This is a genomic window from Streptomyces sp. NPDC051913 (genome assembly GCF_044593635.1).
Taxonomy (GTDB): Bacteria; Actinomycetota; Actinomycetes; order Streptomycetales; family Streptomycetaceae; genus Streptomyces.
The window spans coordinates 748,919-802,998 of record NZ_JBIUCI010000002.1 but is presented as its reverse complement, the minus strand read 5'-3'; the positions used below and the strand labels follow the sequence as shown (position 1 = coordinate 802,998).

General features: G+C 71.7%; 60 protein-coding genes (2 of these 60 running past the window's edge). 24 read left to right on the top strand and 36 right to left on the bottom strand.

The window, feature by feature from the left end:
• Window positions 1-185, bottom strand: partial view of a helix-turn-helix transcriptional regulator gene (locus ACIHIX_RS08820; RefSeq protein WP_399951828.1) — the 5' portion only. The gene continues 748 nt to the left of window position 1, outside the view; 185 of the gene's 933 nt are visible here — the first part of the coding sequence; the start codon lies at window positions 183-185; the stop codon falls past the left edge of the window.
• Between the two features lie 39 nt (window positions 186-224).
• Here ACIHIX_RS08820 and ACIHIX_RS08815 point away from each other — a divergent pair, with 39 nt between their 5' ends.
• Window positions 225-704 (top strand): hypothetical protein, encoded by a 480-nt coding sequence (locus ACIHIX_RS08815; RefSeq protein WP_399951825.1) that lies wholly within the window; start codon window positions 225-227, stop codon window positions 702-704.
• A complete protein-coding gene (locus ACIHIX_RS08810) occupies window positions 701-1,162 on the top strand; it encodes a hypothetical protein (RefSeq protein ID WP_399951822.1) in 462 nt (153 codons plus the stop codon). The genes ACIHIX_RS08815 and ACIHIX_RS08810 overlap by 4 nt, the downstream gene beginning before the upstream one ends.
• On the opposite strand, the gene ACIHIX_RS08805 is transcribed toward ACIHIX_RS08810, so the two are convergent.
• Together ACIHIX_RS08805 and ACIHIX_RS08800 are read right to left on the bottom strand one after the other, a co-directional pair.
• Entirely contained in the window at window positions 1,146-1,889 is a 744-nt protein-coding gene (locus ACIHIX_RS08805) for a class I SAM-dependent methyltransferase (protein ID WP_399951819.1), read from the bottom strand. The two genes, ACIHIX_RS08810 and ACIHIX_RS08805, sit on opposite strands and share 17 nt — an antisense overlap.
• Before the next feature lie 4 nt (window positions 1,890-1,893).
• A complete protein-coding gene (locus ACIHIX_RS08800) occupies window positions 1,894-2,199 on the bottom strand; it encodes a 4a-hydroxytetrahydrobiopterin dehydratase (protein ID WP_399951816.1) in 306 nt (101 codons plus the stop codon).
• A gap of 171 nt (window positions 2,200-2,370) precedes the next feature.
• On the opposite strand from ACIHIX_RS08800, the gene ACIHIX_RS08795 reads away from it, so the two are divergent.
• Window positions 2,371-3,177 (top strand): helix-turn-helix domain-containing protein, encoded by an 807-nt coding sequence (locus ACIHIX_RS08795; protein ID WP_399951813.1) that lies wholly within the window; start codon window positions 2,371-2,373, stop codon window positions 3,175-3,177.
• Here the strand turns inward: ACIHIX_RS08795 and ACIHIX_RS08790 are convergent.
• Window positions 3,159-3,584, bottom strand: coding sequence for a hypothetical protein (locus ACIHIX_RS08790; protein WP_399951810.1), 426 nt, complete (start codon window positions 3,582-3,584; stop codon window positions 3,159-3,161). The two genes, ACIHIX_RS08795 and ACIHIX_RS08790, sit on opposite strands and share 19 nt — an antisense overlap.
• 269 nt (window positions 3,585-3,853) lie before the next feature.
• Here ACIHIX_RS08790 and ACIHIX_RS08785 point away from each other — a divergent pair, with 269 nt between their 5' ends.
• The 6 genes from ACIHIX_RS08785 to narI all read left to right on the top strand — a co-directional run bounded on the left by ACIHIX_RS08785 (window position 3,854) and on the right by narI (window position 12,156).
• Window positions 3,854-4,717, top strand: coding sequence for a helix-turn-helix domain-containing protein (locus ACIHIX_RS08785; RefSeq protein WP_399951807.1), 864 nt, complete (start codon window positions 3,854-3,856; stop codon window positions 4,715-4,717).
• Window positions 4,718-4,747: 30 nt separating this feature from the next.
• Complete coding sequence (locus ACIHIX_RS08780; RefSeq protein ID WP_399951804.1) at window positions 4,748-5,563, top strand: SAM-dependent methyltransferase; 816 nt, start codon at window positions 4,748-4,750, stop codon at window positions 5,561-5,563.
• 90 nt (window positions 5,564-5,653) lie between these two features.
• Entirely contained in the window at window positions 5,654-9,337 is a 3,684-nt protein-coding gene (locus tag ACIHIX_RS08775; protein WP_399951801.1) for a nitrate reductase subunit alpha, read from the top strand.
• A gap of 1 nt (window position 9,338) precedes the next feature.
• Window positions 9,339-10,946, top strand: a complete 1,608-nt coding sequence (gene narH / locus ACIHIX_RS08770) for a nitrate reductase subunit beta (RefSeq protein WP_399951798.1) — start codon at window positions 9,339-9,341, stop codon at window positions 10,944-10,946.
• A complete protein-coding gene (gene narJ / locus ACIHIX_RS08765; RefSeq protein WP_399951795.1) occupies window positions 10,946-11,434 on the top strand; it encodes a nitrate reductase molybdenum cofactor assembly chaperone in 489 nt (162 codons plus the stop codon). The genes narH and narJ overlap by 1 nt, the downstream gene beginning before the upstream one ends.
• Complete coding sequence (gene narI, locus ACIHIX_RS08760) at window positions 11,434-12,156, top strand: respiratory nitrate reductase subunit gamma (protein WP_399951792.1); 723 nt, start codon at window positions 11,434-11,436, stop codon at window positions 12,154-12,156. The genes narJ and narI overlap by 1 nt, the downstream gene beginning before the upstream one ends.
• Here the strand turns inward: narI and dnaK are convergent.
• The 4 genes from dnaK to ACIHIX_RS08740 form a co-directional block, all read right to left on the bottom strand.
• On the bottom strand, window positions 12,153-14,018 hold the full coding sequence (dnaK, locus tag ACIHIX_RS08755; RefSeq protein WP_399951789.1) for a molecular chaperone DnaK: 1,866 nt from the start codon (window positions 14,016-14,018) through the stop codon (window positions 12,153-12,155). The genes narI and dnaK overlap by 4 nt on opposite strands.
• A 153-nt stretch (window positions 14,019-14,171) precedes the next feature.
• Window positions 14,172-14,600 carry an OsmC family peroxiredoxin gene (locus tag ACIHIX_RS08750; protein ID WP_399951786.1) on the bottom strand — a complete coding sequence of 143 codons (429 nt, stop codon included), beginning with the start codon at window positions 14,598-14,600 and terminating at the stop codon, window positions 14,172-14,174.
• A gap of 87 nt (window positions 14,601-14,687) precedes the next feature.
• Window positions 14,688-16,763 (bottom strand): phage holin family protein, encoded by a 2,076-nt coding sequence (locus ACIHIX_RS08745; protein WP_399951783.1) that lies wholly within the window; start codon window positions 16,761-16,763, stop codon window positions 14,688-14,690.
• A gap of 88 nt (window positions 16,764-16,851) precedes the next feature.
• The gene (locus ACIHIX_RS08740) at window positions 16,852-17,253 is read right to left on the bottom strand and encodes a hypothetical protein (protein ID WP_399951780.1); all 402 of its coding nucleotides are present in this window, start codon (window positions 17,251-17,253) and stop codon (window positions 16,852-16,854) included.
• Between the two features lie 83 nt (window positions 17,254-17,336).
• On the opposite strand from ACIHIX_RS08740, the gene ACIHIX_RS08735 reads away from it, so the two are divergent.
• The gene (locus ACIHIX_RS08735) at window positions 17,337-18,110 is read left to right on the top strand and encodes an MBL fold metallo-hydrolase (protein WP_399951777.1); all 774 of its coding nucleotides are present in this window, start codon (window positions 17,337-17,339) and stop codon (window positions 18,108-18,110) included.
• Window positions 18,107-18,739: a DedA family protein gene (locus ACIHIX_RS08730; protein WP_399951774.1), complete on the top strand. Its 633-nt coding sequence runs from the start codon at window positions 18,107-18,109 to the stop codon at window positions 18,737-18,739. Before ACIHIX_RS08735 ends, ACIHIX_RS08730 begins: the two co-directional genes overlap by 4 nt.
• A 182-nt stretch (window positions 18,740-18,921) precedes the next feature.
• Here ACIHIX_RS08730 and ACIHIX_RS08725 read toward each other — a convergent pair whose 3' ends face one another.
• From ACIHIX_RS08725 to ACIHIX_RS08705, 5 genes are all read right to left on the bottom strand, one after another.
• Window positions 18,922-19,344, bottom strand: coding sequence for an ankyrin repeat domain-containing protein (locus ACIHIX_RS08725; protein WP_399951771.1), 423 nt, complete (start codon window positions 19,342-19,344; stop codon window positions 18,922-18,924).
• A gap of 18 nt (window positions 19,345-19,362) precedes the next feature.
• Window positions 19,363-20,508, bottom strand: coding sequence for an MBL fold metallo-hydrolase (locus tag ACIHIX_RS08720; RefSeq protein ID WP_399951768.1), 1,146 nt, complete (start codon window positions 20,506-20,508; stop codon window positions 19,363-19,365).
• On the bottom strand, window positions 20,505-21,752 hold the full coding sequence (locus ACIHIX_RS08715) for an aminotransferase class I/II-fold pyridoxal phosphate-dependent enzyme (RefSeq protein ID WP_399951766.1): 1,248 nt from the start codon (window positions 21,750-21,752) through the stop codon (window positions 20,505-20,507). Before ACIHIX_RS08715 ends, ACIHIX_RS08720 begins: the two co-directional genes overlap by 4 nt.
• Before the next feature lie 161 nt (window positions 21,753-21,913).
• Window positions 21,914-22,534, bottom strand: a complete 621-nt coding sequence (locus ACIHIX_RS08710) for a hypothetical protein (protein ID WP_399951764.1) — start codon at window positions 22,532-22,534, stop codon at window positions 21,914-21,916.
• Window positions 22,535-22,680: 146 nt separating this feature from the next.
• On the bottom strand, window positions 22,681-23,475 hold the full coding sequence (locus ACIHIX_RS08705) for an RNA polymerase sigma factor SigF (protein WP_399951762.1): 795 nt from the start codon (window positions 23,473-23,475) through the stop codon (window positions 22,681-22,683).
• Between the two features lie 239 nt (window positions 23,476-23,714).
• On the opposite strand from ACIHIX_RS08705, the gene ACIHIX_RS08700 reads away from it, so the two are divergent.
• Window positions 23,715-25,508 (top strand): thiamine pyrophosphate-requiring protein, encoded by a 1,794-nt coding sequence (locus ACIHIX_RS08700; protein WP_399951760.1) that lies wholly within the window; start codon window positions 23,715-23,717, stop codon window positions 25,506-25,508.
• Between the two features lie 21 nt (window positions 25,509-25,529).
• Here the strand turns inward: ACIHIX_RS08700 and ACIHIX_RS08695 are convergent, their stop codons facing one another.
• Both ACIHIX_RS08695 and ACIHIX_RS08690 read right to left on the bottom strand, forming a co-directional pair.
• Window positions 25,530-26,513: an ABC transporter substrate-binding protein gene (locus ACIHIX_RS08695; protein WP_399951758.1), complete on the bottom strand. Its 984-nt coding sequence runs from the start codon at window positions 26,511-26,513 to the stop codon at window positions 25,530-25,532.
• Between the two features lie 119 nt (window positions 26,514-26,632).
• Window positions 26,633-26,773: a hypothetical protein gene (locus tag ACIHIX_RS08690; RefSeq protein ID WP_399951756.1), complete on the bottom strand. Its 141-nt coding sequence runs from the start codon at window positions 26,771-26,773 to the stop codon at window positions 26,633-26,635.
• 134 nt (window positions 26,774-26,907) lie between these two features.
• On the opposite strand from ACIHIX_RS08690, the gene ACIHIX_RS08685 reads away from it, so the two are divergent.
• The 5 genes from ACIHIX_RS08685 to ACIHIX_RS08665 are packed head-to-tail and all read left to right on the top strand — an operon-like array spanning window position 26,908 to window position 30,998.
• Window positions 26,908-27,288 (top strand): DUF2795 domain-containing protein, encoded by a 381-nt coding sequence (locus tag ACIHIX_RS08685; protein WP_399951753.1) that lies wholly within the window; start codon window positions 26,908-26,910, stop codon window positions 27,286-27,288.
• Between the two features lie 2 nt (window positions 27,289-27,290).
• Window positions 27,291-27,740 (top strand): CBS domain-containing protein, encoded by a 450-nt coding sequence (locus ACIHIX_RS08680; protein ID WP_399951750.1) that lies wholly within the window; start codon window positions 27,291-27,293, stop codon window positions 27,738-27,740.
• Window positions 27,737-28,378, top strand: a complete 642-nt coding sequence (locus ACIHIX_RS08675; RefSeq protein WP_399951748.1) for a diguanylate cyclase — start codon at window positions 27,737-27,739, stop codon at window positions 28,376-28,378. The genes ACIHIX_RS08680 and ACIHIX_RS08675 overlap by 4 nt, the downstream gene beginning before the upstream one ends.
• Entirely contained in the window at window positions 28,360-28,905 is a 546-nt protein-coding gene (locus ACIHIX_RS08670) for a type 1 glutamine amidotransferase domain-containing protein (RefSeq protein WP_399951745.1), read from the top strand. The genes ACIHIX_RS08675 and ACIHIX_RS08670 overlap by 19 nt, the downstream gene beginning before the upstream one ends.
• Window positions 28,902-30,998, top strand: a complete 2,097-nt coding sequence (locus tag ACIHIX_RS08665) for a catalase (protein WP_399951742.1) — start codon at window positions 28,902-28,904, stop codon at window positions 30,996-30,998. Before ACIHIX_RS08670 ends, ACIHIX_RS08665 begins: the two co-directional genes overlap by 4 nt.
• Window positions 30,999-31,028: 30 nt before the next feature.
• Here ACIHIX_RS08665 and ACIHIX_RS08660 read toward each other — a convergent pair whose 3' ends face one another.
• Window positions 31,029-31,307 carry a DUF6158 family protein gene (locus tag ACIHIX_RS08660; RefSeq protein WP_399951739.1) on the bottom strand — a complete coding sequence of 93 codons (279 nt, stop codon included), beginning with the start codon at window positions 31,305-31,307 and terminating at the stop codon, window positions 31,029-31,031.
• A 77-nt stretch (window positions 31,308-31,384) separates the two neighbouring features.
• On the opposite strand from ACIHIX_RS08660, the gene ACIHIX_RS08655 reads away from it, so the two are divergent.
• Window positions 31,385-32,491: a Vms1/Ankzf1 family peptidyl-tRNA hydrolase gene (locus tag ACIHIX_RS08655; protein ID WP_399951736.1), complete on the top strand. Its 1,107-nt coding sequence runs from the start codon at window positions 31,385-31,387 to the stop codon at window positions 32,489-32,491.
• An 18-nt stretch (window positions 32,492-32,509) separates the two neighbouring features.
• Here ACIHIX_RS08655 and ACIHIX_RS08650 read toward each other — a convergent pair whose 3' ends face one another.
• Entirely contained in the window at window positions 32,510-34,129 is a 1,620-nt protein-coding gene (locus tag ACIHIX_RS08650; protein WP_399951733.1) for an ABC-F family ATP-binding cassette domain-containing protein, read from the bottom strand.
• Between the two features lie 73 nt (window positions 34,130-34,202).
• Entirely contained in the window at window positions 34,203-34,868 is a 666-nt protein-coding gene (locus ACIHIX_RS08645; RefSeq protein WP_399951730.1) for a histidine phosphatase family protein, read from the bottom strand.
• Window positions 34,869-34,935: 67 nt separating this feature from the next.
• On the opposite strand from ACIHIX_RS08645, the gene ACIHIX_RS08640 reads away from it, so the two are divergent.
• The 3 genes from ACIHIX_RS08640 to ACIHIX_RS08630 all read left to right on the top strand — a co-directional run bounded on the left by ACIHIX_RS08640 (window position 34,936) and on the right by ACIHIX_RS08630 (window position 37,575).
• Window positions 34,936-36,429, top strand: coding sequence for a bifunctional phosphatase PAP2/diacylglycerol kinase family protein (locus tag ACIHIX_RS08640; RefSeq protein ID WP_399951727.1), 1,494 nt, complete (start codon window positions 34,936-34,938; stop codon window positions 36,427-36,429).
• Between the two features lie 111 nt (window positions 36,430-36,540).
• On the top strand, window positions 36,541-37,362 hold the full coding sequence (locus ACIHIX_RS08635; RefSeq protein ID WP_399951724.1) for a class I SAM-dependent methyltransferase: 822 nt from the start codon (window positions 36,541-36,543) through the stop codon (window positions 37,360-37,362).
• Between the two features lie 42 nt (window positions 37,363-37,404).
• The gene (locus tag ACIHIX_RS08630) at window positions 37,405-37,575 is read left to right on the top strand and encodes a hydrophobic protein (RefSeq protein WP_329332836.1); all 171 of its coding nucleotides are present in this window, start codon (window positions 37,405-37,407) and stop codon (window positions 37,573-37,575) included.
• A 1-nt stretch (window position 37,576) separates the two neighbouring features.
• Here ACIHIX_RS08630 and ACIHIX_RS08625 read toward each other — a convergent pair whose 3' ends face one another.
• The 12 genes from ACIHIX_RS08625 to ACIHIX_RS08570 form a co-directional block, all read right to left on the bottom strand.
• Window positions 37,577-37,861 (bottom strand): gas vesicle protein K, encoded by a 285-nt coding sequence (locus tag ACIHIX_RS08625; protein ID WP_059195289.1) that lies wholly within the window; start codon window positions 37,859-37,861, stop codon window positions 37,577-37,579.
• A 6-nt stretch (window positions 37,862-37,867) separates the two neighbouring features.
• Window positions 37,868-38,050, bottom strand: a complete 183-nt coding sequence (locus tag ACIHIX_RS08620) for a gas vesicle protein (protein ID WP_399951720.1) — start codon at window positions 38,048-38,050, stop codon at window positions 37,868-37,870.
• Window positions 38,047-38,802, bottom strand: a complete 756-nt coding sequence (locus tag ACIHIX_RS08615) for a GvpL/GvpF family gas vesicle protein (protein WP_399951717.1) — start codon at window positions 38,800-38,802, stop codon at window positions 38,047-38,049. Before ACIHIX_RS08615 ends, ACIHIX_RS08620 begins: the two co-directional genes overlap by 4 nt.
• Window positions 38,802-39,128 (bottom strand): gas vesicle protein, encoded by a 327-nt coding sequence (locus tag ACIHIX_RS08610; RefSeq protein ID WP_399951714.1) that lies wholly within the window; start codon window positions 39,126-39,128, stop codon window positions 38,802-38,804. The genes ACIHIX_RS08615 and ACIHIX_RS08610 overlap by 1 nt, the downstream gene beginning before the upstream one ends.
• The gene (locus ACIHIX_RS08605) at window positions 39,125-40,234 is read right to left on the bottom strand and encodes an SRPBCC family protein (RefSeq protein WP_399951711.1); all 1,110 of its coding nucleotides are present in this window, start codon (window positions 40,232-40,234) and stop codon (window positions 39,125-39,127) included. Before ACIHIX_RS08605 ends, ACIHIX_RS08610 begins: the two co-directional genes overlap by 4 nt.
• A complete protein-coding gene (locus ACIHIX_RS08600) occupies window positions 40,231-40,947 on the bottom strand; it encodes a DNA primase (RefSeq protein ID WP_399951709.1) in 717 nt (238 codons plus the stop codon). Before ACIHIX_RS08600 ends, ACIHIX_RS08605 begins: the two co-directional genes overlap by 4 nt.
• Window positions 40,947-41,207, bottom strand: coding sequence for a gas vesicle protein GvpG (locus tag ACIHIX_RS08595; RefSeq protein ID WP_399951706.1), 261 nt, complete (start codon window positions 41,205-41,207; stop codon window positions 40,947-40,949). The genes ACIHIX_RS08600 and ACIHIX_RS08595 overlap by 1 nt, the downstream gene beginning before the upstream one ends.
• Window positions 41,208-41,216: 9 nt before the next feature.
• Window positions 41,217-41,987: a GvpL/GvpF family gas vesicle protein gene (locus tag ACIHIX_RS08590; RefSeq protein WP_399951703.1), complete on the bottom strand. Its 771-nt coding sequence runs from the start codon at window positions 41,985-41,987 to the stop codon at window positions 41,217-41,219.
• Window positions 41,984-42,415, bottom strand: a complete 432-nt coding sequence (locus ACIHIX_RS08585) for a gas vesicle structural protein GvpA (protein WP_399951700.1) — start codon at window positions 42,413-42,415, stop codon at window positions 41,984-41,986. Before ACIHIX_RS08585 ends, ACIHIX_RS08590 begins: the two co-directional genes overlap by 4 nt.
• A 52-nt stretch (window positions 42,416-42,467) precedes the next feature.
• A complete protein-coding gene (locus tag ACIHIX_RS08580) occupies window positions 42,468-42,821 on the bottom strand; it encodes a gas vesicle protein (protein ID WP_399951697.1) in 354 nt (117 codons plus the stop codon).
• Window positions 42,822-42,898: 77 nt separating this feature from the next.
• A complete protein-coding gene (gene ligD / locus ACIHIX_RS08575) occupies window positions 42,899-43,828 on the bottom strand; it encodes a non-homologous end-joining DNA ligase (protein ID WP_399951695.1) in 930 nt (309 codons plus the stop codon).
• Complete coding sequence (locus ACIHIX_RS08570) at window positions 43,825-45,672, bottom strand: transketolase (RefSeq protein WP_399951693.1); 1,848 nt, start codon at window positions 45,670-45,672, stop codon at window positions 43,825-43,827. Before ACIHIX_RS08570 ends, ligD begins: the two co-directional genes overlap by 4 nt.
• Before the next feature lie 777 nt (window positions 45,673-46,449).
• Here ACIHIX_RS08570 and ACIHIX_RS08565 point away from each other — a divergent pair.
• Window positions 46,450-47,409: an LLM class F420-dependent oxidoreductase gene (locus ACIHIX_RS08565; RefSeq protein ID WP_399951690.1), complete on the top strand. Its 960-nt coding sequence runs from the start codon at window positions 46,450-46,452 to the stop codon at window positions 47,407-47,409.
• A gap of 2 nt (window positions 47,410-47,411) precedes the next feature.
• Window positions 47,412-48,503 carry an enolase C-terminal domain-like protein gene (locus ACIHIX_RS08560; protein ID WP_399951687.1) on the top strand — a complete coding sequence of 364 codons (1,092 nt, stop codon included), beginning with the start codon at window positions 47,412-47,414 and terminating at the stop codon, window positions 48,501-48,503.
• 69 nt (window positions 48,504-48,572) lie between these two features.
• On the opposite strand, the gene ACIHIX_RS08555 is transcribed toward ACIHIX_RS08560, so the two are convergent.
• Both ACIHIX_RS08555 and ACIHIX_RS08550 read right to left on the bottom strand, forming a co-directional pair.
• Complete coding sequence (locus ACIHIX_RS08555) at window positions 48,573-49,601, bottom strand: SDR family oxidoreductase (RefSeq protein WP_399951684.1); 1,029 nt, start codon at window positions 49,599-49,601, stop codon at window positions 48,573-48,575.
• Window positions 49,602-49,607: 6 nt separating this feature from the next.
• Window positions 49,608-50,147, bottom strand: coding sequence for a phage holin family protein (locus ACIHIX_RS08550; protein WP_399951681.1), 540 nt, complete (start codon window positions 50,145-50,147; stop codon window positions 49,608-49,610).
• A gap of 127 nt (window positions 50,148-50,274) precedes the next feature.
• On the opposite strand from ACIHIX_RS08550, the gene ACIHIX_RS08545 reads away from it, so the two are divergent.
• Window positions 50,275-50,622 carry a VOC family protein gene (locus tag ACIHIX_RS08545; protein ID WP_399951679.1) on the top strand — a complete coding sequence of 116 codons (348 nt, stop codon included), beginning with the start codon at window positions 50,275-50,277 and terminating at the stop codon, window positions 50,620-50,622.
• A gap of 12 nt (window positions 50,623-50,634) precedes the next feature.
• Here the strand turns inward: ACIHIX_RS08545 and ACIHIX_RS08540 are convergent, their stop codons facing one another.
• From ACIHIX_RS08540 to ACIHIX_RS08525, 4 genes are all read right to left on the bottom strand, one after another.
• Complete coding sequence (locus ACIHIX_RS08540; RefSeq protein ID WP_399951676.1) at window positions 50,635-52,545, bottom strand: DUF5107 domain-containing protein; 1,911 nt, start codon at window positions 52,543-52,545, stop codon at window positions 50,635-50,637.
• A gap of 77 nt (window positions 52,546-52,622) precedes the next feature.
• The gene (locus tag ACIHIX_RS08535) at window positions 52,623-53,177 is read right to left on the bottom strand and encodes a GNAT family N-acetyltransferase (protein ID WP_399951673.1); all 555 of its coding nucleotides are present in this window, start codon (window positions 53,175-53,177) and stop codon (window positions 52,623-52,625) included.
• Window positions 53,178-53,196: 19 nt separating this feature from the next.
• Window positions 53,197-53,439, bottom strand: coding sequence for a LapA family protein (locus ACIHIX_RS08530; RefSeq protein WP_399951670.1), 243 nt, complete (start codon window positions 53,437-53,439; stop codon window positions 53,197-53,199).
• A gap of 59 nt (window positions 53,440-53,498) precedes the next feature.
• Window positions 53,499-54,080, bottom strand: partial view of a CocE/NonD family hydrolase gene (locus tag ACIHIX_RS08525; RefSeq protein ID WP_399951668.1) — the end only. It continues 1,158 nt past the right edge of the window; the window shows 582 of its 1,740 coding nt (coding positions 1,159-1,740); its start codon lies beyond the right edge, outside the window; its stop codon occupies window positions 53,499-53,501.

Below are 54,080 nucleotides of genomic sequence, written 5' to 3'. Positions count from 1 at the left end.
AGGAGACGGTAGCCACCGGCGTGGCCCGCGTCGCCGTACAGGGGGACACCGGCCGCGGCCAGCGCCTCCACGTCCCGGTACACCGTGCGCACCGAGACCTCCAGCTCCTCGGCGAGCTGGGCGGCGGTCATCCTGCCCCGGGTCTGGAGCAGCAGCAGGATCGAGACGAGTCGGCTGGACTTCACTGACACAGGATGTCAGTGAAGGGGCCTTAGCGTCCCACCATGAGTTTCACCGAGAAACTGCTGACCGTGCCGCCGCCGATCGAGATCGCGGGCCGGCACATCAAGCGCTACCACGTCACGACCGACCCGGCCGGCATCGCGCCCGACGTCGAGAAGGCGGCGTACGAGATCCTCCCGGAGCTGCTGCCGGAGCCGGACGGCACTCCGCCCGCGACCTTCGTCGTACTGCACCGGGGCGAGGACACCGGCGCCTATCTCAACGCCTACAGCTGGGTCTGGGACAACGTGCTCCACTTCCGCGGCGCGGCGGCGGGTCAACCGGCGCTGTGGTGCCCGGACATCGACCCGACCCACTTCATCAAGCCCGAACTGCCCTGGATCGGCTGTGTCTGGGAGCTGCCGCCGATCCTGCACGAACGGGACGCCTGGGTGCGACACCTGCTCGCCCCCGAAGTCCCCGATCTCGACGCCTACTTGGCCGACTCCCTGCCCGAAGGAACCACAGGAGACCGCTCATGAGCAGCCCGCACGACTTCGACTTCTTCCACGGCGACTGGCAGGTGCTCAACCGCCGCCGCACCGACTTCCTGGACCCGGAGGGCAGTTGGGAGGAGTTCACCGGCACCAGCCGCTGCTGGCCGCTGTTCGACGGCACCGCGAACCTCGACGAGATCGACATGCCGCATCTGGCGGCGAAGGGCGCGACGCTGCGGCTCTTCGACCGGGCGAGCGGACAGTGGTCGCTCAACTGGGCGTCCAGCCGGACCGGAACGCTGTTCCCGCCCGTGTTCGGTGGATTCACGGACGGGCGAGGGGAGTTCTACGGTGACGACACCCACGACGGCAAGGACGTGCGGGTGCGCTTCGTGTGGTCCGACGTCTCCGCGACCGGCGCCCGCTGGGAGCAGGCGTTCTCGCTCGACGGCGGCGACACCTGGCTGACCAACTGGGTCATGGAGTTCAGCCGGGCTTCCTGAACGCGCGCAGCGCGAAGACGGGGTCGGCGCGGGGCCGGTCCTGGTCCGGCAGGGCCTCCATGCGCGCGGCGAGCCGCTCGGTGCGCGGGTCGCCGGGCGGCAGCATGGTGAACCAGCCGCGCCGCAGGTCGGCGGCGGTGCCCTGGGGGCTGCGGCCTTGGCCGAGGCCGGTGAAACGAGCCCGCCCGGCGGCGACCAGCCCCTGCGCGGCGGCGTACGACTCCACCCGGTGGGAGGCGTCCGGGGCCGGTCGGCGCGGGCGCGGGGCGAGGACCACGTCGACGTCGCTGCCGACGTCGTGGGCGACGGCCTTGTCGACGGTGGTGACGTACACGCCGCCCGGCCGAAGGACGCGGGCGCACTCGGCGACGATGCTGCGGGTGTCCTCCGGGTCGTGGATGAGATGCAGCAGCCACACGCTGGTCACCGCGTCGAACACCCCGTCGGGGAACGGCAGTCGGCGGCTGTCGCCGAGCACGATCGCGCCGGGCAGCCGCGCCGCCGCCATCCGCGCCATGCCGTACGTCAGGTCGGCGCCCGTCACCCGCAGCGCGGGCCGGGCCGTCGCGTACCTCCGGGTGACGATACCGGTGCCGCAGGCCACGTCGAGAAGGCGGCGGGCGTCCGGCGGGACCAGACCGAGCACCGCGTCCGCGGCCGCGGCGGCCCGGGGTTCGCCGCCGCGGGTGACGTCGTAGGCGTCGGCTTCCTTGTCGTAGTCCAGCACGCCGTCACTGGGCTCCGTGGCCGGGGGCGAGCGCCGCCACCCGCTGGGCGAGCTCGACGTCCTTCTCGGTCACGGCGCCGCCGGCACTGTGGGTGTGCACGCTCAGGGCGACCGTGTTGTAGCCGAGGGTGAGATCGGAGTGGTGGTCGAGCTCGTCCTGGACCTGGGCGATGTGGACGACCATCGCGGTCGCCGCGAAGTGCGAGGACAGCCGGTAGGAGCGGGTGAGACGGTCACCGTCGAGCGACCAGCCCGGCAGTTCCGCGAGCCGGTCCTCGATCTCCTTCTGCGACAGCGGTTGCACGGCCATGACGCCGCTCCTTCCTGGACTGCGGGTGAGCCGGGGATGCCGGGGGTGCTGGGGTGTTCTCTCAGCGTGCCACAGGCAGACCGGGGAAGCCCTGGTCAGCAGGGGCCGACGCGGCGGGCCGGCCCGGATTTCCCTTCGCGGGCGTCCGCCGGCTTCGTCTACGGTCGTCGTATGACCACCACCACTGCCACCGACGGGGGCGTCGGCCCGCTGCTGCGGGCCTGGCGGGAGCAGCGCCGGGTCAGCCAGTTGGAGCTGGCGCTGCGGGCCGACTCCTCCGCGCGGCACATCAGCTTCATCGAGACGGGGCGTTCCCGGCCGAGCGAGGAGATGGTGCTGCGGCTGGCCGAGCATCTGGACGTTCCGGTGCGGGAGCGCAACGCGCTGCTGCTGGCGGCCGGTTACGCCCCGCGCTACCCGGAGACGCCGCTGGACGCCCCGGCGCTCGACGCCCTGCGGGACGGGATCGAGCGGCTGATCCAGGGCTATGAGCCCTACCCGGCGCTGGTGTTGGACGCCATGTACAACGTGGTCGCCGCCAACCGCGGCATCCTGACGCTGCTCGACGGCATCCCGGAGCGGCTGCTCGAACCGCCGCTCAACGCGATGCGGCTGACCCTGCACCCGGAGGGCATGGCTCCCCGTATCCGCAACCTGCGCGCGTGGCGCGGGCATCTGCTGGAGCAGATGGAACGGCAGATCGCCCTGCGCCGCTCGGAGCGGCTGCGGGCGCTGTACGAGGAGGTGGCGGCGTATCCGCTCGCCCACGAGGACGAGGACGCCGGCGCGGAGCTGGAGGCGGCGGTGTACTTCGCGCTGCCGATGCGGATCGAGCACGAGGGCCGGGTGCTGTCGTTCATCTCGTCCATCTCCACCTTCAACACCCCCATGGACGTGACCGTCGCCGAGCTGGCCATCGAGACGTTCGTCCCGGCCGACCCGGCGACGGCCAAGTACCTTCAGGGACTCATGTCCTGACGTGCCTTCAGGGCGATGTGCTGGAGCGCCGCGAACCCGGCGACCGTGAGGGCCTGGAGGACGGTCCACACGGCTCCCGCGGTGCTCGGCGACAGCCACAGCGTCAGTGCGACACAACTGAGAACCGCCCAGGCGAGGTTGGCCTCGACGACGGCCCGGACCGGCAGTGCGGCCGGGCGGGGCCGGGCGGCGAGCCACCCGACACCGGCCGCGTACACCACGAGGAACGCGCCGAGTTCGAGCAGCAGTGTCGAGCCGACGCCGAGGAGCCGCCCGAGCGGCCCGGACGCGGCGAGATAGGCGAGGCCGTTGCCGCCGGTCACCACCGCGTCGAGCGCGAGGAAGCGGCGCAGCGCGGTGTGCGGGTCGCTGGTGCGGGCGAGGGCGGACAGCTGGGCTGCGGACATGGCGAATCAGCCTCCGTCGAGGTCGAGTTGGAGTACGGAAGAGGGTGGGGCCGGATTCCGGAGCGGAGTGCGCCGCCCCGGAACCCGGTGACTCCACGATCCCGCGCCCGCGCCGGCCGGTCGATTACACCCGGGGTAATGGCCACGCCGCTTTCCGGCCACTGTCCCCGCCGTCCCGCGTGGCGAGCGCCTCACCACCGATCACGTGAGACTGACGGCGGAACATGACACACTGCCCCGGATACTTCGGCGCGTAGGGGAGGCGTGGCGTGAGTGAGCGGCGGCCTGCGCCCACGGTGGGCCAGGTGGTGCTCGGCAAGCGGCTTCAGGAGCTGCGGGAGGCGGCCGGGCTCAAACGCGAGGAGGCCGCGAAGGTCCTGCGCGTGGCTCCGGCGACCGTGCGGCGCATGGAAATGGCCGAGGTCGCGCTGAAGATCCCGTACGTGCAGATGCTGCTGTCGACGTACGGCGTCTCCGAGGAGGAGGCGGACGCGTTCGTCGCGTTGGCCGAGGAGGCGAACCAGCCGGGCTGGTGGCAGCGGTTCCACGACGTGCTGCCGGACTGGTTCAGTCTGTACGTGAGCCTGGAGGGCGCGGCCCGCATCATCCGCTCCTACGAGCCGCACTTCGTGCCGGGGCTGCTCCAGACCGAGGCGTACGCGCGTGCCGTCATGGAGGCGGGCACGATCGCGCAGGCCGGTCCGGAGACCGTCGAGCGCCATGTGTCCCTGCGGATGGCCCGCCAGCAGCTCCTGGAGCGCCCGGACCCGCCCCACCTGTGGGTGATCATGGACGAGACGGTGCTGGCCCGTCCGGTCGGCCAGGGCGGTGAGGTCATGCGGGAGCAGCTGGACAAGCTGCTGGAGTTCGCCGAGCGCGACCGGATCACCTTGCAGATCGCCGAGTTCGCCGCGGGCCCGCACCCGGGGACGTACGCCCCCTTCTCCCTCTTCCGGTTCGCCGAGCCCGAACTGCCGGACATGGCGTTCACCGAGTATCTGACCGGCGCCCTGTACCTGGACTCCCGCAAGGAGGTCTCCCTGCATCTGGAGGTCCTGGACCACATGACGGCGCGCGCCGCGTCGGCCGAGCGCACCAAGAAGATCCTGCGGGAGCGCCGCGCGACTTATTGAACCTGCCGACGACCGAGGAGAAGATCCCGCATGACCGGACCGGAAGCCGCGCCCACCATCCTCGACACCACCCGGCCGCATCCGGCCCGCGTGTACGACTGGTGGCTGGGCGGCAAGGACAACTACCCGGTGGACGAGGAGCTGGCCCGCAGGATCCTCGCGACGGACGGCGCGGTGGTGCGCGGGGCGCGCGCCAACCGGCGGTTCATGCACCGGGCGGTACGGACGGTGGCCACGGCGGGCATCCGGCAGTTCCTCGACATCGGCACGGGCATCCCCACCGAGCCCAACCTCCACCAGGTCGCCCAGGAGGTCGCCCCGGACGCGCGGGTCGTGTACGTCGACAACGACCCGATCGTCCTGCGGCACGCCCAGGCCCTGCTGCACAGCACCACCGAGGGCGCCACGAACTATGTGCACGCCGACGTCCGCGACCCCGACACCATCCTGCGCCTGGCCGCGCAGACCCTGGACTTCTCCCGGCCGGTCGCCCTGTCGCTCGTGGCGCTCACCCACTACCTGAGCGAGGAGCCGGACCAGGACGACGTGTACGGCCTGCTGGAACGGTACGTCGCCGAGCTCGCCCCCGGCAGCCATGTGATCCTCTCCCAGGTCACCCCCGATCTGAGCCCGGAGGCCATCGGGAAGGCCGCCGAGCACTTCCGGGCGAGCGGTACGCCGTTCCACCCGCGCTCGCTGCCCCAGTTCTCGCGTTTCTTCGCCGGTCTGGAGCTGCTGGGCCCCGGGGTGATCCCGGTGACCGGCTGGCGGCCGGAGCCCGTCGACGTCGAGGCCCAGGCGGAGGGCATCGTGCCGGTGTACGCGGGGGTCGCCCGCAAGCCCTGACCCGTACGCGTACCCGTACGGGTGCCGTGAACAGGTGCGTTCCCGCCCTCGCCCCTAGCTTCGAAAGCACGGGCAAGCAAGGGAGCGCATGTGACCGACACCCAGACCCCGCCCACCGAGCCGGGCGCGGCGCTGCTGAAGGCCGGCCGCTTCTTCCGGCCCGGCACTCCCGCGCCCGACCTGCACAGCATCGAGCTGACCGGGGGCCGCGAGGCGGACGCCTTCTACCGGGACCGGTGGAGCCACGACAAGGTCGTGAACTCCACTCACGGCGTGAACTGCACGGGCTCGTGCCGCTGGAAGGTGTACGTCAAGGACGGCATCATCACCTGGGAGACCCAGCAGACCGACTACCCGAGCGTCGGCCCGGACCGCCCCGAGTACGAGCCGCGCGGCTGCCCCCGGGGCGCCGCGTTCTCCTGGTACACGTACTCCCCCACCCGGGTGCGCTACCCGTACGTCCGCGGTGTCCTGCTCGACCTGTACCGCGAGGCGCTCGGGAGAACCGGTGACCCGGTCATGGCCTGGGCGGACATCCAGAACGACCCCGAGCGCCGCCGCCGCTACCAGCAGGCCCGCGGCAAGGGCGGCCTGGTCCGGGCGACCTGGGACGAGGCCGTGGAGATCGTCGCCGCGGCCCACGTCCACACGATCAAGACCTACGGTCCCGACCGCATCGCCGGCTTCTCCCCGATCCCGGCGATGTCGATGGTGTCGCACGCGGCGGGCGCCCGCTTCCACTCGCTGATCGGCGCCCCGATGCTGTCGTTCTACGACTGGTACGCCGACCTGCCCGTCGCCTCTCCGCAGGTCTTCGGCGACCAGACCGACGTCCCCGAGTCCGGTGACTGGTGGGACGCCGCGTATCTGATGATGTGGGGCTCGAACGTCCCGGTGACCCGCACCCCGGACGCGCACTGGATGGCGGAGGCCCGCTACCGGGGCCAGAAGGTGGTCGTGGTCGCCCCGGACTACGCGGACAACGCCAAGTTCGCCGACGAGTGGCTGCACCCTCATCCCGGCACGGACGGGGCGCTGGCCCTGGCGATGGGGCACGTGATCCTCAAGGAGTTCTTCGTCGACCGGGAGACGCCGTTCTTCGCGGACTACGTCAGGAAGTTCACCGATCTGCCGTTCCTGGTCACGCTCACCGAGAAGGACGGCGCCCACGTCCCCTCGAAGTTCCTGCGCGCCACCGACCTCGGCCAGGAGGGCGAGGGCGCGGAGTGGAAGACGGTCGTGCTGGACGCGGCGAGCGGCCGCGCGGTCGTCCCCAACGGCTCCCTGGGCTTCCGCTGGACCGAGTCCGGCAAGGGCCGCTGGAACCTCGAACTCGGCCCGATCGAACCGACGTTGACCCTCCACGGGCAGAACATCGCGAGCGGCGTCGAGGTCCTGCTCCCCCGCTTCGACACCGAGGGCGGTGAACACGGCCAGGGCCGCGGCGACGTCGTACGCCGGGGTGTACCGGCGACGCGGCTGGGCGGTCCGGACGGGCCGCTGGTGACCACCGTGTACGATCTGCTGCTGGCCCAGTACGGCATCAAGCGCCCTGATCTGCCGGGGAGTTGGCCTGCCTCCTACGAGGACGCCGAGGCGCCCGGCACGCCGGCCTGGCAGGAGGTGCACACCTCCGTTCCGGCCGCCAAGTGCGTGAAGATCGCCCGGGAGTTCGCGCGGACCGCCGAGCGTTCCAAGGGCCGCTGCATGATCCTGATGGGCGCCGGAACCAACCACTGGTTCCACTCCGAGACCATCTACCGCGCCTTCCTCGCCCTGCTCCAGCTCACCGGCTGCCAGGGCCGCAACGGCGGCGGCTGGGCGCACTACGTCGGCCAGGAGAAGTGCCGTCCGGCCACCGGCTGGGCCACGCTGGCCGCCGCGTCGGACTGGTCGCGGCCACCGCGGCAGATGATCGGCACCGCGTACTGGTTCCTCAACACCGACCAGTGGCGCTACGACCACTTCACCGCCGACGTGCTGTCCTCACCTCTCGGTGAGGGACGCTTCAAGGGCATGACGGGCGCCGACTGCCTCGCCCTGTCGGCGCGTTCGGGCTGGATGCCGTCGTACCCGACCTTCGACCGCAACCCCCTGGAGCTGGGCGAGACCTTCGGCGACCCGGTGGCCAAGGCGGTGGCCGAACTCCGAGCGGGCACTTTGAACTTCGCCTGCGAGGACCCGGACGCCCCCGGGAACTGGCCGCGCGTGCTGACGCTGTGGCGGGCCAATCTGCTCGGCTCGTCGGCCAAGGGCGCCGAGTACTTCACCCGCCATCTGCTGGGCACGCACTCGTCGTTGAGTGCCCAGGAGGCGGAGTCGCACGAGCGTCCCCGGGACGTGAAGTGGCGGGAGGAGGCCCCCGAGGGCAAGCTCGACCTGCTGCTGTCCCTGGACTTCCGGCAGACCTCGTCGACCCTGTTGTCGGACGTGGTGCTGCCCGCGGCGACCTGGTACGAGAAGCACGACCTGTCGTCCACCGACATGCATCCCTACGTGCACTCCTTCACCCCGGCCGTGGACCCGCCGTGGCAGGCCCGCACCGACTTCGACACCTTCAAGGCGCTGGCCGACCGGCTCAGCGAGATGGCCGTCGTCCACCTGGGCACCCGCAAGGACCTGGTGGCATCGCCGCTCCAGCACGACACCCCGGGCGAGACCGCCCAGCCCGGCGGGGTGGTCCTGGACTGGAAGCGCGGCGAGTGCGATCCGGTCCCCGGGAGGACGATGCCGAACCTCACGGTCGTCGAGCGCGACTACACGGCGATCGGCGCCAAGTTCCGGGCCCTCGGCCCGCTGGTCGAGAAGCTGGGCATGCCCTGCAAGGGCATCGCGCTCCACCCGGACGAAGAGGTGCGGCACCTGGCCGAGTTGAACGGCACCGGCTACGAGGGCCGACCCTCGATCGACACCGCCGTGAAGGCCGCGAACACCATCCTCGCCCTGTCCGGCACCACCAACGGCCGCCTCGCCACCCAGGGTTTCCACACCCTGGAGGCGCGCACCGGGCAGGAGATGGCCCACCTGGCCGCCGAGCACGAGGGCAAGCGGATCACGTACGCCGACACCCAGGCGGCGCCCGTCCCCGTCATCACCTCGCCGGAGTGGTCGGGCAGCGAGTCCGGTGGCCGCAGGTACACGGCCTTCACGCTCAACACCGAGCACCTCAAGCCCTGGCACACCCTCACCGGCCGCCAGCACTTCTTCCTGGACCACGACTGGATCCACGAGCTCGGCGAGGCGCTCCCGGTGTACCGGCCGCCGCTGGACATGAACAAGCTGTTCGGCGAACCGCAGCTCGGCCCGGACGGACAACGGGAGGTGACGGTCCGCTACCTCACCCCGCACAACAAGTGGTCCATCCACTCCGAGTACCAGGACAACCTGTTCATGCTGGCCCTCTCCCGCGGCGGCCAGTCCATCTGGATGGCCCCGCAGGACGCGGACGCCATCGGCGTCAAGGACGACGACTGGATCGAGGCGGTCAACCGCAACGGCGTGGTCGTCGCCCGCGCGGTCGTCTCGCACCGGATGCCGGCCGGCACGGTCTATATGCACCACGCGCAGGAGCGCACGGTCAACGTGCCGACGACGGAGGCCACCGGAAAGCGCGGCGGCATCCACAACTCGCTGACCCGGCTGATCCTCAAGCCGTCGCATCTCATCGGCGGCTACGCCCAGTTGAGCTGGGCGTTCAACTACCTGGGCCCGACGGGCAACCAGCGCGACGAGGTGACGGTCATCCGCCGCCGCAGCCAGGAGGTCGAGTACTGACATGCGAGTGATGTCTCAGATCGCGATGGTCATGAACCTCGACAAGTGCATCGGCTGCCACACCTGTTCCGTCACCTGCAAACAGGCGTGGACCAACCGGCAGGGCATGGAGTACGTCTGGTTCAACAACGTCGAGACCCGCCCGGGACAGGGCTATCCGCGCCGCTACGAGGACCAGGAGAAGTGGCGCGGTGGCTGGGAGCTGAACAAACGAGGCGCGCTCAAGCTCAAGGCGGGTGGCCGTTTCCAGAAGCTCCTCGGCATCTTCTCCAACCCCAAGCTCCCGGAGATCAAGGACTACTACGAGCCCTGGACCTACGACTACAAGAACCTCACCGACGCCCCGCTCGGCGACGACTTCCCGGTGGCCCGGCCGGTGTCGCAGATCGACGGCAAGCCGATGAAGATCGAGTGGTCGTCGAACTGGGACGACAACCTCGCCGGCGCCCCCGCCTACGGCGACCTCGACCCGATGGTCGAGCGGACCCGGCAACAGGCGGCGGACAAGGTGAAGTTCGAGTTCGAGCAGACCTTCATGTTCTATCTGCCGCGCATCTGCGAGCACTGCCTCAACCCGTCCTGTGTCGCCTCGTGTCCGTCGGGCGCGATGTACAAACGGGCGGAGGACGGCATCGTCCTGGTCGACCAGGACCACTGCCGGGGCTGGCGGATGTGCGTGACCGGATGCCCGTACAAGAAGGTCTACTTCAACCACCGCACCGGCAAGGCCGAGAAGTGCACCATGTGCTACCCGCGTGTCGAGGTGGGCCTGCCGACGGTGTGCTCGGAGACCTGCGTGGGCCGTCTCCGCTATCTCGGCGTGATCCTCTACGACGCCGACAAGGTGACGGAGGCGGCGTCCACTCCCGACGAGAAGGGCCTGTACGAGGCGCAGTTGGGCGTCTTCCTCGACCCGGACGACCCCACCGTGCAGCGGGCGGCCGAGGAGGCGGGGATCTCGTACGACTGGATGGAGGCGGCCCGCCGCTCCCCCATCCGGGCGCTGATCAGCAAGTACAAGGTGGCGCTCCCGCTGCACCCCGAGTACCGCACGATGCCGATGGTCTGGTACATCCCGCCGCTCTCCCCGGTCGTGGACGCGCTCACCGAGACCGGACACGACGGTGAGGACGCCCAGAACCTCTTCGGCGCGATCGACACGCTCCGCATCCCGCTGGAGTACCTCGCGGAGGTCTTCACCGCGGGCGACACCGCGCCGGTGCGGGCCTGTCTGGAGAAGCTCGCCGCGATGCGCGCCCATATGCGGGCGATCAACCTCGGCGAGGACCCCGACCCGGCCGTCACCGAGGCGGTCGGGATGAAGCCCGAGGAGATCGAGGAGATGTACCGGCTGCTGGCGATCGCCAAGTACGAGGACCGCTACGTGATCCCCACCGCCGCCGTCGGTGACGCCCGGCGCCTTGAGGAGTCGGCGCTGCCGGAGGGATGCAGTCTCGAGTACGAGGGCGGTCCGGGCATGGGCGGCGACGGACCGTTCGGCCAGGACTCCGGGCAGCGCAAGCTGCTGCCGGTGGTGTCCGTGGAGAACTTCCACGGGCTGCGCCGCCGCCAGACGTCCGACGACCCCGCCGACGCCGAGGAGGTCTGATGCCGTCGTACGCCGTGCTGTACCAGGCAGCAGCGCTCTGTCTGACGTACCCCGACGACGACTTCCGCGCCCGGCTGCCGCTGCTGCGTGAAGCGGCCCCGCAGCTGCGGGAGTTCACCGACCATGCGGCGGTGACCCCGGCGCAGGAGCTGGCCGCGCACTACGTCCAGGTCTTCGACTTCAAGAACCGGCACAGCCTGTATCTGAGCTGGTGGCAGGACGGGGACACCCGGCGGCGCGGGATGTCGCTGGTCCGCTTCAAGGACGTCTACCGGGCCGCCGGCCTGGAGTTCACCGGCGAGGAACTGCCGGACTTCCTGCCCGCGGTCCTCGAGTTCGCGGCACGCACCGGCGACACCGACCTGCTCACCGAACACCGGGACGGCCTGGAGCAGTTGCGGTCCCGGCTCACCGCGTTCGGGACCCCGTACGCGTCCGTCCTGGACGCCGTATGCGCCACACTGCCCAACCACACCGGGGTGCGCTGATGACCACACTCCTCTGGGGCGTGCTGCCGTACGTCGCCATCGCCCTGCTCGTCGCCGGACTCGTCTGGCGCTACCGCTACGACAAGTTCGGCTGGACGACCCGCAGTTCGCAGGTCTATGAGTCGAAACTGCTGAACATCGCCTCGCCCGCCTTCCACTACGGCATCCTCTTCGTCCTGGCCGGGCACATCGTCGGGCTGTTCATCCCGATGTCGTGGACCGAAAAGGTGGGGATCAGCGAGCACACGTACCATCTGTTCTCGCTCTACGGCGGCACCGCGGCCGGCGTCCTCACCGTCGCCGGGATCGTGCTGCTCGTCTACCGCCGCAGGACGCGGGCCCCCGTCTTCCGCGCGACCACCGCCAACGACAAGCTCATGTACCTGGTGCTGCTCGGCGCCATCGCGATGGGCATGATCGCCAAGCTGACCCACGCCTCCGGCGACGGCTACAACTACCGTGAGTCCATCGCCCCCTGGGCGCGCAGCCTGTTCACCCTCCAGCCGGACATCGACCGGATGCACGGTGTGCCGGTGCTGTACCAGGTCCACGCGGTGATCGGGATGGCGCTGATCGCGTTCGTGCCGTACAGCAGGCTGGTCCATATGTTCAGCGCGCCGGTGCAGTACCTGTTCCGGCCCTATGTCGTCTACCGGGCACGCGACCCCAGGAGGCTGGGGCCGCGTCCGGAGCGGCGGGGCTGGGAGCGGGCGAAGTCCTAAGCCGCCCCGCCCTTCTGTTCCCGGTCCTCGTCGACGATCTCCGCGTCCACCACGCCCTCCTCCTCGGGGGGCGTGGTGGTCTGCTGTTCGGTGCCGTGGGGCTGCGACTGCTGGGCCTGCGCGTACATCGCCTGGCCCACCCGCTGGCTGACGGTGGCGAGGTGCTCGACGCCGTCGCGCAGGGCGTTGGTGTCGGCGTTCTGCTCCAGGAGCGTCCTGAGTTCCGCGATGGCCGACTCCACGTCCGCCTTGGTCTCGGCGGGGACGCGTTCGTCGTTCTCGCGGAGGAACTTCTCGGTCTGGTAGACGAGTTGCTCGGCCTGGTTGCGGGTCTCGGCGGCCTCCCGGCGTTTGCGGTCCTCCTCCGCGTACTGCTCGGCGTCCCGCATCATGCGGTCGATGTCGTCCTTGGGCAGCGCCGAGCCGCCGGTGACGGTCATCTTCTGCTCGCGGCCGGTCGCGAGGTCCTTCGCGGAGACATGCATGATCCCGTTGGCGTCGATGTCGAAGGCGACCTCGATCTGCGGGACACCGCGGGGCGCGGGCGGCAGGCCGGTGAGGTCGAAGACGCCGAGCTTCTTGTTGTAGGCGGCGATCTCGCGTTCGCCCTGGTAGACCTGGATGCCGACCGAGGGCTGGTTGTCGGTGGCGGTGGTGAAGATCTCCGAACGCCGGGTCGGGATCGTGGTGTTGCGCTCGATGAGCTTGGTCATGATGCCGCCCTTGGTCTCGATGCCCAGGGACAGCGGGGTCACGTCGAGGAGCAGGACGTCCTTCACGTCGCCGCGGACGACACCCGCCTGGAGCGCGGCGCCGAGGGCGACGACCTCGTCCGGGTTGACGCCCTTGTGCGGGTCCTTGCCGGTGAGTTCCTTGACGAGGTCGGTGACGGCGGGCATCCGGGTCGAGCCGCCGACGAGGATGACGTGGTCGACCGCGGCGAGCTTGATGCCGGCGTCCTTGACGGCCTGGTGGAAGGGGGTCTTGCAGCGGTCGAGCAGGTCGGCGGTGAGCTCCTGGAACTGAGCGCGCGTCAGCTTCTCGTCGAGGTGGAGCGGGCCTTCGGCGGAGGCGGTGATGTACGGGAGGTTGATCGTGGTCTCCGAGGAGCTGGACAGCTCGATCTTGGCCTTCTCGGCGCCCTCGCGCAGCCGTTGCAGGGCCATCTTGTCCTTGCCGAGGTCGATGCCGTACTGCCCCTGGAACTTCTTCACCAGGTGCTCGACCACCCGCTGGTCCCAGTCGTCGCCGCCGAGATGTGTGTCGCCGTTGGTCGCCTTGACCTCGATGACACCGTCGCCGATCTCCAGGAGGGACACGTCGAAGGTGCCGCCGCCGAGGTCGAAGACGAGGACGGTCTGCTCCTCGCCCCGGTCCAGGCCGTAGGCGAGGGCGGCGGCGGTCGGCTCGTTGATGATCCGCAACACCTTCAGGCCCGCGATCTCGCCGGCCTCCTTGGTGGCCTGCCGCTGGGCGTCGTCGAAGTACGCCGGGACGGTGATCACCGCGTCGGTGACGTCCTCGCCGAGATAGGACTCGGCGTCCCGCTTGAGCTTCTGCAGCACCCGCGCCGACAGCTCCTGCGCCCGGTAGCGGGTGCCGTCGACCGATCCCTGCTCCGGGAACCGCCAACCGCCGTCGCCCATGTACCGCTTCACGGACCGGGCCGTCCGCTCCACGTTCGTCACGGCCTGCCGCTTGGCGACCTCCCCGACCAGCACCTCCCCGTTCTTGGCGAAGGCCACCACCGACGGTGTGGTCCTGGCCCCCTCCGCATTGGCGACGACCGTGGGGTCGCCGCCCTCCAGGACGGCCACCACGGAGTTCGTGGTCCCCAGATCGATCCCGACCGCGCGTCCCATCGCTGTCCCCTTCCGCCAGGGCACTTCCCGGACTCCAGCACAAAACTTGAGTGGGCCCTTGTCAATGCCGCGTACCCCGAAATCCGGGTACCCCGAAAAGGACGGTGCCGCGCCCCTCACGGGGGCGCGGCATCCGGGAACGTACGGGAAGGATCAGGCGAGCTTCGCCGAGAGGGTGATCGGTACGGCCTTGAGGGCCTGGCTGACGGGGCAGCCCACCTTGGCCTCCTCGGCGGCGGCGACGAACGCCTCCTCGTCGATGCCCGGCACGGTGCCCTCGACGGTGAGGTGGATGCCCGTGATGCCCTCTCCCGGCTGGAAGGTGACGTCGGCGGAGGTGGTGAGCTTGGTGGCCGGGGTGCCGGCGCCGGCCAGGGCGTGCGAGAACGCCATCGAGAAGCAGCTGGAGTGGGCGGCCGCGATCAGCTCTTCGGGGCTGGTCTTGCCGTTCGCCTCCTGGGCGCGGGAAGCCCACGTCACCGGCTGCTGGGCGATGGCGCCGGAGGAGTCGAAGGAGACGACTCCGTTGCCCTCGAGCAGGTTGCCTTCCCAGACGGTGTGTGCGGAGCGCGTGGTAGCCACGGGTTCTTCCTTTCAGACATGGGCCCATGTAGGGGTTCCGTGTCCCATCCGATCACACTTGGGCGCACCGCACGCTCAAGACAGCTGTCAGGCCGCCCGCCGTTCGTCCTGACGTTCCGGCAACGGCACCTGAGGGCCGTCGGATTCACGCAGCCAGCGGCGCAGGACATGGTGGACCTGTTCGGCGCCGACGAGCTCCTGGTCGTCGGCGACCGGTGCGGACAGAGCGGCCGGCGACAGCAGGAACGGCCGGCCCTGCGCCCCGCCGAGTCCGCCGTGCGAGCCGATCTGCTCCTCGAAGGCGAGGACTTCGCCGTCGCCCGGGTCGTACGAGGAGTTGACCATGATGTCGGCGGTGTGCGCGAAGCCGTGCGTACGGCGTACGGCGTCGGCGGCGCCCGGCCCGAACGCGGCCAACGGGCCCGGGTTCTCGTCCAGTTCGTCGACCGGGATCTCCGTACCGAACGGCCCGAGCACCACCCCGCCGTGCTCCTCGCTGCGTACGAGGAGGAAGCCGATGCCGGGATGGTTGGCGAGCGTGGTCAGCAGGGCGGGGTGGCGGGCGTCGATCTCCTCCTTGGTCATCCGGTGCGGCACGTCCGGGAAGGAGATCAGGCCGAGGTTGCCGGAGGCCAGCACGAGCGGCTCGGAGCTGCGGCGCGAGGGCCGGTGCTGCTCGCGGCGCTCCTCGACGGGCCGGCGCAGGGCGGCGCGGACGGCCGCGCGGGCCTCGGCCCCGCTGTGGGTGCGCCGCGCCTTGCGCGGCACGGGCAGTCCGCAGCCGGCCCGCACCAGGTCGCCGAGGGTGAGGCCGTAGCGGGCCTGGAAGGTCTCGCCGGGGCTCTGGCCGTGGTCGGACAAAACGACGATCCGGTACGGGCGCGGGGCGTGTTCGGCGACGTTCTCGATCAGCGCCAGGGACCGGTCGAGGCGTTCGAGGACCTTCTCGGCGTCCCGGCTCATCGGCCCGGAGTGGTGGGCGACCTCGTCGTAGGCGACGAGGTCGGCGTAGACGGCGGTGCGTCCGGCGAGCATGTCGCCCATCACCGCGGCGACGACGACGTCCCGTTCCACGACGGTGGCGAACGCCCGGATGAAGGGGTAGAGGCCCCCGCGGCTCACCCGGGGCCGGACCCGGCGGGCCCGGCCGCGGGTCGACTGGCCGATCTCCCGGCCCACCTCCGCGACGAAGGACAGCGCGGTGCGCACGGCGTTGGCCGGGTCGGAGAAGTACGCGAAGTAGCCCGCGCGGGACCGGGTCTCACGGCTGCGCCGGCGGGTGGCGATGGACAGCACGAGCGCCTGTTCGTCGGCGCCCCCGCTGAAGAGGTTGCCGCGGCTGGCGCCGTCGGCGCCGAGCAGTCCGCCGTCCCCGGTGCGTTCGACCGCCCGGCGCTGGAGTTCGGCGGCGCTGGTGGGGCGGTTGCAGACCATCACCTCCCGGCTGTCCTTCTCGTACCAGCGGAACGCCGGCACGTCCTCGTTGCTGCCGTGCAGGATGCCCAGCTGGCTGGCGCCGGTCTGGCTGGACCAGTCGGTGCGCCAGGGGGTGAGCCGGTGGGTGCCGCTGTCCAGCCAGCGGGCGAGGGTGGGCATGACGCCGGTGGCGACGGCGACCCGCAGGACGTCGTGGCCGACGCCGTCCAGCTGGAGGAAGACCATGCCCGGCGCGGACGGGGCGACCGGGCCGCCTCTGCGGCGGCGGTCGGCGAGCCGGTAGAGCCGGCGCCGGTAGGCGTCGTCGTCCCGCACGGCGAGGGCCGCGCCGGTCGCGGAGGCGACGGCCGACATCACGGCGGCGACCACGACCGCGGTCTCCCACGCGGCGGCGCCCCGCTCGGTCGGGTTCAGCCGCAGCGCCAGCAGGAGCAGAAAGCCGTTGAGTACGAAGACCAGCAGCCCGAGGACCAGGGCGGGCACCAGCAGCAGGAGCCGTACGAGGAGCGGCCAGACCAGGGCCGACAGGACACCGAAGGCACCGGCGCCGAGGGCCGCGGTGACGGCGATGTCGGTGGCGCTGTCGCCGTCCGCCGACCGGAGCTGGAAGTCCGGCAGGATGCCCGCGAGGACGAGCATGGTGATCGTGGAGACCGCCCACACCGCGACGCTCCGCCCCGTCTGACTGGCGATCCGCCGCCAACGCCCGCCTCGCACGCCCCGCACACCTCACGTCCCCGGCCCGCCGTCGGCGCGGGCCTGGCCCCACCCTGTCACAACGGACGGAAGTTCCCCCGGCGAAGCCTGGTGGCCGCTACCGGCCGTCGTACCCGGCCGTCGGCATCGAGAGGCGGCGGTGGATGCTGGCCTTCATCTGGGCGTCGTACGACGGTTCCGCCGATCCCACCGTCTCCACCCGCACCCCGCGCCGGGCGCACTCGCTGAGGAAGTCCTCCACGGAGGACAGGGCGCTCTCCAGGACCCGGCGGCTGGGCGCCACGAAGAGGTCGAGGCCGGGGCGGACGCCGTCCCACAGCACACAGTGGTCGGGACGCAGGCCGCGCACGAGGAGTTCCCGGCTGACGATGTAGCCCTGCTCGGCGGCCCAGCGGGCGCACATCGCGTGCTGACTGCGGGCGTCCACCAGGAAGGGATCGGCCTCCAGCTCCTCCAGCGGCGTCAGACTCGCGATCGCCGTGACGCGAACCGGTCCCATGGCGTCCCCCTCACCTCCGGGTTTCGCCGCCGACCCTACTCCTGCCCGTAGGCTTCGGGGAGTCGCGCGAAGGAGGCAAAGAGGTGCCGGTGGAGATCACCTGGTGGGGTCACGCGACCTGCACGGTCGAGGACTCGGACGTCCGTGTGCTCACCGACCCGCTGTTCGCCCGCCGCCTCGCCCATCTGCGTCGCCGTCGGGGCGCGGTGCCACCGCCCGGCGCCTGGCGTGCGGACGTGGCGCTCGTCTCCCATCTGCACGCCGATCATCTGCACATTCCGTCGTTGGAGCGACTGTCCCCGGGCACGCGCCTGCTCGTGCCCCGGGGCGCACCCCGTGCGGTGCCCGGGCTCCGCCGGCTCGCCCATCTCCAGGTCAGCGAGGTGGCGCCGGGCGACGAGACGGTGATCGGGGACCTGGTCGTACGGACGGTGCCGGCCCGGCACGACGGACGGCGGCTGCCCTTGGGACCCCATCGCTCCCCCGCGCTCGGCTATGTCGTCGAGGGCGAGGCCCGTACCTACTTCGCCGGGGACACCGGCCTGTTCGACGACATGGCGAAGGAGGTCGGGCCGGTCGACGTGGCCCTGCTGCCGGTCGGCGGCTGGGGGCCGTACCTCGGTGAGGGACATCTGGACGCGGGGCGTGCCGCCGAGGCGCTGGCCCGGCTGGACCCGGTCAGCGCGGTGCCGGTGCACTACGGCACGTACTGGCCGATCGGGATGGATGCCGTGCGCCCCCATGAATTCCATGCCCCCGGTGCGGAGTTCGTGCGACTCGCGGCGGAGCGTGCGCCGGGCGTGTCGGTGCATCGGCTCGCGCACGGGGAGAGCGTGCGCCCGGGGGTGGCCCGGTGACGCAGGCGTGGCTGGCGGCGGCCGCCAGGACCGTGCCGCCCGAGTCGACGCAGCAGGCGCTCGGATATCCGTCGCTGTTCCTGCTGGTGCTGATCGGGGCGCTGGTGCCGGTGGTGCCGACGGGGGCGCTGGTCAGTTCGGCCGCCGTGGTGGCGTTCCATCAGACGGCGCCGTTCTCCATGGCGTTGGTGTTCGTGACCGCCTCGCTGGCCGCGTTCCTCGGGGACATCGCGCTGTACTGGCTGGGGCGGCGCGGGATGCGGTCGAAGAACGGGTCGCGCTGGCTGGAGGCGATCCGGTCCCGGGCGCCCGAGGACCGGCTGACGCAGGCGCAGGAGAAGCTGGCCGAGCACGGGGTGGCGGTGCTGGTGCTGTCCCGGATGGTCCCGGCGGGCCGGATCCCGGTGATGCTGGCCTGTCTGATGGCGAAGTGGCCGCTGCGGCGGTTCGCGCGCGGGAACCTTCCGGCCTGCCTGGCGTGGGCGGTGACGTACCAGCTGATCGGGATCCTCGGCGGCTCCCTGTTCAGCGAGCCCTGGGAGGGCGTGGTGGCCGCGATCGTGCTGACCGTGGCGGTGAGCGCGGCGCCGAGCCTGTGGCGCCGGGTGCGCAGGACCGCCAAGGCCTAGGGCCGGTCCGGCGGATCATGCCGCAGACGCGGGGCTTGGGACGCCCACCTGCGGCGTTGTCGTCGGTTGCCGACGCTCCGCGTCGCCGCCCTCCTCCGCCTTGCAGCCGGACGCCCCAAGCCCCGCTCACCGACGTCAATGAGGCGCCGCGCTTCCCTGCGACCTGATCCGCCGGACAGGCCCTAACCGCGGTTCGCTCCGGCCGTGATGAGCAGTTCGGCGGTGGCGGGGTGGCGGCCGTTGTCCGCCCACTGCAAGGGGGACCAGCCGGTTCCGTGGTCCTCACGGAGGTTCGGGTCGGCGCCGTGCGCCAGCAGTTCCCGTACGGCCTCGGTGTGGCCCCAGCAGGCGGCGGCGCAGAGCGGCGTGCCCTGCGAGCCGTCGCCCTCGCTCTCCGTGTCGGGGCGGGCTCCGGCCCGCAGGAGCACGCGCGCGACCTCGGCCTCCCCCTGCACCGACGCCAGGTAGAGCGGTGTGGCGCCGTCGTCGTACGGTCGCTCCGGGTCCGCTCCCCGCTTCAGCAGCGCCCGCACGCGGACGGCGTCGCCCGCCAGAGTCGCCGCGAAGAGCTGGTGGGTGAGCTTCTTGCGTCGCCGTCGGTTCATGGTGGGCGACGCTAGCGATCATGAGGGCGGAGCGGCCACCGAATTGCGGCTCGTCGGGGTGCGGCCCAGGACCCTGGACCCGCCCACCGGCAGGTCCCACAGGTCCGCTCGTTCGAGTCCCGCCTTCTCCCAGGCGGCCCGCACCCGGGTGAGCGGCTCCAGTACCGGCTCCGCCGACAGGACGAACGTGCCCCAGTGCATGGGGGCCATCCGTCGCGCCCCCAGGTCCTGGGCCGCCCGGACCGCCTCCTCCGGATCGCAGTGGACGTCGCTGAGCCACCAGCGGGGGTCGTAGGCGCCGATGGGCAGGAGGGTCAGGTCGATGCCGGGGTAGCGCCGGCCGATGCGGGAGAACCAGTGACCGTAACCGGTGTCTCCGGCGAAGTGCACGCGCCCGCCGTCCGCGGCCGTGAGGATCCAGCCGCCCCACAGGCTGCGGCAGGTGTCGGTGAGGGTGCGCTTGGACCAGTGGTGGGCGGGGACGAAGTCGAAGCGGACGCCCTTCAGTTCGGCCGCCTCCCACCAGTCGAGCTCGGTGACCTGGGTGAACCGGCGGCGCCTGAACCAGGCGGCGAGGCCCGCGGGGACGAACACCGGGGTGTCGCGCGGGAGTCGGCGCAGGGTGGGGGCGTCCAGATGGTCGTAGTGGTTGTGGCTGATGACGACGGCGTCGACCCGCGGCAGCGCGCTCCAGGCGATGCCGACCGGGGTGATCCTGGCCGGGGTGCCGAGGATGCGTCGGGACCAGACGGGGTCGGTGAGGACGGTCAGGCCGCCGATCCGCACCACCCAACTGGCGTGGCCCGCCCAGGAGACGGCGATGGTGCGGGCGTCGACGCGGGGCAGCGGCCCCGGCTCGAAGGGCAGCCGGGGGATGTCGGCGAGACCCTCGCGGCCGGGCCGTACGGAGCCCTCGCGGGCGAAGCGGGCCATGGCCTTGAGGCCGGGCAGGGGGGCGGTGAGCCGGTCGTGGAAGGTGCGCGGCCAGACCCGGCGCTCGCCCAGGGGGCGGGGTTCGGCGAGTGGCGGGAAGGGCGGGGCGAACGGTGCCGCGAGGGGTGACGCGGTGGCCGGATCGTCGGTCTCCCGGGTGCTCGTGCTCGAACCGGGCCTGCGCGGATCGGCTGTGCTCGAACCGGCCGTACTCGTGGACTGCTGCGTCATCGAGGAGGCTCCCATCGCTGAGCGTCGTCGCGGAGATCGTCGAAAACCGACTGCAAAGTGATCAACGCACGGTGCACGTGTGGCAGTTCCAACGGTGTGGTCGAACTGAGGCATTCCTCGAGTTCCTCGTCCGTCCCGGCGAGCAGCGCGCCGGTCGACAGCCGGACCCTGAGGGCGCCCAGGTCGTCGCCGAAGCGGTGGCCGCCGGGGGCCGGCATGCCGAGCCGGGCGGTGAGGAACTCCTCCAGGTCCTGTGCGTCGCCGACGCCGTGCGCGCCGAGGGCGGTGCGCAGGGGGCCGAGGTCGGCGTAGAGGTGGCGGCCGGCCTGCGGGGGCCGGGCCAGGGCGCCGGCCGAGACGACGGCGGTGTGCGCGGCGGCGGCGACGCGCGCGTGCAGGCGTACGGCGGCGGCGAGACGGTCGGCCACCGGCTCGGGTTCGGCGAGCGCGTAGCAGGCCGCGGCGGCGACGGGGGCGGCCACGCGGGCGCCCAGCGCGGTCAGCACGTCGAGGACACGCGCGCGGAGGCCGTCGCCGACGTCCCCCTCGGGGAAGCGGGCGATCGCGGCGGGCCAGCCCGGTGGGAGCAGGGCACCGGCCAGGTCGGTGACGACGGTGACGCGCTCGGGCAGCATCTCGGCCGGACTGAGCCACATGGTGTCGTGCGGGGCGTGCACGGTGTCGCGCCAGGTCTCGTCGCTGACCAGGTGCAGGCCCTCGCCCGCGGCGGCCTCCACGGCCTCGTGCAGCATCTCGGGCGGCGCGACGGTGGCGGTCGGGTCGTCGGCCACGGACAGCACGAGAAGTCGCGGGTCACCGCCCTCGTCGCGCACCCGGCGCACGGTCTCCAGCAGGGCGTACGGGTCCGGGACCCCGCCGCCCTCCGCCGGTGTCGCCACGTGGAACACGGGTCTTCCCAACAGGCGCGCGTACGGCGCCCACCAAGCCGCGCACGGCCGCGGCACCAGGACGTCGCCGCCGACGGCCGCGGTGAGCGCGAGCAGCAGGGAGGGGGCGCCGGGGGCGGCCACGACACGCTCGGGCCCGGCGGACAGTCCACGCCGGGCCCAGTAGCCGCGCGCGGCGTCCGCGAGGGCCGCGCCGCCGCCGACGGGTTCGCTGCCGCCCCTGGCCGCCGCCGCGGCGAGCACCTCCGACAGCTCGGGCAGTACCGGCAACCCGTCGTCCGGCAGCGGCGGCCCGTAGCGGACCGGCCCGTGGCCTTCGGGGTCCGTGCGCCGCATCCGTACCTCCGGGTGAGCTGCTGTGTCGCGGGGCCGTCGGGTGTCCGGTCCTTCGCCGGCTACGGCGGGGGCGTGCGCCCCACGCTCTGCGTACCCAGGGTGGCGGGTGCCGATAGGGGGCCGCTCGCGTTGCGCCGGTCACACGGCGGCGGGCGGCCGCGTCAGGACTGCGCGCGGGGTGACCGGCGCCGCACCCGGTACACGGCGCCGCCGAGCGCGCCCGCGATGAGCACACCGCCCGCGACCAGCGCGGGTACGGAGTCGGTGAAGGCCCCGCCGGCACCGGCGTGCACGCCTCGCTGGACCGGCGCGCTGGTGCTGGGGCACGGTTCGACGCGGGGTTCGACACGGGGTTCGGTGCAGCTCTGCCGGCCACCGCTGCCGCCTGTCACGTCGAAGGTCGCGCTCCACGGCTTGCCCTGCGCCCCGGCCGCCCCGGGACACGTCCCGTCCACGGTCCACGCCGAGTCGTCCTCGTAGTCCCCCGCGGACGCGAGCCGCGCGGTCCCCCGATAGGCGGGACCTGTCGCGGCGCCGTCGTTCCCGGTCACCCGCTGCAACAGCACGGTTCCCTCGTCGAACGCCTGCGAGGTGGCCTCGATGGTGGCGGCCGCGTCGGCGCCGCCCGGATCGCAGGAGACGGACACGGTGACACTGCCGCCAGGTTGCGCGCTGCCTGGACTGACCTCGGCCGCGGGGTCCGCGAAGGCGACCGGCACGACACCGCCGAAGGCGGCGCCCGCCAGAACGACGACGGACAGGGCACGGGCGGTGCGGCGCATGAACGGAACTCCTTAGACCGCGGACAGGTCACTGGACCCATCACAGCCCGCACCCGCGAAGGACGCGCGCGCCGAGGCCCCGTTTGCAGGACAGTTTGACGCCGAGCGGGTGAAACGCCCTCAGGGGCGAACCCACAGCCCCGTCCTCACGCGGCGTCCCTCAGCACCTGCTCCCGCACCTTTCCGCAACACCGGCTGATCAGCCGCGACACATGCATCTGCGAGATCCCCAGCTGTTCGGCGATCCGACTCTGCGTCATGTCCCGGAAGAACCGCATGTACAAGATCGCCCGCTCCCGCTCGGGCAGCGCGGCGAGTCGGGGTGCGACCGACTCCCGGTCCACCACCGTCTCCAGCGCCGGGTCCGTGGACCCCAGCGCGTCACTCAGCGAGTAGCCGTCCTCGCAGCCGGGCAGCTCCGCGTCCAGCGACAGCGCGGTGAAGCTCTCCAGCGCCTCCAGGCCGACCAGCACGTCCTCCTCGCTCATCCGGGCGTGCTCGGCGATCTCCGCGACGGTGGGGCGGCGGCCGGGGATGGTCTGGGAGAGGTCCTGGCTCGCGAACCGGACCCGGTTCCGCAGGTCCTGAACCCGGCGGGGCACGTGCAGCGTCCACATGTGGTCGCGGAAGTGCCGTTTGATCTCGCCGGTGATGGTGGGCACGGCGTAGCTCTCGAAGGCGTTGCCGAGCTCGGGGTCGTAGCGGTCGACGGCCTTGACCAGGCCGAGGGCCGCCACCTGGCGCAGGTCGTCGAGGCTCTCGCCGCGGCTGCGGAACCGTCCCGCGAGCCGGTCGGCCATGGGCAGCCAGGCCTCGATGATCTCTCCGCGCAGGGTCTCGCGCTCGGGCCCCTCGGGCAGCCCGGCCAGTCGGCGGAAGGCGGCCGCGGTGTCGGGGGCGTCGTCGTGCGGGTGGTGCTTCGCGCTCGTACGCGTGGACATGATGCGTCGCAACTCCCTTGGTGGTGCGCTGGGATGCACGGTCACCGTGGGAGGCCGGCCGGACAGGCACAGCCGTGGCGGCGCGAGGCCGCTCCCACGGACGTGCCTCCTGTCCGAAGCACTGACAGTGCGCCTGCCCCCGGCCCCCGCCCGCAAACCCGGGCACAGGTTTTCCCGGGGCCCGCGGGGTGACTCGGAAGGCGCTGCCTGTGCATTTCCGACGTCCGGGAGGTTTCTCCATGAGCACCAAGGTCTCCGATCACATCCTGCAGCGCCTGCGTGAATGGGGTGTGGAGCAGGTGTTCGGCTATCCCGGCGACGGCATCAACGGCCTGCTCGCCGCATGGGGCCGGGCCGAGAACCAGCCGCGGTTCGTGCAGTCGCGGCACGAGGAGATGTCGGCGTTCGAGGCGGTCGGTTACGCCAAGTTCAGCGGCCGCGTCGGTGTGTGCGCGGCGACGTCCGGGCCCGGCGCGATCCATCTCCTCAACGGTCTGTACGACGCCAAGCTGGACCATGTGCCCGTGCTGGCGATCGTCGGCCAGACGCACCGCACCGCGATGGGCGGCTCGTATCAGCAGGAGGTCGACCTGCACACCCTGTTCAAGGACGTCGCCTCGGACTTCGTGGAGACGGTGACGGTCCCCGAGCAGTTGCCGAACGTCCTGGACCGGGCGCTGCGCACCGCGTACGCCCGCCGCTCCCCCACGGCGATCATCGTGCCGGGCGATGTGCAGGAGCTCGACTACTCGCCGCCCACGCACGAGTTCAAGATGGTGCCGTCGAGCCTGGACCTCAGTTCGTGGACGTCGGTGCCGTCCGAGGAGTCCCTGAACCGGGCCGCCGAGATCCTCAACTCCGGTGACAAGGTGGCCCTTCTGGTGGGTCAGGGCGCGGCGGGGGCGCGTGCGGAGGTGGAGCGGATCGCCGAGCTGCTCGGCGCGGGCGTCGCCAAGGCGCTCCTCGGCAAGGACGCGCTGAGCGACGAACTCCCTTACGTCACCGGCTCGATCGGCCTGCTGGGCACGCGTCCGTCGTACGAGCTGATGCGGGACTGCGACACCCTGCTGACCATCGGATCGTCGTTCCCCTACACACAGTTCATGCCGGAGTTCGGCAAGGCGCGCGGGGTGCAGATCGACATCGACCCGCACATGGTCGGGATGCGTTATCCGTACGAGGTGAATCTCGTCGGCGACGCGAAGGCGACGCTGGAGCGGCTGATCCCGATGATCGACGGGAACCGTGGGCGTGAGTGGCACGACACGGTGTGCGACAACGTACGGCGCTGGCGCGAGGTGATGGGACGGCGGGCGGAGCAGTCGGCCGACCCGATCAACCCGGAGTACGTGGCCGCCGCCCTGGACCCGCTGCTGCCCGCGAACGCGATCGTGTCCTCGGACTCGGGCTCGGCGGCCAACTGGTACGCCCGCCATCTGACGATGCGACCCGGTATGCGTGGATCACTGTCCGGCACGCTGGCCACGATGGGCTGCGGAGTGCCGTACGCGATCGGTGCGAAGTTCGCGCATCCGGACCGGCCGGCGATCGCGCTGGTCGGGGACGGGGCGATGCAGATGAACGGGATGGCGGAGTTGATCACGGCGGCGAAGTACAAGGATCTGTGGGAGGACCCGCGGCTGGTGGTCGCGGTGTGGAACAACCACGACCTCAACCAGGTGACGTGGGAGATGCGGGCCATGGAGGGCGCCCCGTCCTTCCTGCCCTCGCAGGAGCTCCCGGACGTCCAGTACGCCGCGTTCGCCCGTTCGCTCGGTCTGACCGGCATCCGGGTGGAGAAGCCCGAGGACGTCGAGGCGGGCTGGCGCGCCGGTCTTGAGGCGGACGGGCCCGCGGTGATCGAGTTCCTCACCGACCCGGCCGTACCGCCGATCCCGCCGCACGCCACCTGGGACCAGATGGAGGCCACGGCCGCGTCGATCCTCAAGGGCGACGCGGACCGCGGCTCGATGATCAAGCAGGGGCTGAAGGCGAAGGTCCAGGAGTTCCTGCCGGGGCGGGACAAGAAGTGAGCGTCCGCCGGGTTCTCCGGGCTACTTGAACAGCGCCTGGATGTCCGGCTTCTTGTCGCCGAAGAGGCCGTCCCGTTCGCCGAGGGAGGCCAGCTTCTCCAGGGAGGCCGTGTCGACCTCGGCGGGCCAGGCGGGCAGGGTGAGCGTGTCCAGCAGATCCGACCCGATCTTGGTGTACGTCGTGAGGATCTGCCGTGCCTCGTCCGGGTGTCGGGAGGCGTAGGTCAGGGACTCGGTCATCGCGTCGGTGAACTTCTTCACCAACTCGGGGTCGCGCTGGGCGATCTGGGTGGAGGTGAAGTACGTCGCCACGGTCAGCCTGGGGTCCGTCTCGGCGAACGGTGACGCCACGATCCGCGCGCCCTGCTGTTCGGCGAGGGACTTCGCCGGGTCGCCCATCCAGGCGGCGTCGACGCGTCCGCCGTCGAGGGCGGCGGGCATCTGGTCGAAGGGGATCTCGACGAACTTGACCTTCGCGGCGTCGCCGCCGGCCTTGCGCACGGACTCGCGGACCGTCGTACTGCCGATGTTCTGGAGCGTGTTGACCGCGACCGTGTGCCCGGCCAGGTCCTTCGCCAACTTGATGGGGCTGTCCTTCCTGACGAGGACACCGGTGACGTCGGCGCCCACCTTGCCGTTGGAGGCGGCGCCGTTGACCACGGACTTGATGGGGACACCCTTGGTCTGGGCGATCATCAGCGACGTGGTGTTGCTGAACCCGAACTGGAACTGCCCGCTCACCACACCAGGGATGATCGCGGCGCCGCCCTGGGCGGTCACCATCTTCAGCTCGATGCCCCGGTCGGCGAAGAATCCCTTCTTCTGCCCGAGATACAGGGGTGCCACGTCGATGATCGGGATGATGCCCACCGTCACCTGCGTCGCCTCGCCCCCGCTCGCGGGCGGGGCTCCGCCGTTGCCCGAGTCGGAGGAACCGCAGCCGGCGACGGCGACGGCGACCATCGCCGCTGCCGTGGCCAGTCCGAGTGTGCGCCGCCGTTGCATGGGCCCCCCTGGAGACTCGGACGGTCGAACCACCAATGGTGCGCAGATTCTTGACGCCCGCAATCTACAGGCCCACCTTGGCCGTGTCAGGCCCCTGGACCGATGTGAACCGGCGGAGTTCAGCTCTTCCGTGGCTGGGTGAGCGGTACCAGCTCCGTCACCTCGTTCCGCTTCTCGGGCAGCAGCAGCTCCTCGTAGCGGCCCAGTGCCAGCACCACGCCGAGCATGAGGAGCGGGATGAGCACGGCGAGCATCGCCATGGCGGTTCCCTCCCCGGGATCGCGTGGGGGGCGTCGGCCGGGTCTCCGCGCATCCGGAAGGCAAACCCCCGTGTCGGTGGCTCGTGCTCGGGTACGCGGTGCCGTGCCCACCCCGAGGATCTGGAGAGATTGCCATGCAGCGAGGCAGCGACCGGCTGAGCCGCCACCGCGACGACGAGATGAAGCACGAGCTCCAGGGACTGCTCCGGTCCGGGCACCCCACCCGCGCCGAGGAGTGGCACGACCCCGAGCCGACCGCCGACGACGATCCCCGGCTCGCGGGCGGACCGGTGACTCCGGGCGGCTCCGGGGCGTCCCTGGGCACGGTCCGGCACGAACTGGCCCGGCATCTGACCCGCAGCGCGTTCCCCGCGCCCCCGCGCCATCTGGCCGGCACCCTGCGCCGCGCCTACGCGCCGGACACCCTGGTGGAGGCGGTGGAACAGCTCCCGCCCGAGCGGCGCTACGGAACCGTCCAGGAACTGGCCGAGGCGCTGGTGGGGGAGCGGGAGTAGCCATGGCCGAGCTGGTACGGGAGGTCATGACGCCGGGCGTGGTCGCGGTGCGCCCCGACGCCTCGCTCGTGGAGGCGGCGCAGCTGATGCGGGCGCAGGACATCGGCGATGTGGTGGTGGCCGACGGCCAGGAGGTCGTCGGGATGCTCACCGACCGTGACATCACCGTGCGGGCGGTCGCCGAGGGAGCCGATCCGCTTTCCACGAGCGCCGGCTCCGTGTGCAGTGCGCATCCGGTGGTGGTCGCCCCGGACGACCCGGTGGTGGCCGCCGCGGCGCTGATGCGGGCGCATGCGGTGCGCCGGCTGCCCGTCGTCGAGGACGGGATGCCGGTCGGCATGGTGAGCCTGGGCGATCTGGCCGAGGTGGAGGACCCCGATTCGGTGCTGGCCGGCATCAGCCGCGCCGAGCCGGACAGCAGGCCGGGCAACTACGGCCGGGGCGGCCTATGAGCCGCGACCAGGCCACCCGGATCAGCACCTCCGGCCCCACCGTGGACGTCGGCGAGGCCACCACCCGCTATCTGCTGTACGGCCTGCTGCCCAGCTGGTTCGTGCCGGGGCTCGCCGACTGGGTCATGCACCGCCGCACCCGCATCGAGGACACCGCCGGCATCAAGGAGTCGGTGATCCACGCGTTGATGATGGCCGAGATCGGCATCCCGATCGCGGCCACCCTGCGCTACCGGGTCAACCCGGCGCTGCTCGCAGTCCAGTTGGGCGGCGCCGCGGTGCACGAGGCGACGGCGCTGTGGGACGTACGGACGGCCGTGCACAGCGGGCGCGAGGTCAAGCCGGTCGAGCAGCACATCCACAGCTTCCTGGAGTCGCTGCCGTTCGGTGCGCTGGCCTCCCTGATGTGCCTGCACTCCGACCAGGTGAGGTCCCTGCTGCGCGGCGGGCGGGGTGATCCGGACGCCTGGCGGCTGGTGCCGCGCCGGCCGCAGCTGTCCCGCGGCTACCTCGCGGGCATCACGGCCGCCATCGGCGCCTGTGTGCTGTTGCCGTACGCGGAGGAGCTCCTGCGCTGCGGGCGCGCCGCGAAGACAAGCAAGAAGGAGGTCGAGACATCATGCGCATCGCATTCCTGACCGCCCCCGAGGGCGTCGAGCAGATCGAGCTCACCGACCCGTGGAAGGCCGCCGTGGACGCGGGACACGAACCCGTGCTGGTGTCGACCGAGCCAGGAAAGATCCAGGCGTTCGACCACCTCGACAAGGCGGACACCTTCCCCGTGCAGGAGGTCGTGGGCGAGACGTCCGCCGACTCCTTCGACGGGCTGGTGCTGCCGGGCGGGGTCGCCAACCCGGACTTCCTGCGGACCGACGAGAAGGCGGTCGGCTTCGTGCGGGCCTTCTTCGACCAGGGCCGGCCGGTCGCGGCGATCTGCCACGCCCCGTGGACCCTGATCGAGGCGGACGTGGTCCGCGGCCGGGTGCTGACCTCCTGGCCGAGTCTGCGCACCGATGTCCAGAACGCGGGCGGCAGGTGGGTCGACGAGCAGGTCAAGGTGTGCGACCACGGCCCGAACAAGCTGGTCACCAGCCGTAAGCCGGACGACCTGAAGGCGTTCTGCGAGACCTTCCTGGACGTCTTTGCGAGGGAGGCGGGCCGATGACGGACCGCAAGCAGCAGCAGCGCGACAGCTTCCGGGCGGACGACCCGAGCGCCGGACCGCTCACCACCGACCAGGGCGTGGAGGTCGACCACACGGACGACTCGCTCGCCGCCGGGGAGCGCGGCCCGACCCTGATGGAGGACTTCCACTTCCGGGAGAAGCTCACCCGCTTCGACCACGAACGGATCCCCGAGCGGGTGGTGCACGCGCGGGGCGCGGGCGCGTACGGGTACTTCGAACCGTACGAGTCCTGCGCGGAGTTCACCCGCGCGGCCTTCCTCCAGGACCCGGCCGTGCGCACACCCGTCTTCGTGCGGTTCTCGACCGTGCAGGGCCCGAAGGGCTCCGCGGACACCGTGCGGGACGTGCGCGGCTTCGCCACCAAGTTCTATACGTCCGAGGGCAACTACGACCTGGTCGGCAACAACTTCCCGGTCTTCTTCATCCAGGACGGCATCAAGTTCCCCGACTTCGTGCACGCGGTGAAGCCGGAGCCGCACAACGACATCCCCACGGGCGCGTCCGCGCACGACACCCTGTGGGACTTCGTGTCCCTCCAGCCGGAGACGCTGCACGCGATCATGTGGCTGATGTCGGACCGGGCGATCCCGCGCAGCTACCGCATGATGCAGGGGTTCGGTGTGCACACCTTCCGGTTCGTGAACGCGGAGGGGCGCGGCACGTTCGTGAAGTTCCACTGGACGCCGAAGCTCGGCGCGCACTCGCTGGTGTGGGACGAGGCGCAGGAGTGCCAGGGCCGCAACCCGGACTTCAACCGGGGTGACCTGTGGGACGCGATCGAGGCGGGCGAGTACCCGGAGTGGGAACTGGGCGTCCAACTGGTGCCGGAGGACGACGAGTTCGCCTTCGACTTCGATCTGCTCGACGCCACGAAGCTGATCCCCGAGGAGCAGGTGCCGGTGCGGCCGATCGGCCGGATGGTGCTGGACCGCAATCCGGAGAATTTCTTCGCCGAGACCGAGCAGGTGGCCTTCCACACGGCCAACGTGGTCCCCGGTATCGACTTCACCAACGATCCGCTGCTCCAGGCGCGCAACTTCTCCTATCTGGACACCCAGTTGATCCGGCTCGGCGGTCCCAACTTCGCGCAGCTGCCGGTGAACCGGCCGGTGGCCCCCGTGCGGACGAACCAGCGGGACGGGTACGGGCAGAGCAGGATCCACAGCGGGACGAACTACTCCCCGAACTCCCTCGGCGGCGGCTGCCCGGCGCACGCGGGCGTCGACGGTCACGCGTACACGCACTACGCGGAGCGCGTCGACGGCGCCAAGATCCGTCGCCGCAGCCCGAGTTTCCAGGACCACTACAGTCAGCCCGCCCTGTTCTGGCACAGCATGACGCCCTGGGAGCGGCAGCACATCGTGGACGCCTTCCGCTTCGAGCTCGGCAAGGTCGACGCGATGAGCGTGCGGGCCCGTACGGTCGAGCAACTGGCGCATGTCGACGGCGAGTTGGCGGCGGCGGTGGCCCAGGGCGTCGGAGTGCCGGAGCCGGCCCCCGCGGAGGCGGGCCCGCACAAGGCGCACTCCCCCGCGCTGAGCCTGGAGTCGCTGCGCGGCGACGGCTCGATCCGCACCCGGCAGATCGCGGTCCTGGTGGCCGACGGCGTGGACGGCGAGCAGGTGACGTCCGTGAAGGAGGCGCTGACCGCGGAGGGGGCGATCGTCGAGGCGCTGGCCCCGCGGGGCGGCAAGGTCACCGGTGCCGACGGAGAGAGCTACGAGGTCGACCGCGCGCTGCCGACCGTCGCCTCCGTGCTCTACGACGCGGTGCTGCTGCCCGGCGGTCCGGTGGGCACCCCGCCGACGGTCTCCGACCAGGACGCGATGCGCTTCGTGCGGGACGCCTACCGGCACGGCAAGCCGGTGGGCGCGCTCGGCTCGGGCGTCGGGGTGGTGACGGCCCTGGAGCCGGAGGGCGTACGGCTGTCGACCGAGTTCCACCAGGTGGTCGCCGACCACGGTGTCGTCACGGACACCTCCCCCGGCCCGGCGAGCGAGGAGTTCCTGCGGGCCTTCGTCACCGCCGTCGCCGTCCACCGCCACTGGGACCGGCCACCGGCCCGCCACTAGAAGCTGTGCGGGCTCGTGGCCGTGGGCACGTCAGACGCGGGGCTTCTCCGGGGCCCCGTGTCCCCGCTCCCGGGCGCCAGCCCGGGTGCGTCCCGCGGCGACCGGGCGCTGGGGATTGCGGCGCAGGTACTCGCCCTCCAGCTCGGCCATCCGTCCGTTGTGGGCGCGCAGCGCGTCGCTGGAGCCGTACAGCAGGGTGTCGTGGCGCGTGCGGTGGATGGTCTCCAGCTCTTTCATGAGCTGCTGGTCGTCCAGGCGGCTGGGGTCGACTCCGGTCATGGCGGTGTCCCACTCTTCGTGTTCGTTCATGGGGTTCGGGTACCCGCCCGTTAAGCACTACTGAGCACTACTGAGCACTGCTTCCGAGCGGAATCCGGGAGAGAACCATGGATCTCGCCTATCTGCACCCACTCTACGAACATCCGGGCCCCTGGGCCTCCGTATACGTCGACACGTCCCGGCACGCGGAGGACACCGCCCACGCGCTGCATCTGACGGCCGCCGCGATGGCGCGCGAGCTGGCCGGGCAGGGCGCGGACGACGCCACCTGCCGGGCGGTGGAGAGCGCGATCGAGGATCTGCGCCACTCTCCCGACCGGTACGGCAGGGCCCTCTTCGCCCGGGCGGGCGCAGTGGTCCTGGACCCCGTACTGGCCCACACCCCACCGGGCGGCAGCCGGGCCCTCTGGGCGCCGCTGCCACGTACGACACCGCTGCTCGACCTGGCCGGGGAGAACCCGGTGTGTGTCGTCGCCTACGTCAACCGCAGGGGTGCCGACTTCGAGCTGCGCGGCGCGCTGGAGCGGCGGCCGGCCGGCGCCGTGGCGGGCCGGCAGTGGCCGGTGCACCGCACGAGCAGCGCCGACTGGTCGGAGCGGCACTTCCAGCTGAAGGTGGAGAACACCTGGGAGCACAACGCCGCGGAGATCGCCGACGCGCTCACCGTCTGCCAGGAGGAGACCGGCGCCGACCTGCTGGTCCTGGTCGGCGATCCGCGCGAGCGGCGTGACGTGCACCAGCGGCTGCCGCGGCGGATCAAGGACCTCGTGGCGCAGACGGAGCACGGCAGCGGCAGCCGGCTCCTGGACGACGACGTCGAGCAGGTCAGGGCCGATCATGTGCGGCGGCGCGCCGACGCGGAGCTGGAGCGCTTCCTCGGCGCCCGCACCCCGGACGAGGAGGGCCGCGTCCGGGCCGTGGAGAGCCTTCCCGAGCTGGTGGAGGCGGCCCGTGAGCACCGGATGGCGGAGCTCCTGGTCCGCCCGGACGGTCCCGATCTGCACCGCGACGTCTGGGTCGGCGAGGACGCCGACCAGCTGGCGGTGCGCCGTACGGAGCTGAAGATCCTCGGCGAGCAGAACTCGTGGGCGGCCCGCGCGGACGACGCCCTGATCCGGGCGGCGGCCACGACCGACGCCACGGCGCGCACACTCACCGAGCCGGGCGACGGGGTGCTGCCCGGCGGCCTGGGCGCGCTGCTGCGCTGGAAGTGACGGCGCCGGGCCGACGGGTCAGCGCACCCGCTCCACCCGCCGCTCGTCCCACACCGGCTCCGGTGTCTCGCGGACCCGGCCGTCGCTGCCGAAGACCAGGTAGCGGTCGAAGGAGCGGGCGAACCAGCGGTCGTGGGTGACCGCGAGAACCGTGCCGTCGAAGGCCTCCAGGCCCTCCTGGAGGGCCTCGGCGGACTCCAGGTCGAGGTTGTCCGTGGGCTCGTCGAGGAGCAGGGCCGTGACGCCCTGGAGCTCCAGCAGGAGGATCTGGAAGCGGGCCTGCTGGCCGCCTGAGAGGCGGTCGAACGTCTGCTCGGCCTGCTGGGTGAGCTCGTAGCGGCGCAGCCTCGACATCGCCGCGCCCCGGTCCTGGGAGTGCTCGGCCCACAGGATGTCGAGGAGCGCGCGGCCCATCAGCTCGGGGTGCGCGTGCGTCTGGGCGAAGTGCCCGGGCACGACCCGCGCCCCGAGTTTCCACGCGCCCGTGTGGGCCACGGTCTCGCCGGCCAGCAGCCGCAGGAAGTGCGACTTGCCGGAACCGTTGGAGCCGAGGACGGCGACCCGCTCGCCGTAGAAGACCTCCAGGTCGAAGGGTTTCATCAGCCCGGTCAGTTCGAGTCCCGCGCAGGTGACGGCCCGTACGCCGGTACGGCCGCCCTTGATCCGCATCTTGATGTCCTGCTCGCGCGGCGGCTCGGGCGGCGGCCCGGCCTCCTCGAACTTGCGCAGCCTGGTCTGGGCGGCCTGGTAGCGGGAGGACAACTCATGGCTGATGGAGGCCGCCTGACGGAGGTTCAGCACCAGCTTCTTCAGCTGGGCGTGCTTCTCGTCCCAGCGGCGGCGCAACTCCTCGAAGCGGGCGAAGCGTTCACGCCGGGCCTCGTGGTACGTGGCGAACCCGCCGCCGTGCACCCAGGCGTCGGCGCCCGCGGGTGACGGCTCGACCGACACGATCTTCTCGGCCGCGCGGGAGAGCAGCTCCCGGTCGTGGGAGACGAACAGGACCGTCTTGCGGGTCTCCTTCAGCCGCTCCTCCAGCCAGCGCTTGCCGGGCACGTCGAGGTAGTTGTCCGGCTCGTCGAGCAGGAGCACCTCGTCGGTGCCGCGGAGGAGCGCCTCCAGGACCAGCCGCTTCTGCTCGCCGCCGGAGAGGGTGCGCACCTCCCGGAACTGCGCCTTGTCGTAGGGCACCCCGAGCGCGGCCGTGGTGCACATGTCCCACAGTGTCTCGGCCTCGTACCCGTGCGCCTCGGCCCAGTCGGAGAGGGCCTGCGCGTACTGCATCTGCGCGGCCTCGTCGTCGACGGTCATGATCGCGTGCTCGGCCCGGTCGACGGCCTTCGCGACTTCCTGGATCCGTGGCGAGGACACCGACACGAGCAGGTCCCGTACGGTCGTCTCGTCGCGTACGGAGCCCACGAACTGGCGCATCACACCGAGGCCGCCGGTGACGGTGACGGTCCCGCCGTGCGGCTTCAGCTCGCCGGAGATCAGGCGGAGCAGGGTGGTCTTGCCGGCGCCGTTGGGTCCGACGAGGGCCATGGCGGCCCCTTCGCCCACCCGGAAGGACACGTCGCCGAGCAACGCCCTCCCGTCAGGGAGGTAGTACTCGAGGTGCGCGGCTTCCAGATGTCCCATGAGGCCGCATTGTGCGGGTCGGGGCGCGCGCCGGGCAAACCGTTATCGGACCTCGCCGCAGATCGCCGGCCGGCTACTCGACCTCGTCGAGGGGCCTGCCCGCGGGTCCGCCCTCGTCGGCCGGGCCGGTGCCGCCCACGACGGCGCCCGCCCAGGTCAGGGCCTTCCAGCCGTCGGAGGGGGAGCCCTCCAGGATGACCACGCCGGTGTTGTCGAGAGGGCGGGCGGCGGCGAAGGCGACGTCCACGTTGTCGGCGCGGGCCGAGGTCCACATGCGGATCGCGGCGCCGTGGCTGACCAGGGCGACGGTCGCGGCCCCGCTGCCGGCGGCCTCGGCGATCACCGCGTCGTACCGGGCGAGGGCCTCGGCGCCGCTCTCGCCGCCCGGCATGCGCCGTGCGATGTCTCCGGCCGACCAGGCGAAGATCGTCTCCATGTAGGTGTGCCCGGCCTGCGAGTGGCCGTCCAGCATCTCCAGGTCCCCGGCGGCGATCTCCCGGATGCCGTCTCGGACTAGGACGTCGAGGCCGCGGGCGGCGGCCAGCGGGGCCGCGGTGAGCTGGGTGCGGACGAGGGTGGAGGCGTAGAGGGCCTCGATGTCCTCGTCGGCGAGCGCCGCGGGCAGGGCCGCCGCCTGTCGTTCACCGAGGGAGGTCAGTCCCGGCCCGGGTACCGCCGTGTCGAGCAGGAAGTCGACGTTGGACGGGGTCTGGCCGTGGCGGACGAGGAGCAGTCGCATGCGGTGAGCCTCCGGTGTGGTGACCGCCCCGGACAAGAAACGGCCACTTCAGGGTACCCGCCACGGCATGACGCCTGACGTGGACCTCACCGCCCCGAAGCCCGGTCGGCACGCCGTGCGCGACGCCCTGCTGGCCCTCGACTGCCGCCTCTTCGAGTTCGCCGCCGAGCGGAACTGGCCGCTGGCCGAACCGGTGCTGCCGCGGCTGAGCCGGAGCGCGAACCACGGTGTGCTGTGGTTCGCGACGGCCGCCGCGATGGCGGCGAGCCGCACCCCGCGGGCCCGTCGGGCCGCCGCCCGCGGTCTCGCCTCGCTGGCCCTGGCCTCGCTGACGGTCAACACCCTGGGCAAGCGGTCGGTACGGCGTCCGCGGCCGGTCCTCGACCCGGTGCCGCTGGTGCGGCAGCTGAAGCGGCAGCCCATCACCACGTCGTTCCCGTCCGGGCACTCCGCCTCGGCCGCCGCGTTCGCGACGGGCGTCGCCCTGGAGTCGCCGGCCTGGGGCGCGGCGGTGGGGCCGATCGCCTGGTCGGTGGCGCTGTCCCGGGTCTACACCGGTGCCCACTTCCCGAGCGATGTGCTGGCCGGCGCCCTGCTGGGGGCGGGCGCCGCGTTCGCCGTACGGGGCATGGTGCCGACCCGCGCCCAGATCGGCACACCGCCCCGGCCACGCGCCGAGGTGCCGGCGCTGCCCGAGGGCGAGGGCCTGGTGGTCGTGGCGAACAGCGCCGCGGGCACCTCTGACCGAGTGCGCGCCCTGCAGAACGCGCTGCCGCGGGCCGAGCTGGTCGAATGCCGACCGCAGGACATCCGGGGCGAGTTGGAGAAGGCGGCCGCCCACGCGCGCGTGCTCGGCGTGTGCGGCGGCGACGGCACGGTGAACGCCGCCGCCGAGGTCGCCCTGCGCCATGATCTGCCCCTGGCGGTACTGCCCGGCGGCACCCTGAACCATTTCGCCCATGACCTGGGCGTGGAGGACGTCAGGGCGGTGATCCGGGCCGTTACGCAGGGCGAGGCGGTACGGGTGGACGTGGGCCGATTCGACTGCGGCGGGACAAGGGGCATCTTTCTCAACACGTGCAGTCTGGGCGTGTATCCGGAGCTGGTGCGAGTGCGGGACCGCTGGTCGCGCCGGATCGGCGGCTGGCCGGCCGGGGTGCTCGCGGCGCTGCGGGTGCTGCGCACCGACGGGCATCCGCTGGAGGTCGAGTTCCGCGGCCGGGCCCGCCCGCTGTGGCTGCTGTTCGTCGGCAACGGCACCTATCACCGGGTGGGCCTGGCCCCGGGCCGCCGGCTCGACCTCGCGGACGGCCGGCTCGACGTCCGGGTCGTGCACGGCGGCCGACGTCCCGCCACCCGGCTGCTGGCCGCCGCCCTCGCCGGACCGCTGACCCGGTCCCCCGCCCACGCGGCCGTCCAGGTGGGCCGACTGCGCCTGGCGGGCATGGCCCCGGGCACCCTCCTCGCCTACGACGGCGAGGTCACCGAGGTGGCGGGCGAGGTGACGCTGGAGAAGCTCCCCGAGGCGCTCACGGTGTACCGCCCCCTGGCCGGGGCCTGATCATCCGTCAGTCCACATAGTAAAACGCGGGTCTCATCATCCGACATGCGCGCGTACGGTGACGCATACCGAGGAAGCCTCGGAAGCAGGCCGGAACAGGGGAGTTCAGCCATGTCGAAACCGCAGGAGACCGCCGTCTACACGCACGGGCACCACGAGTCGGTGCTGCGCTCGCACACCTGGCGCACCGCCGCCAACTCCGCGGCGTATCTGCTCGGTTCGCTGAAGCCCCACATGAAGGTCCTGGACATCGGCTGCGGCCCGGGCACGATCACCGCCGACCTGGCGGAGCTGGTCCCCGACGGCCATGTCACCGGCGCCGACCACGCTGCCGGGATCCTGGACCAGGCCCGCGCCACGGCCGCCGGACGCGGTCTGACCAACGTGGACTTCGCGGTCGCCGACGTACACGCACTGGACTGGCCGGACGACACGTTCTGCGTGGTCCACGCCCACCAGGTGCTGCAACACGTCGGCGACCCGGTGCAGGCGCTGCGCGAGATGAAGCGGGTGACCAGGCCGGGCGGGTTCATCGCGGTCCGCGACTCGGACTACGCGGCCATGACCTGGTACCCGGCGTCCCCGGGCATGGACGACTGGCAGGACCTGTACCAGCGGGTGGCCCGCGCCAACGGCGGTGAGCCGGACGCCGGGCGCCGACTGAAGTCATGGGCGCTGCGGGCCGGTCTGACGGACATCACGGCGACCTCGGGCACCTGGACCTACGCGACCGCCGAGGAGCGGGCGTGGTGGAGCGGCCTGTGGGCGGACCGCACCGTGGCGTCCGCGTACGCGGACCGGGCCGTCGCGGGCGGCCACGCGACGCCGGAACAGCTGCGGGCGATCGCGGACGCCTGGCGGGAGTGGGGCCGGCAGGAGGACGGCTGGTTCAGTGTGCTGCACGGGGAAATTCTGTGCAGAAAGGGCGCCTGAATCTCCAATTCCGGGAAACCCGGAATTCAGGAGGTTCACATTATGGTTGCCATCCTTCTGGTACTGCTTCTGGTACTGATTCTGTTCGGTGCCGGATTCGCGGTGAAGATTCTCTGGTGGATTGCGCTCGCGGTGCTGGTTCTCTGGCTGCTGGGATTCCTGATGCGGGGCACAACCGCAGGCGGAGGCCGGGGCCGCTGGTACAGGTGGTGAGTCAGTCCCGGGGCAGCAACGGTCCCAGCGGCCCGAGGTCCAGATTCAGGTCCTCGGGCCGCAGTCCGTAGCGCTCACGCAGCTCGGTCATGCGCTCGTCCAGCAGCATCAGGGTGAGCCCGATGCGTTCCTCCTGCTCCTCGGTCAGTCCGCCGTCGTCGAAGCGGCGCAGCGCCTGGCGCTCCATGAGCTGGCGCAGCAGCTCGACGACGGTCAGTACGAGTTTGACGAGGTCGCGTTCGACGGTGTCCGGTTCGAGGTCGAGCCGGTTGCGGGCACGGGTCACGTCGACTCACTCTCCCCACGGTGCGGGAACGTTCTCGTTCACCGAGCTGATCAGGGCGTTGAGGTCGATGCGGACGAGGTCGACGTCCGCGATGCGCAGGGTGATGTCGCCCGTGATGACGACCCCGCCGGCCAGCAGCCGGTCGAGGAGGTCCACCAGGGCGACCTCTCGGCGTTCGACGACGGTCAAGGTTTCTCCCCCGCAAAGGAATAGGCGGCCCATGGGCCGGTGAGTTCCACGCGGAAATCAGTTGTCTCGTCCTTCGTCCGGTCGACGAGTTCCACGAATTCCTCGGACCTGGACCGCGGCACCAGATAGGCGGCATTCAGTACGTTGCGACCCGCGGCGCCGGAGAGGGTCGCGTTCTGCGGGGGATGCAGCCGGGAATCCTCGGCGACGGCGGACAGGGTTTCGTGCAGCCGGTTGGCGAATTCCTCGGCCCGCTGCCACTGCTCCTCGTGCGCGCGCACCCCGGCCCGGCGCTGCCGCAGATAGTCCCGGCCCGTCGCCGCCTTGGGGGCCGGTGCCGCGGGCTCCGCGGCGGGGGTGTCGGCGTACAGCTTGACCCCCCATTCCACGCGCCCCTCCAGCCGGTCGAGGGTGCGCCGGAAGTCGGCTTCCCTGGCCTGGAGCATGGTGCGGACGCCGCTGTCGTCGCGGAAGACGGTGGCGAGCCGGAGCGGCAGCGGGGTGGTGACGACGGTGAGGGCGTCGATCACGCCCTGGTGGGCCCGGGCCGTCGCCGTCAGCCAGTCCAGGTCCTCCAGACGGGAGCGGAGCGGCTCCTCCGCGAAGTCCCGCTCCGGCACATGGCTGACGACGGCGACGAGGCCGTGGTGGGCGAGCAGTCTGGGCGGATCACCGGCCACGCCCGTCAACTGGGCCTGCAACGGCGTACCGAAGGGGCGGCAGACGGCGTACACATACCGCAGTCCGGTCATCAGGCCTCCTTCTCCTGAGCCCGCCCGGGCTCGAGTTGCGCGATCCGCTCGCGCAACTCGGCGTTCTCCCGGGCGAGTTCCTTGCGACGGGCGCCGGAGGACAACGCGGGGTCGTCCTCCCACCAGTCGATGCCCATCTCCTTCGCCTTGTCGACGGAGGCGACGATGAGCCGCAGCTTGATGGTCAGGAGTTCGATGTCGAGCAGGTTGATCCGAATGTCGCCGGCGATGACGATGCCCTTGTCGAGCACCCGCTCCAGGATGTCGGCGAGGTTCGCGCCGCCGTCACGGCCATAGGGCTCGGGCAGTCGGCCGGCGGTCGTCATCGACGGCTCCCGCCCTCGGCGTACTCGTACTCCTCGTCCTCCGCGGGTTCGGCCTCGTCCTCGGCCTCGTCCTCGTAGCCGTCCTCCGGCTCTTCCTCCGCCTCCTCCTCTTCCTCCTCGTACTCGTCCTCGGGCTCCTCCTCCCTGCCGTCCTCCTCGGCGTCGGGGCCCTCCTCCTCAGCTTCCTCTTCCTCGTCCTCGTACGCCTCCTCGGGCTCCTGGCCCTCCTCCTCGGCCACCGCGTCCTCGTGGCTGCGGACGACCTCTCCGTCGCGGATCTCGCCGCGCCAGCCGTCCTCGGCCTCGCCCTTGAGGGTGACGAAGCGGACGTAGTTCTTGAGGTCGAGGCGGGCCCGGCGGCCCTGGGCGCGCCAGATGTTGCCGGTCTTCTCGAACAGGCCCGTCGGGTAGTACTCGATGACCAGCAGCACACGGGTCAGGCTCTCGGCGAGCTCGTGGAAGGAGACGACGCCCTTCGTGGTGCCCTTGGCGCCCTCCGACGTCCAGGCGATGCGGTCGTCGGGGATCTGCTCGGTGGTGTGCGCCTTCCAGCTGCGGTTGGACCAGAAGACCTTCAGCTGCCAGTCGGAGGTCGTGTCGTCGGCGCGGTTCGCGCTCTTCACGCCCTTGGCGAAGGTGGAGAAGTCCTGGAACTGCGTCCACTGGTCGTAGGCCGTGCGCAGGGGGACGCCGACGTCGACGTGCTCCATGATCACGGTGGGCTTCTTGCCCGAGCCGCCCTTGCGGCCGCCCTTGCCGCCCCCCAGGCTCTTGAGTGCGCCCATGACGTTCTCCTTGGCGCGGGAGGCGCCCACCTCCAGGGCGGAGCGCAGCGGGCCCTTGCCCTCGGCGAGCTTGCGACCGCCGTCCAGGGCGAGCTTGGTGAAGCCGGGGCTGTTGCCCTCGGCGATGTCGTTCAGTTTCACGGTGGTCTCGCCCAGCTTGCGCCCGGCGCCGATCAGCAGGCGCTGGGCCTGGGCGGCGAGGTATTCCTGCACCTCGGACTTGAGCCGGTCGACGGCCTCACTCTGGGCGACCCCGCCGAGCGGGCTCGCCTTGGTGGCGCCGCGCGCGGCGGAGCCCGCGGATCCGACGGTGTCGGTCATCGGTCACCGCCTCCCTTCGACACGCGCGAGCGGGCACCGCGGGCGGCACCGCCCGCGCCGGCGGTCTTCTTGGCCGCCGTCTTCCTCGCGGATGTCTTCTTCGCCGCGGTCTTCTTCGCCGCGGTCTTCTTGGCGGGAGCCTTCTGGGCGCTCTTCTTCGCAGGCGCCGTCTTGGCCGCGGTCTTCTTCGCGGCGGTCTTCTTGGCCGGCGCCTTCTTCCGGGGCGGTCCGGACTCCGCACGCTCGGCCTCGGGCTCGTCGTCGTTCCCGTCGTCGCCCCTGGCCTCGTCGTCGCCGTTCTCGTCGTCCCTGGCCTCGTCGTTCTCCCTGTCCTCGTCGTCGTACTCGTCGGACTCCTCGTCGCTGTCGAAGCCGAGGTCCGAGGTGTCCGGCACGACGCCCGCTATCTGGTCGCGCACCTCGGCGGTGCGGCCGTGCAGACGGCCCGCGAGGGCGTCGATCTGGCGCTCGACCATGGCACCGGAGGCAGCCTTGCCGACGCCGCGCAGGTCCTGCCGCAGCTGGTCGCCGATCTCCTTGAACTGCGGGTTGTTCCGCAGCTGCCCGGAGACCAGGTCGGCGATTGCCCGCGGGCTCAGCTGCATGCGTTTGCCCGCGACCAGCGTGCCGACGGCGACGGCCATCTTCAGCTTCTTGGTACGCCCGAGGACGTACCCGGCCCCTATCGCGAGGCCCAGTCCCACTCGGTTCATCAACTCGTCCAGTCGTCGGTTCCCGCGCCTGGGTTCAGGCCCGTCTCCAGCCGGTCGAGGAGCTCGTCCTCCTGCCGGTCGAACTCCTCCTCGTCGATCTCGCCCGCCTCCAACCGCTCTTCCAGCCGGGCGAGTTCGGCCCGGACGGTGGCCGGGTCGTAGTAGATGCGCTCCGCCTCGCTCAGCACCTGTCTGACGACCCAGGCGCTGCCGCGCACGGGCGCGAACGGCAGCAGGAGCACTTCTCCGATGAGGCCCACGTCCTCACCTCACTCCCCGGAACTCTCGGCGCCGGCCGTACTGCCGGCGGGCTCGGCGGGGCCGGGCTCGACGAAGCTGTACGGCGGCAGCGGACCGTTGACGCGCAGTTCGAGGTGGGGATGGCTCTTGCGGACCTGGTCGACCGAGGCGAGGAACGTCTCGGCCGCGTCGCGCTCCACCAGGAACGACACATTGGCGATCCAGCCGCTGGAGTCGGGCCCGGCGCTGACCGCCGCGGCGCTCGTCTCCAAGCCCTGCTGCACCTCGGCGGCGTCCTCGGCCTCGCGGGCCTTGACGGCGGCGACCACCATCTCGCCGAGCCGCAGCTTCTCCTCGTAACTGCCGCCGCCCGCCTGCCGGTTGGCCTCGGTCAGGGACCGCAGCTCGGGATTCTCGGCCATCACGCGGTGCAGCACGGCCTCCTCGTCATGGGTGGCCTTGACGTTGTACTCGACCTTGCCGTCCAGGGCCTGCAGGCGTTCCCGGTAGTGCTCGGCCCGCTCGGCGAGCACGCTGGTGACGGTCTCGTCGTCAGGTGCCACGCTGCCGAACCGCATGGGCAGCACACAGCCGCCCGCGCCGGCCTCGGCGAGCACGTTCTGGTGGGCCAGCAGGTCCTTGCGCTTGGGCCGCAGGCCCTCGGGCGCGTCGCTGACGACGGCCGCCAGGCCGCCCTCCTTCAGGATGCGCACGGGCAGCTGCGGGTCGCCGACGCCACCCATGTCCTCGGGCAGCGAGGACCGGGAGCCGTCGATGATGCCGTACACATACGTACTCACTCCTGCTCCTCCTTCCTGCGGGAGGCCGTCGACTTACGGGCGCGCGGCCGCTGCTGCGGCTCGCTCTCGCCCTCCTCGCGCGCCTGCTTGAACGCGTCGGAGATGGTCTGTGCGGCGCCGGACAGTGCGCCCTTGGACTTGCCGCGGGCACCGGACTCGGTGATCTCGCCGACGAGGTCGGGAAGGCCGGGGTTCTTGCGCGGCCCGGCTTCGAGGTCGAGGCGGTTGCACGCCTCGGCGAAGCGCAGGTAGGTGTCCACGCTGGCCACCACGACCCGGACGTCGATCTTGAGGATCTCGATACCGACCAGGGAGACCCGCACGAACGCGTCGATGACGAGACCCCTGTCGAGGACTAGTTCCAGAACGTCGTAGAGGCCACTGGAGCCACCTCCGCCGCCGCTCTGCTGTGCCGGGACAACGGTCATGCCGACCGCGCCTCCTTCTCTGCCGTTTCGGATGGAGGACCGGGACGGCGGCCTACCTGCCGCCCGGCCTGTGTGCGTCGGAACGCCCGCGTTCGTAGCGGCGGACGCGCCGGTAGCCGGTGAGCTGCCCGTCCGGGTCGAGGTCGACCTGGTAGCTCGCCATCAGGCTCATCGTGTCGGGCACGCGGGCGAGTTCGAGGACCTCGATCTCCAGCGACCAGCCGTCCTCCGTCTGCTCGAAGGACGACACCGTCTCGGCGGCCATGCCGGTCAGCTCCGCGAGCTGGGTGCGCGCCTCGCGCAGCACCTGCATGGGGCTCGGCCGGTCATCCGCCGTGTCGCTTTCCGCCCGCTTGGGGTTTTGTTGTGAATTCTGGGTGTCTGATGTGTTTTTTGTGTTCGACATGGCCACCTCCCGCTCCGGGTGGCCTCATGACTGCGGACCAAACCTTTGAGGTGCTCCGAGATCGTCGCGGGCGTCCGTCAGCCACGCATCGCGTTGAGCCTGCGCCGGGCCGGTCCGAGGGCGCGGCCCCTGCCCATCACTCCGGCCCAGGGATTGGTGCGGGCCTGGTCCACGGCGTCCTCGATGGTCCAGCGGCGCGCGTCGAGGCCCGGGGCGTCCAGCTGGCTCCAGGACAGCGGGGTGGCCACGGGGGCGCCGGGCCTGGCGCGGACCGTGTAGGGGGCGACCGCGGTCTGTGCGTAGGCGTTGCGCTGGATGTCGAGGTAGAGACGGTCGCCGCGGTCCTTCTTGCGGGCGGCGGTGGTGAACCGGTCGGGGTGCCCGGCGACCAGGAGGTCGGCGACGTCCCTCGCGAACGCGCGCACCTCGTCGAAGTCGTCGTGGCCGTTGATCGGGACGACGACGTGCAGTCCGCGCGAGCCGGTGGTCATCAGCGCGGACGGCAGCCTCAGCTCGTCGAGCAGTTCCCCGAGCAGCTCCGCCGCCGAGCGCACCGGGGCGAAGTCGTCGCCCTCGTCGGAGGGGTCGAGGTCGAAGACCAGCCGGTCGGGCCGCTCCAGGCGTCCGACCCGGGACAGCCAGCGGTGCAGGGTGAGACAGGCCTGGTCGGCGAGGTGGAGGAGGGTGGCGGAGTCGTCGCACACGGTGTGGCAGACGGTGCCGCCCTCCTTGGGCACCTCGACCCGGGTGATCCAGTCCGGATAGCTCTCCGGGGTGTTCTTCTGCATGAACCGGGGGCCGTCGACACCGTCCGGGTGCCGTTCCAGCATCAGGGGGCGGCCGCGCAGGTGCGGCAGCATGAAGGGGGCGACGGCCCGGTAGTAGTCGGCGAGATCGCCCTTGGTGTACTCCTTCGTCTCCCCGCTCCCCGGGAAGAGCACCTTGTCGGGCCGGTGCACCTCGACCGTGCGGCGTCCGGCCCGCACCCTGCGCACATCGTCCGTCACCGCACGATCGCCTCCTCCACCAGCAGCTTTCCGGCCGCCGCGATACCGGCGGCGTCGATACCGACGAGATGGAGCTGCTCCTCGGGGGAGGCCGAGCCGGGCATGGTCCGCACACCGAGACGTACGAGCCGCGGCACGGGCCGCCCGTCCACGAACGCGTCCAGGACGGCGTCACCGAGGCCGCCCTCCTCGTGGTGGTCCTCGACCGTCATCAGACAGCCGGTCTCCTCGGCGGCCCGGCGCAATGTGAGCCGGTCGACGGGCTTGACGGAGTACAGGTCGACCACCCGGATCCGGATGCCGTCCTCGGCCAGGGTGTCGGCGGCGGCCAGCGCCTCGTGCACGGTCACGCCCGCGGCGACGACCGTGAGCCGGTCCTGGTCCGAGGAGCGCAGCACCTTGCTGCCGCCGACCGGGAACTCCTCGTCGGGGCCGTAGATCACCGGGCTCTTGCCGCGCGAGGTGCGCAGATAGCGGATGCCGTCGAGGCCGGCCATGGCCGCGACGAGGTGCGCGGTCTGGTGCGCGTCGCACGGGTACAGCACGGTCGAGCCGTGCACGGCCCGCATCATCGCCAGGTCCTCCAACCCCATCTGCGAGGGCCCGTCCTGCCCGATGGCGACGCCCGCGTGCGAGCCGACGAGGTTGACGCCGGCGCCGCTGATGGACGCCATGCGGACGAAATCGTGAGCCCGGGTGAGGAAGGCGGCGAAGGTGGCGGCGTACGGCACGAAGCCCCGCGCGGCCAGTCCCACCGCTGCGGCGACCATCTGCTGCTCGGCGATGTAGCACTCGAAGTAGCGGTCGGGGTGTTCCTTGGCGAAGAGCTCGGCGCGCGTGGAGTCACCGACCTCGCCGTCCAGCGCCACGACGTCGCCACGGGCGGTGCCGAGGGCGGCGAGGGCGTGCCCGTAGGCGTCCCGCGTGGCGATCTCGTCCCCGAGGTCCCAGGTGGGCAGGTCGAGGTGTCCGGCGCGTACGGCGTGCAGCATGCGGGCGGCGGGCGGCTCGTGCACGCGGATCCGCAGGTCGCGGGGGCCGCCGAGTTCGGCGATCGCCTCGTCGGCGTCGGGCAGCGGCTTGCCGTGCAGGCCCTCGCGGTCCTGGACGGCCTCGACGCCCTTGCCCTTGAGGGTGCGGGCGAGGATCGCGGTGGGCTGTCCGGTGGTGGACAGGGCCTCGCCGTACGCCCGGTCGACGGCGTCCACGTCGTGCCCGTCCACCTCCACGGTGTGCCAGCCGAAGGCCTGGAAGCGGCGGGCGTAGGCGTCCAGGTCGTGGCCGTGCCGGGTGGGGCCGCGCTGGCCGAGCCGGTTGACGTCGACGATCGCGGTGAGGTTGTCGAGGTGCTCGTGAGCCGCGTGCTCGGCGGCCTCCCACACCGAGCCCTCGGCGAGCTCGCTGTCGCCGCACAGCACCCACACCCGGTATCCGGAGCGCTCCAGCCGCTGGCCGGCCAGCGCGATGCCGACGCCGACCGGCAGCCCCTGCCCCAGCGACCCGGTGGCGGTCTCCACCCACGGCAGCCGCCGCGGGGTCGGGTGCCCTTCCAGCCGGCTGCCCGACTCCCGGAAGGTGAGCAGTTCGTCGTCGTCGATGGCGCCGACGGCCTTGTAGGCGGCGTACAGCAGCGGCGAGGCGTGTCCCTTGGAGAGGACGAAGCGGTCGTTGCCGGGGTGGGCGGGGCGGTCGAAGTCGTAGCGGAGGTGATGGGCGAGGAGTACGGCCATCAGATCGGCGGCGGACATCGACGACGTCGGATGCCCCGACCCCGCGGCATCGGCCGCCCGCACACTGTCGACACGCAACTGCTGGCCCAGCTCAGTGAGTTCGGCGGACTTCACGAGTCTCCTTCCGCAGGGGTCTCGGAACGACGATCAGGCATGTCGGCACGCTTCACAGGCCCGGGGGCTTCGGTGTGCCGGCCACCGGATGAACCCTTGACCGACCCCCCACCCGACTGCTCCTTGGCGGGTCCACCACCCAACTGATTCTTGGCGGCTTCACCCCCGGACTGATCCCTCGCCGACTCACCACCGGGATGCCTCATGGCCTTCTCGCCACCGGGCTGGCTCTCGGCCGGCTCGCCACCAGGCTGTTTCCGAGCGGGTTCGCCGCCGTGGTGGCTCTTCGTCGGCTCGCCGTCTGGCTGCTTCCCGGCGGGCTCACCGCCTGGCCGGGGCTTCGTCGGGGCCTCTGGTGTCGGGTGGGTGTGCGGCCTGGGCTTTGTCGGCTTCGCTGCTGTGTGCACTGTCTCGCTCCTCTTCTCCGGTCCCCCTGCCACCCGCGCCAGCTCCGGCGACGCCGACTCCAGCGGTACGCGGGTGACGTGTCCCGCGAGCGGCCCGGGCAGGGGCACACCCAGCGGATCGGCCGCGGCCTTCGCGCCACCCAGGTCGACGACGAAGCCCAGGTCGCGATGGCGGTAGGCGCGGTACCCGGCGAAACCGGCGCCGACGATCACGATGCGGGGTCGACTCACAGCGCGCCTCCGGGGCTGTCGCGTACCTCGGGAGCCTTCCGCGTCCCCCTGGCCGGGGTGACCAAACGTCGGCCGGTTTCCGTCGTCGCCGCCGGGTACCCGGAGCGTGCCGTCGTACAGCTCTCGTTGGAGGCCCCCCATGCCCGAGTACGGCTATTTCCTGTCCTGCGAGGAGTTCGGCCCCGCGGAGCTCGTCGAGCAGGCACGCATGGCGGAACAGGCCGGATTCCGCGCCCTGTGGATCTCCGACCACTACCACCCGTGGAACGACGCGCAGGGCCAGAGCCCGTTCGTCTGGTCGGTGCTCGGAGCGCTCTCGGAGGCGGTGTCGCTGCCGGTGGAGACGGCCGTGACCTGCCCGACCGTACGCACGCATCCCGCGGTGATCGCCCAGGCCGCGGCGACCACGGCGGTCATGACCGAGGGCCGTTTCCGGCTCGGCGTGGGCAGCGGCGAGGCCCTCAACGAGCACATCCTGGGCCATGTCTGGCCGCCGGCGAGCGTACGGCTGGAGATGCTGGAGGAGTCGATCCAGATCATGCGCCGGCTGTTCACCGGCGAGGAGGTCAGCCACCACGGCACCCACTACACGGTGGAGAACGCCCGTCTCTACACGGTCCCCGACCAGCCCGTGCCCATCGACATCTCGGGCTTCGGCCCGGCGGCGACCGCGCTGGCGGCCCGGGTGGGCGACGGCTACATCACGATGATGCCGCAGGAGTCGATGGTGGAGCAGTTCCGCAAGGGCGGCGGGGGCGCGAAGCTCGTGAGCGGCGGTACGAAGGTCTGCTACGGCACGGACCGCGACGAGGCGGTACGCACCGTGCACCGGCTGTGGGCCAACCAGTTCCTGCCCGGCGAGCTGGCCCAGGTGCTGCCCTCGCCGAGCCACTTCGAGCAGGCGCAGACCCTGGTCACCGAGGACATGGTGCGCGACAAGGCGGTGTGCGGCGACGACGTCGACGAGCACGTGGCGGCCCTGTCGGCCTTCGCCGAAGCGGGCTTCGACCGGGTCTACGTCAACCAGATCGGCCCCGACCAGCGCGGCTTCTTCGACTTCTACCGTACGAAGGTGCTGCCGCAGCTCGCGCGGGACTGACCATGAGGCTGCATCGTCCGGCGGTGTCGGTCTACACGGTGCCGACCGACGCGCCCGAGGCCGACGCCACGCTGACCTGGGACTCCACCACGATCGTGGTCACGGAGGTGACGGCGGGCGACGCGACCGGCACGGGCTGGACGTACGGTCCGCCGGCGGTCGGCGACTTCCTGCGCGAGCACCTCGCCCCGCTGGTCGAGGGCCGTGACGCGCTGCACATCCCGGCGACCCACGAGGCGATGTGCCGCTCGGTCCGCAACGCGGGCCGCCCGGGCATCGCCGCGTGCGCGATCTCGGCCCTCGACATCGCCCTGTGGGACCTCAAGGCCCGCCTCCAGGAACTCCCGCTCGCCCAACTCCTGGGCACCTTCCGCGAACGGGTCCCGGTGTACGGCAGCGGCGGCTTCACGACGTACGACGACAGGCACATGGCGGCCCAGCTGGGCGGCTGGGTGCATGGGCAGCAGATTCCGCGCGTGAAGATCAAGATCGGTGAGAGCCGGGGCCGTTCGGTCCCCAGGGACCTCGCCCGCGTCCGCGCGGCCCGCCAGGTCATCGGCCCGCACGCCGAGTTGTACGTCGACGCGAACGGCGCGTACACCCGTAAGCAGGCGATCCGCGTGGGCGGAGCGCTCGCCGAGTCGGGGGTGGACTGGTTCGAGGAGCCGGTGTCCTCGGACGATCTGACGGGCCTCAGACTGGTCCGGGACGCGCTCACGTGCGATGTGACGGCGGGCGAGTACGGATACGACCTGCCCTACTTCGCCCGCATGATCTCCGCGGGCGCGGTGGACTGCCTCCAGATCGACGCGACCCGCTGCGGCGGCCTCACGGAGTTCCTCCGGGCGGCGTCCCTCGCCCAGGCCCATGGTCTGGAGGTCTCCACCCACTGCGCCCCGCACGCCCACGCGGCGGCTGCCGCGTCCCTGCCCAACCTGCGCCACATGGAGTGGTTCCACGACCACGTCCGCATCGAGGACATGCTCTTCGACGGCGCCCTGGACCCGACGGGCGGCACGATCCGCCCCACGACGAGCGTCGGCCACGGCCTGACGCTACGGGGCGAGGACGCGCGGGAGTTCAGGGTGGCGTGAGCGTGAGGGCGGGGAGTCCAGCGTGAGCGTGAGGGGCGGGGAGTTCAGGGTGGCGTCACGGCGTGGGCACTAACCCCGGCGCCGCATCGACCGCGCGGCCAGCACCCCCGCGCCGACCACGAGCACGGCTCCCGCCCGTCCCCGGTTGCGGGAGAGCCATTCCTGTGAACTCCCCGACCGCGACTCGTCGTCGAACCGCCCGTGAGCTCCGAAGTCCCGCCCGTGGGGGCCGTCGGCCGGGCTCCACAGATTGCCGGTGCCGCCTTCTGCCGAGCCGTCCTGCTGTGCCTCGAAGGCGACGCGTGCCAGGTAGCGGTCCAGCGGGCCCGGGGCCACCGCGTTGGCCAGCAGCGTCGCCACCGTCGATCCTCCGACCCAGTACTCCCGCCGCCGCCCGTGGGACGCGGCGTGCACGATCGCCCGTGCCGCCACCTCCGGCTGGTACACCGGCGCGACGGGCCGTGCCCGTCCCGGCATCCGGCTCAACACCCATTCGAACTGGGGGGTGTTGACGGCGGGGAGCTGCACCATCGTCGTACGGACGCCACTGCCGGAGTGCAGCAACTCGCAGCGCAGCGACTCGTTGAAACCCTGGATGGCGTGCTTCGCGCCGCAGTACGCGGACTGCAACGGGATCCCGCGGTAGGCGAGCGCCGAGCCGACCTGGACCACGGTCCCCCGGTCGCGCGGCAACATGTGCCGCAGCGCCGCCCTGGTGCCGAACACACAGCCCAGATACGTCACTTCGGTGACCCGCCGGAACTCGTCCGCGGTGATCTCGGTGAACGGGGCGAAAACCCCGGCGAAGGCGTTGTTGACCCAGACGTCGATGCCGCCGAAGGTGTCGGCGACCTTCTGCGCCGCGTCGTCGACGGCCTTGGCGTCGGACATGTCGACGGGGACGACGAGCGCCTCACCGCCGGCCCGCTGCACCTCGTCCGCCGCCGCGGCGAGACCTTCACGGCCCCGGGCCAGCAGGGCGACCCGGTCGCCCCGGGCGGCGAAGGCCAGGGCCGTGGCCCGCCCCACGCCGCCGCTGGCGCCGGTCACCACCACGACCCTGCCGGGCCGGGAGAGGGCGCTCCAGGGCCGTACCACCCCGCATCACGCCCGGTGGTGCGGCTGCTCGGGGTCGATGTCGTCGGGCCGCGGTGCCGCGCCGGGGTCCCCGGCCGCCGACGTACCCGCACCGGGTGCGCCGGTCGCCCCGCCGGCGCCACCGGGCGCGACGGGCGGCATCGGCGGATACGGCATGCCGAGCCCGCTCGGCGGCGCGCCGGGGGCCGTACCGCCCACGACCCGGTCACGGCCCGCTGCGAGTTCGGCCTCGCGCTCCGAGGTGGGCCGGGCCCCCGACGGCCGGGCCATGCCGCGCAGCACGAACGCGACGACACCGAGGACGGCCGCGGTGATCAGCGCGGCGGCCCAGTCGGGCAGGCCGAGGGCGAGGGCCAGGCCCAGCGTGAGGGCGAGGGCCGCGCCCGCGTAGAGGGCGACGGCGCCGGACGCGGCGTACAGCATGGCCGTGCGGCGCTGTTTGCGAGTCTGTTCGCGCAGTTCGTCGCGCACGGTCTCGCGCGCCACCTGCGCCAGCTCGTCGACGAGATGCTTGTCCAGGTGCTCAAGATGATCCAAGCGGTCCATGGCCGCCGGGTACCCGCACGCCCGTACGCATAACGCGCCTGCACCGACGTCGGCTCCCCGCGGCCGGGGCGAGGAGATCGCGTGAAACGATCTCCTCGCCCCGGCCGCCCCAACTAGGCTCGTCCGCATGGACATTCTGGGAGCCACGCTGCGTGTCTGCGTCGACGACCTGGAGACCGCGGTCCCCTTCTACGAACGCCTGGCGGGCGGCACCGCCCTGCGCTTCGAGCGCGGCGGCGTCCAGGTCGCCGCCGTCGGCTGCTTCCTCCTGATGAGCGGCCCCGCGGCGGAACTGGAGATCCTCCGCAAGGTCGCGGCCACCATCGCCGTCAAGGACGTCGACGAAGCCCATCAGGTACTGACCGAGCTGGGCGCGCGGGTGATCGCGGGGCCGGTGGGGACGCCGGCGGGCCGCAATCTGATCGCGGTGCATCCGGACGGGGCGGTGTACGAGTACGTGGACCGGCGGGTGTAGGGCCCGTTCGGGTCACCGCATGCGGAAGTCGTAGCGTGCTGGGAGCGGCTCGTCGCTGATGCGTTCCCACAGGCGCCCCACCGTCTCCGCGCCCTCCCGCAGGTCGGCGACCTCGAACCCCTCGTCGTAGACGGCACGCGCCTCGTCCCGTCGTCCCTCCGCGAGCAGCAGCCCGGCCTCGATCAGCCGGAACCGCCCGCGGGCCCGGGTCGCGGGGTGCAGTCGCTCCCACACCGCCCGCGCCTCACCCGTGCGCCGCACCGCGAGCAGCGCCTCGATCGCCTCGCGCCCCAGCGCGGCCGTGGCGGCGGTCCACCGCTCCCCCGCGTCCCGCCGCTCCCGGCACAGGTCGTCGAAGGCCTCGGCACAGCGGTCGGCGGCCCGCTCGTGGTCGCCGATCTCCCGGTCGGCGACCGCGAGACAGCGCAGCAACGGCCACACGGACGGGGCGAGTGCGAGGGCCCGCTCCCAGCTGCGCACCGCCTGCGCCCGGTCCCCGGCGTGCCACTGGGCGATGCCGAGGTGGTACTCGGTGTGCGGGGTGGCGGGCGCGGTCTCCAGCATGTCCCGCCAGTGCGGGGCGACCAGCGTCTCGCCGGGCGGCCGCACCCGCCGCGGCTCCGGCAGGGCGCCGACCCGCAGCAGCCGCAGCCACGGCTCCTGTTCCTCACCGAGGGTGGCTTCGTCGAAGGGGGTGCCGGGCAACTTCCAGTCGGCGCGTGCCACTTCGACCGCGCCCCAGCCGGAGCCGGTGGCGAGGATCTCGCCGGGTTCGGTGTCGGCGCACGGCTTCCAGCGGGCGTACGCGGTCTCGACGTCGGCACGCGGCAGCACGGCCTCCAGCCGGGCCTCCACCTCGTCGGCCACGGGCGGGGAACTCAACGGCCCGTACGCCTCCAGCCAGGCCACCTCGCCCTCTCCCTCCAACCGCACATGCTCCAACTGCGTACGGGCGAGCCCGGCTTGGATCTCGCAGTAGCCGCCGGTGCCGGGCTCGGTCAGCCACTCCTGCCAGCGCCGCCCGCCCCGCCCCGCGCCCCAGATGAACAGCTTGCGCCCGCGCAGCACGTCGGTGGACGTCTGCACCAGCCCGTTCCCGTCGTCGTCGAGGGCGGCGATCCAGCGGCGGCGCGCCTCGGGGACTTCATAGAAGTAGTCGGCGGCGTAAGGGTGTTGTCGTACCTCCTCGTACGACGGGACGGGCACCCGGCGCAGCAGCCGCTCGTACCCGAACTGCCAGGCCTCCTCCGCGGGGGCGAGCACCCGGCGTTCCTCCGGCACCGCGATGTTGGACCACCAGTACGTCGGCACCGGCCGCTCGTGCGGATTGCGGACGCGGACCCCGACGTACAGGAAGTCGGAGTCCTCCGGCAGCCAGAGGTCGACCTGGAAGGGCAGGTCGCGCAGCCGTTCCCACTCCCACAGCCGCAGCATCTCGCCGCCGTCGGGGGCGGTGACGCGGGCGGCGTGCAGGGGTGCGCAGGCGAGGGTGGTGTGGCCGGTGGCACCGATGTTCCACTCGATGCCACCGGAGAACCAGGCGCCGTTGAGGGCGAAGTCGGCGGGCTGGAACACCGGGTTGCGGTACAGGAGTTCACGGCCGGTCGGCTTGTGGAGGAGGGAGGCGATCCGGCCGCCGAGGCCGGGTAGCACGGTGGCCCGCAGCCGGTCGTTCTCGATGACGAGGGTGTCGATCGCGCGCGGCCCGCGCAGCCGCTCGTAGCCGTCCCGGACGTGCACGGGCAGCAGGCTGCGCAGGGGCTCGTAGCCGATCTGCCGAGCCATCTCCCGGGGCAGTCCGTCCCGGTCCTCGATCCGATGGAGTTCGTCGAGGGGCCGGAGCGGGGGCAGGGGGTTGTCGGGCCCCAATTCCGCGGCGGGCAGCGTCAGTACGTCACGTCGGATCGTCGTCACGATCACCATGGAAGCCGCTCGCCCGGGAGCTGAACAGGGGCGCTACGGGTCAGGATTGGGCAAAGCGCCGTGACTTCGTTGCGCCGTCACTTCGCCTTGCGGATCATCTCGGTGGTGATCGCCCAGCGCTCGTGGTCCCGCCAGGCCCCGTCGATGTAGAGCATGTGCGGCGAGTAGCCCTCCAGGCGGAAGCCGCAGGAGCGGGCGAGGGCGATCGAGGCGGCGTTGCCGGGCTGCACGTTGACCTCCAGCCGGTGCAGCCGCATCCCGCCGAAGGCGTACCGCACGACGAGCCCGAGCCCCTCCCGCATCAGCCCGCGCCCGGCGGCGTGGGCGAAGGCCCCGTACCCGAGCGCCCCGCTGAGGAAGGCGCCCTCGACGATGTTGTTGATGTTGATGTATCCGGCGATGGCCCCGCTGTCCTTCTCACACACCAGGAACCCGACCTTGGTCGGGTCCTCGATCAGCCGCTGCGCGAAGGCCGCGAACCCGCTCGCGCTGTCCGGTGGGAACAGCCACGGCTGATGCAGTTCCTTGCTCTCCCGGGCCCGGGCCGTGAACTCGGCACCGTCCTCGTAGGTGAGGTGGCGTATGCCCACGCGAGGGCCCTCGACAAGGAATCGGGATGAGGTGTGCGGCATCCCGTCACCCTACGACGGGCTAGCTTCTGCGCTTCATGAAGTACGCCCCGCACAGGGCCCCGATGAGGCCCGTGGCCAGCAGCGCCGTCCACAGCGGCATGGTCACCTCGGGGATCAGCAGTCTGATCTTGGTCTGGCCGGTGTTCTCGAAGATGAAGATCAGGGCGAGGACGGCGAGCAGCAGGACGACGATCCTCGCGGGCGTCACCGCGCTGCTCCTGCCGCCGGCGCCACTGCCGCTCTCGGATGTCTTCGGGCTCATGCGACCAGGGTGAGCCCGAAGCTCCTCGCCCGCGATCCGGGCGCCGCCCCCCGGGTGACTCAGCCGCCCACCGCCGGCAGCTCCAGCACCCCCGTCTGCCCCCGCCCGCTCACCACGGTCACCGGCTTGATCCCCCGGTTGCCGAAGTACGCGTCGTCGCTCGCCGCGACCACGAACCGCAGCCGGTGCCCCTGCTCGTACCGGTGGACGATCCCCGGCAGGGTCACGGTGAAGCTCCGGGTCACGTCGGGCACCCGGACCGGTGCGACCAGCCGGTGGACCAGGGTCTGGGTGCCGTCGGGCGCGACGTCGTACAGCTTGGCGAACAGCACGAGCTTGTCGGCGGCGTTCCCGGAGTGCTGGGTCCGCTCGGCCTGGGGCGAGACGACCTTGAGTGTGGCCCTGGGCGCGCCCACGACGTCGGTGGTCCGGGCGAGCGGTTCGCTGGTCCAGCCGAGGTAGGTGCCCTGGGTGTCGTAGGGCGCCGGGTCGGGCAGTCCGACGATCCCGGCCAGCGAGCTCTCGGAGTGGCTGCTCGGGACGAGCCAGTTGGTGTACGTCCGGCTGCCGCGCGTCACCTTGCGGCGGTTGTCGACGAGCTTGCCGTCGCCGGACAGGTAGAGCTTCTGGCTGAGCACGGG

Coding starts and splice junctions, on each gene's coding strand:
- ACIHIX_RS08580 (WP_399951697.1), bottom strand. CDS start 42,821: ATGTCGAACACAAAAAACACATCAGACACCCAGAATTCACAACAAAAC.
- ACIHIX_RS08725 (WP_399951771.1), bottom strand. CDS start 19,344: ATGAACCGACGGCGACGCAAGAAGCTCACCCACCAGCTCTTCGCGGCG.
- ACIHIX_RS08610 (WP_399951714.1), bottom strand. CDS start 39,128: ATGACGACCGCCGGCCGACTGCCCGAGCCCTATGGCCGTGACGGCGGC.
- ACIHIX_RS08655 (WP_399951736.1), top strand. CDS start 31,385: ATGGATCTCGCCTATCTGCACCCACTCTACGAACATCCGGGCCCCTGG.
- ACIHIX_RS08815 (WP_399951825.1), top strand. CDS start 225: ATGAGTTTCACCGAGAAACTGCTGACCGTGCCGCCGCCGATCGAGATC.
- ACIHIX_RS08810 (WP_399951822.1), top strand. CDS start 701: ATGAGCAGCCCGCACGACTTCGACTTCTTCCACGGCGACTGGCAGGTG.
- ACIHIX_RS08530 (WP_399951670.1), bottom strand. CDS start 53,439: ATGAGCCCGAAGACATCCGAGAGCGGCAGTGGCGCCGGCGGCAGGAGC.
- ACIHIX_RS08670 (WP_399951745.1), top strand. CDS start 28,360: ATGCGCATCGCATTCCTGACCGCCCCCGAGGGCGTCGAGCAGATCGAG.
- narJ (WP_399951795.1), top strand. CDS start 10,946: ATGCCGTCGTACGCCGTGCTGTACCAGGCAGCAGCGCTCTGTCTGACG.
- ACIHIX_RS08630 (WP_329332836.1), top strand. CDS start 37,405: ATGGTTGCCATCCTTCTGGTACTGCTTCTGGTACTGATTCTGTTCGGT.
- ACIHIX_RS08650 (WP_399951733.1), bottom strand. CDS start 34,129: ATGGGACATCTGGAAGCCGCGCACCTCGAGTACTACCTCCCTGACGGG.
- ACIHIX_RS08565 (WP_399951690.1), top strand. CDS start 46,450: ATGCCCGAGTACGGCTATTTCCTGTCCTGCGAGGAGTTCGGCCCCGCG.
- ACIHIX_RS08585 (WP_399951700.1), bottom strand. CDS start 42,415: ATGACCGTTGTCCCGGCACAGCAGAGCGGCGGCGGAGGTGGCTCCAGT.
- ACIHIX_RS08795 (WP_399951813.1), top strand. CDS start 2,371: ATGACCACCACCACTGCCACCGACGGGGGCGTCGGCCCGCTGCTGCGG.
- narI (WP_399951792.1), top strand. CDS start 11,434: ATGACCACACTCCTCTGGGGCGTGCTGCCGTACGTCGCCATCGCCCTG.
- ACIHIX_RS08780 (WP_399951804.1), top strand. CDS start 4,748: ATGACCGGACCGGAAGCCGCGCCCACCATCCTCGACACCACCCGGCCG.
- ACIHIX_RS08635 (WP_399951724.1), top strand. CDS start 36,541: ATGTCGAAACCGCAGGAGACCGCCGTCTACACGCACGGGCACCACGAG.
- dnaK (WP_399951789.1), bottom strand. CDS start 14,018: ATGGGACGCGCGGTCGGGATCGATCTGGGGACCACGAACTCCGTGGTG.
- ACIHIX_RS08700 (WP_399951760.1), top strand. CDS start 23,715: ATGAGCACCAAGGTCTCCGATCACATCCTGCAGCGCCTGCGTGAATGG.
- ACIHIX_RS08560 (WP_399951687.1), top strand. CDS start 47,412: ATGAGGCTGCATCGTCCGGCGGTGTCGGTCTACACGGTGCCGACCGAC.
- ACIHIX_RS08695 (WP_399951758.1), bottom strand. CDS start 26,513: ATGCAACGGCGGCGCACACTCGGACTGGCCACGGCAGCGGCGATGGTC.
- ACIHIX_RS08605 (WP_399951711.1), bottom strand. CDS start 40,234: ATGACCGACACCGTCGGATCCGCGGGCTCCGCCGCGCGCGGCGCCACC.
- ACIHIX_RS08660 (WP_399951739.1), bottom strand. CDS start 31,307: ATGAACGAACACGAAGAGTGGGACACCGCCATGACCGGAGTCGACCCC.
- ACIHIX_RS08720 (WP_399951768.1), bottom strand. CDS start 20,508: ATGACGCAGCAGTCCACGAGTACGGCCGGTTCGAGCACAGCCGATCCG.
- ACIHIX_RS08645 (WP_399951730.1), bottom strand. CDS start 34,868: ATGCGACTGCTCCTCGTCCGCCACGGCCAGACCCCGTCCAACGTCGAC.
- ACIHIX_RS08600 (WP_399951709.1), bottom strand. CDS start 40,947: ATGAACCGAGTGGGACTGGGCCTCGCGATAGGGGCCGGGTACGTCCTC.
- ACIHIX_RS08800 (WP_399951816.1), bottom strand. CDS start 2,199: ATGGCCGTGCAACCGCTGTCGCAGAAGGAGATCGAGGACCGGCTCGCG.
- ACIHIX_RS08715 (WP_399951766.1), bottom strand. CDS start 21,752: ATGCGGCGCACGGACCCCGAAGGCCACGGGCCGGTCCGCTACGGGCCG.
- ACIHIX_RS08640 (WP_399951727.1), top strand. CDS start 34,936: ATGACGCCTGACGTGGACCTCACCGCCCCGAAGCCCGGTCGGCACGCC.
- ACIHIX_RS08705 (WP_399951762.1), bottom strand. CDS start 23,475: ATGTCCACGCGTACGAGCGCGAAGCACCACCCGCACGACGACGCCCCC.
- ACIHIX_RS08790 (WP_399951810.1), bottom strand. CDS start 3,584: ATGTCCGCAGCCCAGCTGTCCGCCCTCGCCCGCACCAGCGACCCGCAC.
- ACIHIX_RS08685 (WP_399951753.1), top strand. CDS start 26,908: ATGCAGCGAGGCAGCGACCGGCTGAGCCGCCACCGCGACGACGAGATG.
- ACIHIX_RS08540 (WP_399951676.1), bottom strand. CDS start 52,545: ATGGTGATCGTGACGACGATCCGACGTGACGTACTGACGCTGCCCGCC.
- narH (WP_399951798.1), top strand. CDS start 9,339: ATGCGAGTGATGTCTCAGATCGCGATGGTCATGAACCTCGACAAGTGC.
- ACIHIX_RS08615 (WP_399951717.1), bottom strand. CDS start 38,802: ATGACCGGACTGCGGTATGTGTACGCCGTCTGCCGCCCCTTCGGTACG.
- ACIHIX_RS08665 (WP_399951742.1), top strand. CDS start 28,902: ATGACGGACCGCAAGCAGCAGCAGCGCGACAGCTTCCGGGCGGACGAC.
- ACIHIX_RS08545 (WP_399951679.1), top strand. CDS start 50,275: ATGGACATTCTGGGAGCCACGCTGCGTGTCTGCGTCGACGACCTGGAG.
- ACIHIX_RS08710 (WP_399951764.1), bottom strand. CDS start 22,534: ATGCGCCGCACCGCCCGTGCCCTGTCCGTCGTCGTTCTGGCGGGCGCC.
- ACIHIX_RS08690 (WP_399951756.1), bottom strand. CDS start 26,773: ATGGCGATGCTCGCCGTGCTCATCCCGCTCCTCATGCTCGGCGTGGTG.
- ACIHIX_RS08675 (WP_399951748.1), top strand. CDS start 27,737: ATGAGCCGCGACCAGGCCACCCGGATCAGCACCTCCGGCCCCACCGTG.
- ACIHIX_RS08535 (WP_399951673.1), bottom strand. CDS start 53,177: ATGCCGCACACCTCATCCCGATTCCTTGTCGAGGGCCCTCGCGTGGGC.
- ACIHIX_RS08740 (WP_399951780.1), bottom strand. CDS start 17,253: ATGGGACCGGTTCGCGTCACGGCGATCGCGAGTCTGACGCCGCTGGAG.
- ACIHIX_RS08550 (WP_399951681.1), bottom strand. CDS start 50,147: ATGGACCGCTTGGATCATCTTGAGCACCTGGACAAGCATCTCGTCGAC.
- ACIHIX_RS08680 (WP_399951750.1), top strand. CDS start 27,291: ATGGCCGAGCTGGTACGGGAGGTCATGACGCCGGGCGTGGTCGCGGTG.